The organism is Ochrobactrum sp. Marseille-Q0166, from assembly GCF_014397025.1.
In the GTDB taxonomy this organism is placed as follows: Bacteria; Pseudomonadota; Alphaproteobacteria; order Rhizobiales; family Rhizobiaceae; genus Brucella.
The window spans coordinates 792,501-849,820 of record NZ_JACJUO010000001.1; the positions used below are offsets into that span (position 1 = coordinate 792,501).

The window sequence follows — 57,320 nt, forward strand, 5'->3', positions numbered from 1 at the left end:
GAAATACCACCCTTACCTATATGGATGTCTAACTGCGGCCCGTTATCCGGGTCCAGGACCGTGTATGGTGGGTAGTTTGACTGGGGCGGTCGCCTCCTAAAGAGTAACGGAGGCGCGCGATGGTAGGCTCAGAACGGTCGGAAATCGTTCGTCGAGTGCAATGGCATAACCCTGCCTGACTGCAAGACTGACAAGTCGCGCAGAGACGAACGTCGGTCATAGTGACCCTGTGGTCCCGTGCGGAAGCGCCATCGCTCCACGGATAACCGGCACGCCGGGGATAACAGGCTGATGACCCCCAAGAGTCCATATCGACGGGGTTGTTTGGCACCTCGATGTCGACTCATCGCATCCTGGGGCTGGAGCAGGTCCCAAGGGTATGGCTGTTCGCCATTTAAAGCGGTACGTGAGTTGGGTTCAGAACGTCGTGAGACAGTTCGGTCCCTATCTGCCGTGGGTGTAGGAATATTGATAGGATCTGTCCCTAGTACGAGAGGACCGGGATGGACGTATCTCTGGTGGACCTGTTGTCGTGCCAACGGCATAGCAGGGTAGCTATATACGGACGGGATAACCGCTGAAGGCATCTAAGCGGGAAACCCACCTAAAAACGAGTATTCCCTATCAGAGCCGTGGAAGACGACCACGTTGATAGGCCGGGTGTGGAAGTGCGGCAACGCATGTAGCTTACCGGTACTAATAGCTCGATCGACTTGATCACTCCCATTTACAATATCCATCGAACGAAGTTCGATGTCTCTTTTGTCCTTGCGAAGTAAACTTCGAAGATGACAATAAGCATACGACTGTATGCCGCCGAATGTTCGGCGCGCCCGCGCAGCCATTCGCAAAGTGAATGTGGCGTGAGCGAAAATAACAGCACGAAAGACAACCAGCTTCTCATATTTGTGTTCTTCGCCGACCTGGTGGTTATGGCGGAGCGGCTGCACCCGATCCCATTCCGAACTCGGCCGTGAAACGCTCCAGCGCCAATGGTACTTTGTCTTAAGACACGGGAGAGTAGGTCGCTGCCAGGTCTGCTAAGCACACAAATCAATCCATCTTCTCATAATTACAAAACAGTCACAAAACGCGTAGTTCGCCAAAAATACCAAACCGGTTCATAATAAAAACCCTGGCGCGGGGTGGAGCAGCCCGGTAGCTCGTCAGGCTCATAACCTGAAGGCCGCAGGTTCAAATCCTGCCCCCGCAACCAACAATACGAACAAACCCGTCGCACTAGCGGCGGGTTTTGTTGTTTTTATAGCCCTTCCAATGGTTTGACGCTCCACCCAGTTCAGGATCGTGCCCATTTCGCCGTGCAGCGTTGCGAAAACTTCGCCCCGTTTTGCGCCGGGCCACAACACGATCTTCTCGTGCAGGCCGCGCAATGCCTCCGCCGCTTCCTTGCAACGGAGTCAGATCAAAATCATTTTGTCGTCCTACCTACCGCTAGACCCCAGATGTCATTATCCCGTAAACCGATAGAATACTCCACGCCATGAGTTGTGCGCCGCTATGGGCATAATTACTCATAGGATCAATTAAAGGTCTTCGCGGCGCATAGTTTGATGTGTGAACGACGATGTTATCTTTTAGAAGTCTGAGATAAACAGAGGGGTGGATGACGACGACTTCATTTTAACGAGCCGCCCAATTTGCACCTCGACGAAACATTGTCCGCATCTGAGGTACAGAGAATTCTTTGGCCTGGTGGCCGAGTGCTGAATAGAAGACGCGGCCGTTGCCATATTTACGTTTCCAGACCACGGGCATCACTACGCCGTTGATCCACCATGCATGATCCCCGTTGAAAGTTGTTGTCGCTAGGACTTCATTGGAAGGATCCACATGCATGTAATATTGTTCGGAATGATACGGAAAGTTTGTAATGCCTTTCATTATCGGATCTTCAGGGCGAGCCACATCTACCTGATAATCGATAATATCGCCAGGATGCGCAACCCACTGGCCTCCTATCATGAACTGGTATTCCACGCATTCACGGAAGCTATCGCCCGCACCACCGTGGAACCCAGCAATTCCAACCCCATTTTCGACAGCTTTAGCTAGGTTTTTAATTTCTTCTTTTTCAATTTTCGACATCGTTACAATGGGAACGACAAGGCTAAGGTCATGCACGGACGGATCAGCAAAAGCCTCTGTGCTGTGCTCGACATAGACTTTGAAACCTTCTTCTTCGAGGATGTCCTTGACGATTACCGAACACTCCTGTGGTTCATGTCCGCTCCAGCCGCCCCAGACGATCAGCGCTTCTTTCATCGTTTCCTCCTCAGGATTAATTTGCAATCTGGTTATTAACCAGAGACGTGTCGAGTGGGGCGGGTCGCTCCACGTCTGTCATGATAGATATTGTTTTTCCCATATCAGACGCAGTCTGGAATGCTTCCATGACTTCGAGTACATGGAGTGCAAGTGAGCAATTCGCGCGATGCGGCCGGTTATTCCGAATGGCATATGCCATATCGGCAATTCCAAGTGAGCGATAATTCCCATCGGCATAAGGTTGAGAAACTGCTTTTTCTTCAAACTCTCCGCCTTTTTTGAGCAATAACACATCGCCGCCAAAATAATTCGGGTCCGGAACGATCAGCGTGCCTTCAGTGCCATAAATTTCGATGGGCACATGTTTGTGCCCGGCGACATCAAAGCTCATGGCCACTTGCACGACCGCGCCATTTTTAAACGCCAGAATGCCTGCAACATGGGTAGGAATATGGACAGGAATATGCTCACCGTTCCTTTCGGCGCTCGTAATGATGCGTTCTTTCCGGGGCGTCGTCGCGAAGCTTGCGACCTTATCAACTGGTCCTAGTAGGTTAACAAGCTCTGTTATATAATATGGTCCCATATCCAGCATCGGTCCGCCACCCACTTCATAATAAAAGTCCGGGTTGGGATGCCAGCGTTCATGTCCACCGCACATAAACGTTGCCGTTCCACCGACAGGAATCCCCAAAACACCTTCATCTATGAGTGCGCGTGCAGCTTGATGGCTTCCGCCGAGGAAAGTGTCTGGAGCAGAACCCAGACGCAGATTTCTGGCCTTGGATGCTTCAAAGAACCGCTTGCCTTCGGCAAAATTTATACCGAGGGGTTTTTCGGAATAAACGTGTTTTCCTGCTTCCAGCGCTGTCAACCCAACTTTCACATGCGCCTTTGGTATGGTCAGGTTGACAATAATCTCTACTTTGGGATCTGTGAGTAGAGCCTCAACGCTGCAGGCTTTAAGCCCAAACTCTTCGGCTCTTTTGTGGGCCACGTCCGCATTCATGTCTGCGATACCGCAGATATCAAGTATTGGAAACGAAGCCATCGCCTTGATATAAGCACTGGAAATATTTCCGCATCCAATAATTCCGATGCCGACCTTGTTCATATTTATTTCCTCCCAGAAATCTTTAACCGTTCACCGAGTTATATGGCGGGGCCTGTGGTGCTCCACGGGGATTCGTAGAGTTCCTGCAGTGCGACGGCAGCAGCGCCTTGTGCCCACAATTCGTCACTGGAAATATCAAAGACCAGTTCAGCAACGCCCTTCAGGGCTTGTGGAACGGCAATATTGTAACTTTCCCGAATGCTGTTGATGAACGGCTCCCCAAGTTCAAGACTGGTGCCCGTAATGATGACGCGCGATGGCGCAAACAAAGTTACGATATTTGCCAGTGTGAGACCTATTGCAGCGCCGGCGCGTTTGGCAGCATTTAAAAGTTCTTCATCGGAAGCGCTAATGAGTGAATGTGCATACTTCATACCCCTTCCGAGGCGCATGGCTTCTGCAAAACGGGCATCATCTGGGCGAGACCCAAGAATAGCGCTTTCACCGGCATGGCTTGCAAGCCTGACGGTCGTATCATTGGTATAGCCGAGTACAAGGTCGCCTAGATTATGGCTGAGCCCATCAGCACCGCGAAACAGCTGATTTTTGTGCAGAACCCCAAGCCCAAGCGTTTGCTCAAGCGAAATCAAAACCATGTCTTCAAATTCACGTGCATGACCAAACCAATGGTGCGCAAGGGTGATCGCGTGCGCATCACTTTCAATCATTGTGGGCGCATTCAGACGAGCGGTCATTTCTGCAGCAAAATTAAAATTATTCTCTCGCAGGATAGGCGTGCTGCGGACTATTCCCGTACGATGTTCTACAACGCCTGGAATTCCAAGGCAGATCATATCGATATCTTCGATCGACAAACCAGCATCGAGGACGCATCGGCGCACTCCGTCTTCAATCAGATCGGCAATGACACCTATCGGCTGACGATCAACCCGTATTGCAAGTGAGAGGTTGGAGAGAATCTCCCCACGAAAGTCTGTGACAACGAAAATCATGCGATTGGAGGCTATTTTGGCACCGACAACACGCGCTGCCGCGGGGTTAAGCTCAAGCATTACCCGAGGCCGTCCGCGCGCAGTTTCGTTGCGGATATCACCTTCATGTCGTGTCAGTATCAGTCCATCATCCAGCAGTGATGCAGTTATTGCAGAAACGGTTGTAGTGGAAATCTCTGTTCGCTCGCTGATTTGAATGCGGGAAATAGGGCCATGACGACGGATCGTATCCAATACGTTAAACCTGTTGATAGCGCGCATCAGTTCGGGATCGGCAGTCTTCATGAGGTCCTGTTGTGATCGATGTGGATCATGTCTTATTTAAATCGGATTGCGGATTAAATAACGTTGCTTCGCTTGCCCATGTCAAGTCCAATCGCATAAAAATAGGAAATAGTCTTGACATCAAGTGTTATGTCGGATGAATTAATCCGTATTGGGGAATAAATTGTGAGGATGACCCCAAGGGAGGATCTCGAACATGAAGTATTGGTACGCAGGCGCAAGCCTGGGCGGCAGGTTGATGTATTATGTCGCAAAAGCAAGCATAGCTTTGGCGCTAGGTACGGCAAGTGCTTCGGCGGCCACAACTGTTAAATGGTTGCATGTGGAATTGGATCCCAAAGCGGTGGCCGTCTGGGAAGAAATAGCAAGAGACTACGAAAGCCAGCATCCTGATGTTAGGATCCAATTACAATTCCTGGAAAACGAGGCTTTCAAAGCCAAGCTACCGACCTTACTACAATCAAAAGAAGTTCCAGATTTTTTTTATAGCTGGGGTGGTGGTGTTCTTGAGGAGCAGTCAAAAACCGGTGTTCTCAAGGATTTGACTGAGGAATTTAATTCTTCTGACGGTAAACTAAGGCAGGCTTACACGAGTTCATCTATTGAAGGTCTTTCCTTCGATGGTAAGCTTTGGGCGATTCCTTATAAAGTCAGTCTTGTCAGTTTTTTTTACAATAAAGAACTTTTTGCGAAAGCAGGTTTAGATCCCGCTAATATCAAAACGTGGGATGATTTGAATAGTGCTGTAACCAAGCTCAAAGACGCTGGCATTGTTCCTATTGCTGGTGGGGGTGGTGACAAGTGGCCACTTCACTTTTACTGGAGCTACCTTGTGATGCGTAACGGTGGCAAGGCGGTCTTCGATGCTGCCAGCAAAGGTGAAGGTGACGGCTTTTTGGATCCAGCCATTATCAAAGCTGGTGAGCAACTTGCAGATTTTGGCAAGCTCGAACCATTTCAGCCGGGTTATCTAGGGGCAACTTGGCCGCAGGCACTTGGTGTTTTTGGTGATGGTAAAGCGGCAATGATTCTTGGATTTGATAATACTGAGGCTAATCAACGCAAGAATGCCGGCGATGGAAAAGGGCTCGCTCTGGAAAACATTGGGCGGTTTGCATTTCCTCTGGTTGAAGGTGGTTCAGGAGGCGTGGGCGATACGTTAGGCGGAATTAATGGTTGGGCCGTTACCAAAAATGCCTCCAAAGAGGCTATCGATTTTGCACTTTTTCTAACCAATAGGGAAAATGAACAGAAAATGGCTGAGGCAGGGATGATATTGCCTGTGGCAGCTGGTGCTGATAGCGGAGTTAGAAACCCTCTTTTGGCTGAATCTGCTCGACAGCTGGCGGCTTCGACATGGCACCAGAACTTTTTCGATCAAACACTAGGTGCTGCCGTAGGACGCGTCGTTAACGAAGTAGCGGTCGATATTATTGCAGGCCAGATGAGTTCAAAAGAAGCGGCACAGCAAATCCAGGATGCTTTTGAGCTCCGTTAAGCGCGTTCCGAGCGCACGTTAGAATACTACGTGCGTTCCGCATTCTAATCACTGGCACTATGAAAGTGGAACAGATGACGGATATGTCTGTGACTTCGGCATCCTCGCATCCATGTAAAACACATCTGGTGAGGAAGAAAAAAAGTTCTGTCGCCCACGACCGCGCTCTCACGCTTCTGATCTTTCTGCCGCCGGCTTTATTGCTGTTTACACTCTTTGTAATTTTGCCGATGGGTGAGGCGGCCTGGTACAGCCTTTATCGCTGGAATGGATACGGAACGCCAACGGAATTTGTAGGCTTTAAAAACTTTCAGGTACTCTTCGGCAATGCAGCCTTTTCTCAGGCACTGTTCAATAACGGGTTGATCATTGTCATCTCCGTCCTTGTGCAAATTCCTTTAGCGATCTGGCTCGCGATGATGCTGGCTCATCGCATTCCCGGCGTTGTAGTCTTCAGGCTGATCTTCTTTCTGCCTTACGTTCTTGCAGATGTTGCGGCAGGTCTGATCTGGCGCTTTGTTTATGACGGCGACTATGGACTGTTTGCAGCGGCTTCCAACTTTTTCGGTTTCGCCAATCCGTATGTTCTGGCAGACCGGGATCTAGCAATTTACGCTGTGCTCGCCGTCATTGTCTGGAAGTATTTTGGCTTTCATATGATGCTTTTCATCGCGGGGCTTCAGTCTGTCGATAAAGCTGTTCTGGAGGCTGCTGAAATCGATGGCGCGAATGGTTGGCAGAAGTTTCGTTACGTAACGCTGCCGATGCTTGGTTCCACCGTCCGCTTATCCATTTTCTTTGCGGTCATTGGTTCGCTGCAGCTCTTCGATATGATTATGCCGCTCACAGGCGGTGGGCCATCCAATTCAACCCAGACGATGGTGACCTTCCTCTACACTTACGGCGTCATGCGTATGCAGGTCGGGCTCGGCAGCGCGGTTGGAGTCATTTTGTTTGTGATCTGTGTGACACTCGCCTTCGGTTATAAAAGGATTTTCATGCGCCATGACTGATACATCAAACGCTGTCCGCATGACGATACAGACCCGGGTTTATCTCTACCTTTCGCTTGGATTCATTGCCGCTGTTGTTTTGGTGCCGCTTCTGACAACAGCGCTGGGTGGCTTCAAAACGCTCGGTGATCTTCGGGTCAATCCTTTTGGTCTTCCAGCAGAATGGCAATGGGCGAACTACGGAGATATTCTTCTCGGGCACCGTTATTGGCTGCAAATATTCAACTCGTTGATCATCGCTGTTTTAACGGTTTTCCTGACATTGCTGGTGTCGGCGATGGCGGCTTTCACCTTTGCGCATGTCAAGTTTTTTGGCTCGTCTTTCCTGCTTAATTATTTTCTGCTCGGACTGATGTTTCCGGCCGCAACTGCAATACTACCATTGTTTATCCGTATTCGTGATCTAGGGTTGCTGGATACCTATTGGGGTGTTGTGCTGCCGCAGGTCGCATTCGGTCTCGGTATGAGCATATTGCTGTTTCGCAATTATTTTCGAAACTTGCCGGAAGAGTTGTTTCACGCGGCATTCGTTGATGGTTGCGGTTATCTGCGCTTTTTCTGGCACATTTCGTTGCCACTTTCGCGCCCTATCTTGGCGACAGTGGGTATTGTCTCGTTTGTTGGCAGTTGGAATAGCTATCTTTTGCCACTCATCCTACTCAATTCGGAATCCAAATACCCATGGCCGCTTGGCATCATGGTTTACCGAGGTGAGTTCGGTACCGAATGGCAACTCGTACTCGCTTTTATAACTCTGACTATTTTGCCAACCGTCATCGTGTTCTTCCTTGCACAAAAACACATCATCGCCGGTTTGACAGCAGGCGCGGTAAAATCCTGATGGGGAGAAGCAATCATGGCTTCCGTAGAACTCATAAATATTCATAAATCCTATGCTTCTCTTGAGGTGATCCGGGATATTTCTTTGGCGATCAATGATGGTGAGTTTGTTGCGCTTGTCGGGCCATCAGGCTGCGGAAAATCTACACTTTTACGTATGGTCGCCGGACTTGAGGAAATAACTGACGGCGAAATCGCTATAGGTGGTCAGATCGTTAACGGAATGACACCGCGCGCGCGAAATATCGCTATGGTATTTCAATCGTACGCACTCTATCCACATATGACGGTCGCTGAGAATATGGCCTTTAACCTCAAATTGGCGGGGCAGCCCAAAAGTGTCATTGAGGAACGGGTCGGGGAGGCAGCGCGTATGCTTGACCTTAGCAAGCTTTTGGATCGAAAGCCATCACAGCTTTCTGGAGGACAGCGTCAGCGCGTTGCCATGGGAAGAGCGGTTGTGCGTAACCCTTCGGTCTTCCTGTTTGACGAGCCATTATCAAATCTCGACGCGAAGCTTCGCGTTCAAATGCGTAGTGAAATAAAAAGCCTGCATCAGAAGGTCGGCACGACTTCCATCTATGTTACCCACGATCAGATAGAGGCAATGACATTGGCAGATCGTGTTGTCGTTCTAAACCAGGGGCGGATTGAACAGCAGGGGACGCCTTTGGAGTTGTATAAATCCCCGGCAAACGTTTTCGTTGCTGCCTTTATTGGCTCCCCTGCGATGAACCTGATCGCCGCGATAATTGATGCCGATGCGAATGTACCTATCGCTCGTTTGAAAGACGGCACCGCGATAGCAATTTCGTCCGAAAAGAATGTTAAGCGGGGACAGGAGGTCACGATCGGCCTTCGGCCCGAGCATATTGGTTCATCAACTGCTGGAGATATTCGCCTTGAGGGCAGAACAATTTTGGTGGAGCCAACGGGCGCACAAACCCATGTCGTTTTCGAACTTGGTGAAGAACAGATAACCGCGGTTGTTGACGGTGAAAAGCAGGTGCGTGTCCACACGCCTTTTTCGGCCACGATCACTAATGAACGCATTCATGTTTTCGATAGCTCCAGTGGTTTGGCGTTATGATTATGTTGAGGTTGATGAGCGATCGTCATGCGATATGATCGCTAATGGCGGTTTTAGTGTCGTGCAGAAGGAACACGCTTCAAGGTTGGCTATCTTTGTGTGGCCAGCCGTTTTTTCTTCAAACAGTTTCTGGTGCTACCTCTCACGCACGATGAAATCATCGTCATGGGTAACGTTCCCGCTCCGAAGGTGGCGAACATCAAATAAAAAACCAAAGCGGCAGGTGCCCAACTACAGAACTTGTAGCCCTATAGTTCTGATTTCAATTCAATTGAAATGGCTTTTTCGACGCTCAAAGGCACGTCGGTGAGCAAAAGTTGAGTGCTCGACGGAATAATTATTGGAGGCCATAGACAAAAGATATCATAACTTTTGAACTGGTGAAGAATAGCTCCTTCGATTCGTCTCACGAGGAAATAAGAAGATTGCCATCCTCATGCAGCCGATAAGCACGCTTTGTGTTGGACGGCGACATCTTCAATCTGCTTTACCTTGTTTTGCTGACGCAGGCTTGTCTAGTTCAGTATCCGGTTCCTGTAATTCTTTTGCGCTGGCGGGGGGCTGCATATACAGCGTTTCACTGGCGAAGGCGAAATCGGCTCCATGGGAGTGTACAATTTCGATAATCTTGAGGTAAATTTCCTGTTGTGCCGCCAGCCAGTCTGCCCAGATCGTCGTTTTGGTAAAGCAGTAAACCATTATGTTAAGCGAAGAGTCGGCAAACGCATCAAAATATACGAGCAAGGACTGTTTTTGATCAATGTTTTCGTTGTTCTTCAACATTGATCGAATATCTTCAACAACGACCGCCAGTTTGCCAGCATCTTCATAACGCAAACCAATTGTTGTCGTGATCCGCCGATTGGTCATACGCCCCGGATTAACTACGCTGATTGTGGAAAACGCTGCATTGGGCACATAAAGTGGGCGGTTCTCAAACGTCCTAATTTTGGTGAGGCGCCAGCCAATTTCTACAACGGTTCCTTCGATGTCACGATCCGGTGAGCTGATCCAGTCGCCGATGCTGAAGGGACGGTCGAAATAAAGCATAACCCCTGAAAAGAGGTTGCTAAGCATATCCTTTCCAGCGACACCAATCGCGATACCACCAATACCCCCAAAAGCCAGCAATCCAGACAAGCCAATGCCAAAGTGCTCGCCGAAAAGCAGCATGATGACAACGAATATTGCGAGCTTAAGTATGCGCGAAATCATGCGTGCGGATGTTACGTCATTGCCGCGCGCGATCTGACTGTGAGTGAGGCGGTTGATGAGCTTAAATAGCTGTTGCATGGCCAGGAGTGCCATTGAAACGATAGATGCTGTCTTGACCATATCAGGGGTGATGAGCGTGATATGATAATCATCAAGCAGCATGTAGGCGAGTTGACGGACGGTCAAAATTGAACCGAACATCAACCCCACGAACACGATGTGAACGGATATGCTGTGGGACCAGCCACGCTTTTTGCGCATTAGAAACCAGGTCGCAAAGGCCGCAATTGCGAATAACAGAGCGATCGCGGCAGCTATCCAGTATTTTGACATTCAGTCCCCGAATTCAAAGAATACAAGCTAAGTGACTAAGTCTTAGCACCAGCTTGATTTTATATCCTATTTAACCCGAAATTCTCCGGGAGAAATTTATAAATCATTCGCCACGCCCGAGAGGCTCTTGCTGGATGTCAAAGCGCCTGTAAAGAATGCCAGATTGGCCGCTGCAATACGGGCGGCAGCCTGCGCATCTGTTTGGGCTAGCTTCGCATCCAGCAACGCATTATTTGTTTCATTGACCAGTGTGACTGTTCCAAGCCCGGCCTTATAAGATTCTAATGCTGCGTCGAATGCTGTGGCCGATGTCTGCACAAGCACACCTGCCGCTTTGTTTGCTGCAAGTGCTGTTTTCAGCGCATTGGAAGCAAGAACAATTTCAGCAACTGCATCGAGCTGTACGCGACGGAACGTCTCTGTGGCTGCACTTTGTGTGGATTGTGCATTTCTCAATTGTGCTGCTCTGAATCCACCGTCGAATATAGGAACAGTCGCGCCCACCAAAATGCCTGCGCCAGAGGTTTGATTGCCAATGGATGGCAAACTACCTGCATTGAAGCTGTTTGAGCTTGATGCAAGCGTGCCAGCAACAAACACTTTCGGCATGAATTCGGCCTGAGCAGCTTTGACGCCTGATTTGCTGGCTTGCAATGCAGCATAACTGACAATGAGATCAGGGCGCTGCGATAACGCTTTTTCCAGCATTGCTTGCGTTATGCCATCAAAACTACCCGGCAATTTATGTTGGGTTGAAGCATCAACGTTAATCTTCAACATTGCATTGACACCCATGGCTGCCAGAAGTGCCTGATATGCCGTCTGCTGTTGGCCTTGAGCGCGAACAATGCGCAATTCCGATTGTGCGACCTGCTGACGTGCCAGCGCCAGTTCAACCGTCGTCGCCCGACCTTCGTTCAGTTTTGCTTGAACTGCGGCGAGTACGGCCCTGCTGTTACGCAACGTTTGTTCTGCAATACGATGACCGGCTGTCGCTGCACTATATTCATGATAGGTTCGTGTTACGTCAAAAATGACCTTCTGATGCAAGCCATTAAAAGTAACATTTGCAGCAAAGGAAACCTGTTTGGCAGCGTCAGCCAAGGCAGCACGTTGTCCAAAGTCGAAGACCAACCATTGCAAAGCAATGTTCGGCGTTACACCCCTTAAGGTTGTGTTGACGTTGCGTTCTCCGATCAAGGGTACATCGACTGGTGTCGAGGTCTTTTGAACCCCGCCAATCACATTGGCCGTGATGATTGGCAGCATTGTCGCTTCAACCATGCCGACAGCGAGAGCAGCTTGTCGGGCTTTCTCCCATGCATTTCGCGTTGCCGGGTTGCTTCGTTGGGCAAGATCAATCAATTGCGCCAGATTGTATTCCGACTGTGTATTGACTGAAACGGGACTGGAAATTAGAGCCAGTTCAGGATTAGCCGGAACACTAAAATCTTTTTCATCACCCGCGAAGTTTCGTGGTGTGTCACCTTTTTTGGTTTCTTTCCAAGGCTTATCAGCCGCTTCAGGCGCGAGTTTAAGCGCATCTGTTGCGCAGCCGCTGAGAGAGAGGGCAATGATAAAAGGTAATATCAGAAATCGCGGATTTGCAGGTCTTTTCATGCTTTACCATCCATCAAAGCTGTTTCCAGATGCGTAAGATGCATGTTGATCTGCTTTGTCCCCGCAATTTCTTTCCCCTCAAGAGGGGAGACCTGATCGGCCGCTACGTTTTCACCTTGCATTCCAACAGCTCCCAGTTGCGCTGACAGCATATTTAGTCGCGCAGCAGCATCAGGAATTGCTTCAGAAGAGAAGTAAACTTCCTTATTGAGTGAGGCAAGCTGATCGGCAGCAACAGTGAAGGTTTTTTCAAGCTCTGCCGATGGTCGCAACCCGGCCGGTTCAAACGGCAATAGATAAAAGCAATAGTGAACCTCGTCGAGCAACCGCTCTGCTTCTGCTGCAGTCGCAATCATCGTCATACGTTCTTCTGGTTCGGCTGCGGCAATTTGGGCGATTTTCTTTGCAATATCTGACAGTTTCTGCCGGATAACGGCTGCGACCGGAGCTGGCCATATAAGGGTTGAGACGATGTAAACCGCGAAATTGCCAACCAGAATGCCGATAATGCGATCACGTGCAGTATCCATATCGGTTGTTGGTCCAAAGCCCTGAAGTACGGTCAGTGTAAAAGCGAGACCAATTTGGACGCCTCCATAGGATACTTTTTCACTGCCTGCTGTGACCCATGCGGCGAGGAGTGCGACCAAGAAGACAAGAACCATCAGGCCGCCGACGGATTCAAGTTGCGGCATGAGATAGATAAGTGATCCAATACCGATCACAGCTCCAATAAGACAGCCCGTAATGCGCAGGGTTAGTTTATGGATGGTATCGCCTGCCGTTCCCATGGACGCGACATAGCACGTGACCATTGCCGTATGGATGCCCTGCCAATTTATGGCAGCGTAGAACATATAGCAAAGGATCGCTGCCAGCGTCGTTTTAAGAGCAAAGCGCTGATAAACCGGATTTGTGAAAGCATCAGCGGCAAAAAAACTGTCGCCTGCGCCTTTACGATAAGCTGTTTTCTCGCTTCCGGCTATGTTGCGCAACGCTTGCAGGATGCCAGCTTCCTGTCGACTATCGGTCGAGCGCGGCTCAATCTCAGGTGATGGCATTGCTACGCCCTTATCAAGAGCTGCAACCATTTCATCGATGTGCCGGGCGTATTGTTTTTTGCTATCGTCAGCAGTGTCGTCAGGAAGTGCAGAGACCGCGAACAACAGCTGATAAGAGGCCGGAATATCAGCCTGAATCTTCGCGGCTTTATCGCTTGTTGTTTGATGAAGAATTTTAACAAGCATAGAACGCTTGTTTTCGTCGTCATTGGCTGTGCCCAGCTTTTCCTGCAAGTGCTTTGTGGTCTCGGCATTTTCTTGCAGCAAAGCCTCTTTTGCCACCAGCAATCTTTCGCGCATTTCCTCGCGCAATAATGTCAAACTCCAGCGTCCGAAGAACAGACAAAAGCCAGCAATGACGAACATGGGCAGAATGGCCATTTCCCATGCGTAGCGGAGCGCAAAAGAAATCACACCATTAATCGGCACTTCGTTAACAAGGCTAAGAATGAATGCGATGATGAGAGCGACGATGCTGCCGCCTTCTCCAAGCTTGCTCGCCGCGCCGATGAAAATGAACACAAATGAAACAGCGATCATCACCAAAATGCGCAGTAGGGCGGATTCGATCGTCCATTGCAGCACAGGGATCATAGCAGCGACGAGCAAAGTGATTGCCAAGACTGCAGCCGTGGCAACAATGGTGTTCTCAGCCCCGTCAGCTTTCATGAGAAAGATAACGAGATAGCAACTGATTGCTGATTCCGGGATGTGAAACATCATGGCAATACCGGCAACAAGCGCACAAACCGCCGCCACGCGCCATGACGTTGCCATGCGCCCCGGAAAAGGTGCGAGGTCCGCTAAAGTTTCGCGAACAGCTCCCCAGAGCGTATGTTCAGCACTTTTTGCCATTTAACACTGTCACAACGGCTGAGGCTCCGGAACGTGTCAGTTCTGCGGGCGGATCGATCAGCTTCACCCGCACGGGGAAGCGTTGTGCAATGCGAACCCAGTTCAGGTTCTTCGGCACGTAGGGCAGATTTCGCGGAATATTGATAAGATCTCCAGAGGAAACACCCCAGCCGATACCCTCTACAATACCTTTCACAACAATAGAGCTGTTGGCAAGAATGCGAACATTCGCGCAGTCTCCAACTTTAATGGCGCCCAGTTCTGTTTCTGGAAATGTTGCGGAAGCATACCAGCTCGACGTGTCGATCAGCGTGAAAACGGATTGGCCGGGCGCAATGATTTGTCCGGTGCCATTGATAACACCGACGATACGGCCATCATGCGGTGCATAAACAATGCTGTTATCAAGATTGTGCTGTGCCAGGGCAAGGGCTGCCTGGCGTGCGCGAACGAGCGCTTCGGAGCTATCAAGCGTGCCAACGAGGGTATTTGCGGCGTCCGCCTGTTTAATAGCCTGGCTGAGACTGATCTGCGCATCATTGCGCAATGTTCGCGCGTCATCGACCTGCTGGCGCGAAGCGTAGCCTTTCGGGCTCAACGCTTCAAGGCGCTTGAGTGTCGCTTCTGCAAGATCAAGATTGGTGCGAGCCCGTGCAATCTGCTGGTCCGCAATCAACGCATTTTGCGATTCTGCTTTGACGGCACGTCTCTGTGCCTCGAGGGTGGCTTCCGCGATGGCGAGATCTGCCGTTGTCTGTTCCACAAGCAGTCGGAGCGGCACTGGATCAATCGAAAAGAGCTTATCACCCTTTTTGACAGCCTGATTTTCCTGAACATTGATCTCGATGATCCTGCCTGGCACCGTCGCTGCAATATTAACCAGGTTGGCGCCAATGACAGCGTCATCTGACAACGGGTTATTGTGTGCCTGCCGCAGATAAAGCCAACCCATTACCACAGCGATGATAATCAGAATGCCTGTCAGAATGACGCCGACGATGCTGAATTCTCTTTTGCTATACGCGTTGCTTGTCATGTTATCGACCATACACAAAGAGCGCGAGGCTACTGGCGATCGCTATCACGATTGCAGTATAGGCCGTCAGGCGAAACGGAAGGATGTCATCAATGCCGAGGCGTATAAAAATGACGCGAAGCAATAAGGCGATGATGATCGCTACAAGAAGACAAAACATCCAAGATGGAAAATATGCCCCGAACAAAGAAAATGACGGCCCTGACAACGCAATAGGTCTCCGTAAGATATGCGTTTAATATGAGACAGATTTCTACCCCATAAAACAGTTACGAAAAGCTAGTCTAGACTGCAAGGCATATGATCTTCTTTCCAGAAAGAGTATTTGCATATTCTATCGCGTAAAGTCGATTTTTATAAATAATTGGGGCGATCAAGGATGCCTTTCCTGACGTCGGCCTCTTAATCACTTGAATGGAAATTACACAGCTGATAGCTCTTGGATATTAGGGCTGTGACCTCGAAAAGGTCATATATCAAAGGGGATGAAAAGTGTCTTTGTGGTCAAATATACTGCCGTTTTTTACTGATTTGCCGACTTTTCAGTCTTCACATGATTTGTGGTTCGCATGCACTGCGCTTTTGTTCCGAGATGCGAACGCCGGTGTTTATGCGGGCCGAACGATGGAATTATCGATGGAGCTGCCATATTTGGTAGCCTCGATTCCAAGCGGGCATCAGTTCACATCTTCTGTGGATGGACATGATCCCCTTAATTTTGAATCGAAATATTCGATATTTGCAATCGTCGTTCCCAATGAAACTGTTGCCGATCTCAAAATCGTTGAAGGCATCAATGAGAAGGGCTTAACCTTCAGTGTGCTGGCTTATGCCGGCGCCTCTGGCCCCGCTGATAATGCTGCAAAGACGAAATCCATGCTTGCTGCTATTGATTTGGGTGCCTGGATACTCGGACAATTTGGTAGTGCCGATGAAGTTAAGGCGAACTTAGCTGAGAATACGGTGATTTTGACATCGCTTGCGCCTCTGCATGGCGCGAAGACGCCATTCCATTTCGTCGTTCATGACAGTGCTGGTAAGTCGATTGTCATCGAATTTTCGAATGAAAAGCAGAACGTCTATGATAACCCCGTAGGTGTGATGACAAATGGCCCGGAATTTACCTGGCACCTTACAAATCTGAACAATTATACTTTCCTCACCAATCTGGACCAGTCTACAGGCAAGTTTGGAGATTTAGAGGTATCACAGCCGGATTCAGGCATCGCTACGGCAGGTCTTCCTGCCTCCAATACATCTGTAGGTCGCTTTGTGCGTGCAGCATATTATGCCCAATACGCTGAAAAACCTAAGCCTGAAAGTGCGATACGGGCACTTGGACACGTGATGAATAATTTTGATCGTCCTCGTGGGATCACAATTGATCCGCCGCAATCAGGTGGATTGGATATCGAAGGCGCTTCGGCTGACGGTGAAGAATATAAAACAGAATATACGTCATGGACGGCGCTTGCTGACCTGAACAAGAATGAGTTTTATATACGCACTTATGCTGGATTGAATTTTATCAAGTTTGATTTGCAGCGTCTTTTTGCTTTGAAAGAGTTGAAAGTCGCACCGCTGGATAAAATATCAGCTCTCGATGTCGTTGATGCGACGGATGCACTTGTGAAATAACCTATATAATCCGATAGGTAATTTTGAATAAAATAGGCTCACTAAAATGGGCCTGTTTTATTGATTATAGTAAACATCTCTAGTTTAACTTTTTTAGAGGTTTTACGTGAATAATATGAAGTCGATTGTATTCTCTATAGCTTTAATGCTGTTTGCGCTTATTGGTTCATCCGCGAATGCAGAAGTGCGGTTTGGCAAGAATGTCCGGGTCGGCGGCCATGATTTCTCCAACCAAACATTTAATAGTAAAAAGCGCGGAGAGATTTATCTCCACAAAGGAAAACCCCGTAACGAAGGGTGTATTTGGCGCAAGGGCAGAAATGGCGAACGCGTGAAGGTCTGCCATCTTCAGACCAAACCGAAATCACAACGAAAATAGCCCGTTTAAAAAACTGCGAGTTAAGATATCTAAATAAATACAGGCTGGCAGGCTCTTATAAGCGGCACAGTTATTTGATAGTTTATCCTACAAGCTATTGTAACTTATCAATATGTCATTCACGTCATATCAGGCAATCATCCTCGTAGCGACGAGTTGAATGCCGCGTCATGGCCCCCAGCCGGGCAGAATAATTGACACTGAAGCACCGCCGCCAGGCCTGTTTTGCAATTCCAGCGCCCCGCCATGTGCGATCGCAATCGCTTGAACCACAGAGAGCCCTAATCCTGTTCCCCCCGTGGCTCTTGATCTTGACCCTTCTCCCCTCCAGAATGGTTTCACTTCAACGCCGCACATGTTCTTTGGAAATCCCGGGCCACGATCAAGAATGCGGATTGCCACTAGACCATCATCCAGCTTGTCTATTTCACATCGCAGATTTGCACCCTTTTGTGCATATCTGCACGCATTCTCAAGAAGCGCCAAAATGGCTTGTCGAATGCGTTGAGAATCTCCTGACACAAAAACTTCCTGCAATGCCGTTTCGACTTCGATATGGCTTGAATCAAACATCGGCTTTGCAGAATGCAAAACACCGTCAATTAACTCAGAAAGCTCAATCCGCTCAGTGTGGACTACGAGTTTCTGACCGATAGCAAGCGACAAAGTACGAAGGTCTTCTACAATTCTGGATAGCCCTTCCGCCTGTAGAAGAAGATTTCCCAAAGCTTTCTTTTCCAGCGGAAAAATACCATCAACCATGCCCTGCATTGTTCCACGCAAAATTGTAAGCGGAGTGCGTAATTCGTGTGCAACGGCCATGTTATTGAATTGTAATCTCTTCTCCATATCCTGAAGACTTGTCGCAAGTGCATTGAAGCTGTCGATGAGACTCGCCACTTCAATCGTACTTTTGGGGGAGCTCGTCATGCGTACCGAAAAATCTCCCGATTTCAAAGCCTGAGCGACAACTGTTAATTCTTTTAGTGGCTGGGCAATCTTTCTCGCCAGATAGATCCCTATCGCACTACAAATAAGTGCCGAGAGGAAACCAGATAGGAGAACCGAAACATAAAGATTCCAATCTAGAGGTTCGGTGAGCTTATTCAGATATTCAAATAGTTCTTTAAGACCGGCTGTATCGGGAAGAATACCCGCATTTATGTCTCGATAGGCATTTGCCGCACCGCTAGGCAGTGTCTGCAACAAACTTTCTTCAATATAGGATGAATACCAATTAACGCCTAAATATGCCAAGCCGACACTGAGAAGCAGCATAGCCGCAATAATGATAGCTGTTTGTGTAGCGAGGGAAAGAGCTGGAATTCTCATTTTGGATCACAGAACCGGTAACCGATACCTCGGACAGCGGAGAAAAAACCAGCTTGACCCAGCTCTTCAAGCTTTCGCCTCAGATTTGAAATGTGGGTGTCGACCGTCCTTGCAAGTGCTTCACTCTCCGGCAGACAAGCGTCAAGAATATCGCTGCGTTCAAAGGCGTGAGTGGGCCGGCGGATCATGTAAGCGAGAATACGAAATTCACTCAAGGTTAGCTGCAAGGTGACGCGCTTCTCTTCCGTGTATACAAATGCCGCATATGACTTGAAATCGACCTCAAAATTGCCGAAACGCCGCACCGTCTCCTGTTGGTCAGCGTTTGTTCTGCGAAGCACAGCTTTTACCCGTGCCACAACTTCATGAGGATTGAACGGTTTGACGATATAATCATCTGCTCCTAACCGCAATCCGCTCAGCCGATCCAGATCTTCTGCCAGTGCCGTTATCATAATGACGGGTATGTTCTCACTTTGGCGCAAGCGGCCAAGCACCGTAAAGCCATCCATTTTGGGGAGGCGGACATCAAGTAAAACAAGGTCGGGTGAAAGAAGTGCATGATGTTGTAAAGCAGTTTCACCATCGGCTGCACGAACCGTCCGGTATCCTTCCCGTTCCAGATACGCACATAGAATTTGCGCGATTTCCGGCTCATCTTCCACCACTAGAATAAGGCTGTTTTCCACCTTAAGCTCCGCGTCCAATTATATTACCTGCCCCAGGACAAGCTATGCCGGAGAAAAAATAATCACGCAATTTCCAACCGATAGATATTCGGATTTGTTGTCGTATTTTGACAAGAGACGGATGCGTCCTCCATCGTTTCTTGACAATCAGGATACAAGTCGTGGCCATGTTCATTTTGCAAGGCTATCGAAATGCAAAACCTTGTTCCTAAATCCAGCAATATTTCCTATCATGTGGATACCGTTGCTGACAGATGGCTGCCTCGTTCGAGGACACATGCTGTATCTGTTCTTCTGGTGTCCAGTCTCTTTTTTATTATGTTTCCTTCATTCGATCTGGCGGTTACGCGCTTTTTTGCAAATGGCGATACGTTTCCTCTGTCAGAGAACCCAATCCTATTGGCAGTACGCGACACTAACCGCCGGGCCATGATTTATCTGCTTGTCTTGATGGTTGTCATAATATTTCTCTACGCTCTTAAGCCGCGAAAGTTTGAGTTTTTACCTCCTCACAAGGCTTTTTTTGTCATTCTGACATTTCTTATCGGGCCATTTCTGACAGTACAGATTCTCAAAAATTTCATGGGCCGTGCTCGTCCGCGTAGTTTAGTCGAATTTGGTGGTTCGCTCGAATTTACACCTGTTTGGCAATATGCTGCCGAATGTGGCCGTAACTGTTCATTTCCCTCTGGAGAAGCCGCGACTGCTGCTGCTACTCTTTCAATAATTGTACTGATACCGGCAAAATGGCGCGCGATAAGCCTAACTATTCTCGTACCCATTCTACTATTTGCGTCTCTTAATCGCGTCATGTTTGGAGCGCATTTTCTTTCAGACGTTGTCATTGCTTGGGGGCTTATGTGTTGTTTGATGGTTTGGCTTTGGAATCGAATTGCACGCAACGCGGACATCATCGATGATTCAATCAAGAATTTTGGAGAGAAGACAACAAGAGGACCTTAAGAAGGTGGTCAGCCTTTCTAAGGAACGTAATCTCCAAACGTGAGGAATATGACGATTATTGAACGTAAATTACTGAGTTAACACGTGTGTTTTGCGTAGGCCTTACCGTTCTGAGCCCAGCTTGGCATTGATTGAGGGGATGCCATCAGAAAAATATGCACTCAAAAACAAAAGGATAGAGAATTTCCAATGACCCTTTCAAATTAGGGCACATTGAAATTTCATGTGACGTCCAATTTGTGCGTGAAGCCAAATCGCCGCGTCATGTTGTAAAGCTGCCCTATTAGGCATATCTGAAAGCAAAATGTTATATTGTATTTTTGTGTCTCATCTGAAGAATTTGTCGTAAGGGTACGTCGTGCGTTTACCATCGCGAAGAGTAGTGAAACGGACTGCTGCCGTATCCATCATCGCGGCGTTTATTTCCATATCGATTTCGACTGGCATTCGCTTTGTATTAGGCGTGCATTCTGACACCATCACGATTGTTGTTCGTTTATTGCTGCCGTTTGTAATTGCCATTCCGATAGCGTTGATATGGTTCAGCAAACTGGAGCGACTAGAAGAAGCGTATCGTGCATTGGTACGTCAGGCGAATGAGCTTGCTCGGACTGCGAGTGCAGATCCGTTGACCGGTGTGTTGAACAGGCGAAGCTTTATAAAACAATTTGAGCGCGCAATGGAAATAGGGGTACGGGGATGGTTTCTCATAGCAGATGTTGACTATCTGAAAGTGATTAATGACAATTTCGGCCATCTTGCGGGTGATGAAGCTGTAGTTTCTACTGCGAGAGCATTAGAAGCTGTTTTGCCGGAAGATAGTCTAATTGCGCGCATCGGTGGTGATGAGTTCTGCGCATTCGTGCCAGGGGTCTCGCAGGAGGAGATGCTTGGCTTTATCCAAAGCGTGAGTGAAGCAGCAGGAACATCCTTCAAAAATGCTGTTAAGACTGAGGGAGCTGCATTATCGGTTTCGGTCGGCAAAATTGTTTGTAACCCTAAGCAGACATTTAAAGACGTTATCAGCCAGGCTGATGAAAAGCTTTACCGCAAAAAGAGAATGCGCAATCTGCGAGCTTGATCGTGATGCTTACAGGACAGCTTATCGCATGGCAGCGCGCGCCTGAGGCCGTTTGTTATCGATCCAATTAGCAGTAAAGGACAACTAAAACGTACTGGCGGAGGATTGTGGGAGATTAATATTCGGTTTAAAATACTAATCTCGGTGTTTAAGGGGTACTTATCTTGCGGATATGGTTGCTTCTAGGTTTTGCTGTTTTTTCAAAGCTCAAGGTTATCTAAATCGGGTTTCTAAAGCCGCCAGAAAGACATTCAGGGCACAGCGGTAACCAAGATTCGTGAGCTGCCGAGCACTCGCTTGGCTTGGCAGTCGATTGACTAACGAAGTTCGGCTCGAGGAGGGTATAGCTGATACGGCGGATCGTTAAGAAACTTTGTATTGTTGAGGTGAACTTGTTTGGTATGCTGGGCGAACGGTTGGTTTTCTTTTATTTTTTGGTACCAGACCTTCACGCTGAGCTTTCTTTTTAGCATCTTTTTTCGCTCGCCCGATTGCCGCTTCCTTTTCGCGGATACGTCGCTCAGATGGCTTTTCATATGCGCGGCGTGCTTTTAATTCCCGGAATATTCCTTCACGCTGCATTTTCTTTTTAAGGACGCGGAGCGCCTGATCAATGTTGTTATCCCTGACAAGAACCTGCAATTGGGCTTCCCTTATTTTTTAAGCGTTTTGATCGCGTGCGAAGCGAGCTGCCCTCAAACGGAGGGTTTTTTCATCTTTCAAACTCTTTTCCTGGCTCAGGATCGCCTTTGCGCTCCGATCTGTTGCGGCCTTCTGCACCTCCATCCGTGAAAGTGCCGGTTTAAAAAGTGTATCTTTTGTGTGTTCTTTAATCATGATTACGTTCTCCAAGATGAAGCTCTTTTATCGTGTACGGCTTGTTGAGCAGCCGCCGCCACTCCGTCGCAAGACATTTGACAGCTTCGACCATTCGCTGTGCAATGTTCTATTGGAGTGCTTCAATAGCGGTGCAACTGATGAAGGGGCCAAAGCTCTTCGGCCGTATGTAAAACCATCTGATAATTTTTCATTTATAGTTTTCAAAACTCTCTCCTTAAAATCTAGACTATTGAGAAATGAGATAAAAAAAGGCCGAGCGTGCACTCGACCTTTCAAGAGCAATCTTCTTATCCGATGCCAGTACATCCGTGGTCAAAGAATAGAAGAATACTTTGCTAAGCAGCCTGAAGGTTACAGGCCGACATTTTACCCGACTTGCGATCCTGTTCGAGATCGTAAGTCAATTTCTGGCCTTCATTGAGAGAAAACAAACCCGAGCGCTCAACGGCTGAGATATGAACAAATGTGTCTGCTCCGCCATTATCAGGCTGAATGAAGCCAAAGCCTTTTGTGGAGTTGAACCATTTAACTGTTCCGGTGTTCATGATGAACCCTTTCGTAGAATTAGAAATAACGACACGCGAATGCGTGACGAAAAGTGATACGAATTTTAAAAAGGGGGTTCGATCAGCGCACGGTGCTAAGTGTGCAATAAGCAAAAACTCTTCAACAAAATATCGATTGTTTATTAATAGAGAAAAATAATCGCATTGTCAATTTATATCTAATAATATTTTAAGATAATTATATTGAAGCTTAAATTATTCTCTATGAATGCAAACATTTACATTAATTATTATAGGTGAGCATTCGCACAGAACAGCTGCTCACCTCTACGTCGTATTTTTAGGCTATGGGGTTCCATATCCAAAGGCATCGTCCGGAAACGGTGCCGAAGCGATTTGGTGGTTGCGCATTACACCTGACATAAAGTTCCTTAAAACCAAACTTGATTGACAAAATAGCGGACCAGGAAGAGGTTTCATTTTGGATGTGACGTAACCGGCTTTCAACATCATCTTGTTTAGGATTCTGTTGCTGATATGGAAGTCGACGAGATGGACATTGGAAGACATATAGTCCTCCTTTCAGATTGCGGGCATGGACCATGCAGCCCCGTCAGCGACCCGGAAGAAATATATGGCTGACGCTTGAGACTCCCGCGTTCTCGTTGAAAAAGCAATGAATCAATTAAGGTCACTTAAAGGCGAGTGATTATTTGGCTCTATCGATGACTGATTTACAGAATGAAGGATGTTAAACAAGGAAACACTCGTTCTTTGGTTAAAAATGGTACCATCACCTTTTTCAAACAGGTGCTGTCTGGACTTCTCCTTCAAAAGTGGAGGGCTTCTGTTAGAGATAACAGACAGGAGACTTAGAATTGAAGCAGCGCGAATTTACAGCGAGTTCAAACGGAAGGCGGTCCGCATTCTGACGACGAGTGGTCGCGGGGGTATCGTTGGTTGTGGCGGACCTTGGGATTGGTAAGTCAACGCTTGACCGTTGCCGGCGCGATTTTGCTGAGAAAGATCTGCTTTCTGGTCCGCATGAGACATGAGCCAGGAGCTTGCCCGGCTGCGCAAGGAGAATGAACTTCTGCGACAGGAACGTGACCTGCTAGAAAAGCGACGGCCTTCTTCGCACGGGAGACAAATCGATGAGATTCGCCTTCATTGATACTGAGAAGGCCCACATTTCTCTGTCGCGTTTGTGCACCTTTGCGGGCGTCAGCCTCAGCGGTTATCATGTCTGGAAGCGGCGGGCTCCCGGTCATCGCCAGTTCGAGGACATGATCGTGCTGGCGCATATCCGTAACCAGTTCTTCCTGTCGCGCCCAATCTTGTGGATCAGGACTTCACTTGTGACGGACCAGATCAGAAATGGCGTGTCGATATCAGTAACATATGGACCGCAGAAGGCTGGCTATATCTGGCAATGGTTGTCGATCTTTATTCGCGTCGCATCATTGGCTGGGAAGCGCGCGATCGAATGAAAAAGGACCTCGCCATCAGGCCCTGCAGAAGGCGATTGCAATCCGGCAACCAAAGCCGGGGTTGATCCAGCATTCGGACAGGGGACGCCAATATGCCAGTTATGAGTATCGCAAAATCCTCAAAGTGCACAGCATGCTTCCATCCATGAGCAGCAAAGGAAATTGCTATGACAATGCAATGGTGGAAACCATCTTCAAGACCATCAAATCAGAACTGATCTGGCACAGTGTATTCCAGACCAGAAATGACGCAATCAAAGCCATTGGCGAATACTTTGACGGCTTTTATAATCCTGCGCGCAGACATTCTGCACTCGGGTATAAATCGCCGATCAAGTTCGAGATGATAAACCGTAAATTAGTGTCAGAACCTCTCCACTAAATCGGGGGAAAGTCCATGATAAGCTGGACCGGCGATGCAACTGGCCAGCAACGGGGCCGAAAGTAAGGCAAGCGCTCGCTTCATGGCTGCGCACCCATGGTCACATCACCTGCCGCAGGAATGATCTCGACGGTTGCTGTCATGCCCGCCGCGAGATCGACATCGGAAGGCACCCGATCGATATGGATGCGCACCGGGATGCGCTGGGCAAGCCGCACCCAGGAAAATGTCGCGGCCACATTGGGCAGGCCGAGATGACCGGGCGCGTCGTTGCTGTTGTCGATCCCTCGTCCGAGGCTTTCGACATGTCCAGTAACGGGCTGATCAAAGCCCATCAGCATGATCCGCGCTGGCGCGCCAACGCGGATCTGTCGGACCTTCGTCTCCTCGAAATAACCCGTGATCCAGAAGCTGGCGGCGTCGAGGACAGCGACCTTTGTCACACCAGCCGTCGCATAATCGCCCGGCCGAAGCCTTAAATTGGTGACATAACCGTCGACCGGCGCGCGGACAGTCGAGCGCGCAAGGTTGAGCTTGGCCAGATCGAGCGCCGCTACTGCTGACTGATAGGCAGCACCCGCGACCGCAGCCGCACCGTTCGATTGCTGAGCCGCCTCCTGGGAGACAACGTCCTTGAGCTGGCTATGCCGCCGCGCCGTTGCCTGACGAACGATCATATCCTGGCGCTTGGCTTCGACCTCAGCCTCAGCCAGGGACACTGCCAGCCTCAGCCGCGCGGGATCGATCTCGTAAAGGATGTCACCTCGACGAACATATTGGTTATCAACCACGGGAACTGCGTTGACCGTGCCGGAGACTTCCGGCGCGATCTGTACGACATCGACGCCAACCCGGCCATCGCGGGTCCAAGGCGTTCGCTCGTAATGGTACCACGCCTTCAGCGCGATAAAGGCGGAGACGGCGACGAGGCAAAGGGTCAAGACATAGCGCCCAAGCAGGGATAAAACAGGTTTCAAGGCAGGAGTCCGATCAATGGCAGGTACAGCACGAGCAGACCGTAGATGATGACAAAGGTAGCGAGTTCGACCAGCGGCCGATAAGCAAACAGGCGATTGAGACCCGAGGCGGCAAGCAGCCGGAGCACTGCCATGGTGGCGATAAGCGCGACGAACGCGAGCGCAACGAGGCCGGGCATCAGGACGCCTCCGACATCGAGATCAACGATCATCGGCCATAATCCTCTTGTCTGCTTGAGAGCCAAGCGCGAACTGCAGGTCGATGAGCAGATCTACAATCTGCAGGCGGTTCCTGAGCAGGCTATCTGCCGTCTTCTCGATCAGGGACTCAATCTGCTGATTGAGGTCGAGAAGGCCCGTCGTTTTTGGCGGCTTCCCGCCAATGAAGTGCTTGGCGATGACTGATAGAAGTTCTCTCAGTTCGACGCCGACCTCACCCTTGATCTGTGGAATCGTCTTATGAAGCTGTCCGACGACATGCCCGATGCGAAGATGGTGCAACGTATCGTCGAGCACATCGGGATAGGCTTTGCCGGTCAGCCGCAACCTTGGGAGAAGCAAGGCTGTCCGATCAATCATCAGGCTTGTCCAGCGTGCTTCGTTAGGCGCGGCGCCAAGCGCGCGTCGGCCAACATCCCGGCGGCTTAAGCGAAGCAAGCGGTTGATCGCTCCATCGACCGGCATGGTCTGGAACAGAGACATGCTAACCGCACCGAAACCGACCGCTGCGAACAGCGCGATCACACTGTTGAATGAGGTGGCGAAGTCTCCGGTGTAATAAGGACCGAGAGCCGAGAGGATCGGAATAGTTAGCGTGATGCCGAGTGCCATGAAGGTTGTTGGAAGGCGTGCTTGGAGAGAGCCAGCAAACAGGAACGCAGGCGCAAGCACTGCGACAAGAACCCAAAAGTCGGTCACCTGAGGCAGGATGACGAAGCTGTATATAAGGCTGATAACAACCCCGTATACACAGCCGATCATATATTTGATAATAAAGGGCACAGGCGCATCGAAATTACCGAACAGGGTGCAGCAGACGCCAAGAATGGATACGGCCATTCCGCCCTCCGGCCAGGCCGCCCAGATCCAGAAGGCGCAGCCAAAGAGAATACCGATGATCGCGCCCAGTGCGGTACGCCCTGCCACCCAGGGATCGCGGTGATAGACATAGCCCTTCGCCCGCTTCGGTCCATGAAGCGACCTGGCATCGCGCAATCGCCCGGTCGCTGCGATGTTCTGCCCGAGCCTGTCACAGTCGTGCAGCAGACCGACCATTTCGGCGAGATGACCTGCGAGGTTGGCCGCAAGCCTGTCGCCGGGCATGGTAGCGTCGGTGCCAAAGCGCTTCTGGATTGATCGTGCGCGCGCGATGAGTTGGGCTGCAGCAGCCTCCAGGTCTTCCGTTTCGGCGTCTGTGGCCCAGGCACTGATTTCACCGACCAAGGCGATCAACTCACTAGCCACTTTACCGTCCCCTAAACGAAGAGCCGAAATCCGATCCTCGATCTCAGTCGCGAGCCACAGCAAGCGTGCAAGCCGGTCATGGATGAGTTGCAGTATCTGGCGTGGCGGTGTAGGCGCCGGATCATAGGGCAGATGCGTGGCAAGCCCCTGGATTGCTAGCAGGTCCGCTGCAAGCTGGTGACGGTCACGACGGCTTTCTCCGGGCGTTCCAGTCAGCGCATCACCTGCCATCCGACGGGCGTCCCGCAGCGTGGCCGATAGCTTGCGGGTAAACTGGCCGGTCATGCGTTTCGGCAGGATGTAGCGATGTATCATGACTGCGCACAGAATCCCGATCGAGATTTCCTGCACGCGCACCGACGCCGTCTCGAAAACCGCGCCTGGATCAAGCACGCTCGGGAACCCGATCAGGCTCGCAGTATAGCCGGCAAGAACAAAGGCATAAGCGCGTGGTGTACGATCGAGCAGGGAGAAAAAAAGGCAAAGGCCGATCCAGCCCGCAAGCACGATGCTGCACACTAACGGATCGTTCACGAAGTTAGGAACGATCGCGACCGTTGCTATAGCACCAGCCAGCGTCCCAGCGAAGCGATAGACACCACGGCTGATGGAGGCCCCGGCAGACGTCTGCGAGACGATATAGACAGTTACAATGGCCCAAAACGGTTTGGGAAGCCCGATACTCAGCGAAAGGTAGTAAGCCAGCATTGCTGCGGAGAAACTCTTCGCCGAAAACAGGATCGCATCCGCATCCGCCTTCAGGGAGGGTGAGTGCAAGAAGCTGGTTCCAGCTTCAAAAATAGCTGCAACAGTCTTGCTTGAGGGGGTGTTTACGGATGGCATGGTGTTCATGCCGCGAGTTGTGACCGATTTGCAAAAGCAAATAAATTCGATATTATGACATAAAATACCTAAAAACGGCCATACTGATGTCCTTGTTGCGATCTGCTGTCTCCCTTTTCGATCCCGACCTCACCTTTCTGCCTGCGGTCGCCCACAAGCTCAATTTCGCCGATCACGAGGCGGAAGTGCCTCTGCACGTACATCGCAAGGGCCAGTTGATTCTTGCCCTACATGGAGCCGTCACCTGCACTGCGGGCAACGAAATCTGGATCGTGCCTCCTAGTTGTGGCGTCTGGATACCTGGGGGTGTGCCGCATAGCGCCCGAGCGACGGCAAATGCGCGGCTTAACTATCTGTTCGTCGAGCCAGACGCGGCGAATTTACCGGAAGTCAGTTGCACCTTGGCGGTGTCTACCATGATCCGGGAGATGGTGGATCGGCTTGCTCGCGAGCGCGCTGACTATCTCGCCGACAGCCACGCCGCCCGGATGGCGCGGGTCATCCTCGATGAACTGGCACAGATGCCACGTGAGCGGTTCAACCTACCAATCTCCAGCCACCCAAAAATCCGGGAGATGGCAGACGCTCTGACGATCGAGCCTTCAGATCGCAGCACATTGAGCGATTGGGCGAAGCAGCTCGCAATGAGCGACCGGTCACTGGCCCGCCTGCTGATCCGGGAGACGGGACTAACGTTCGGGCGCTGGCGGCAGCAACTCCACCTTGTCGTCGCGCTGCGCGAACTGGCGAGCGGAGAAACGGTGCAGAATGTGGCCGCCGAACTGGGATATGAGTCGGTCAACGCGTTCATAACGATGTTCAAGAAGGCCTTGGGAAGCACGCCAGCGCAGTATTTTTCGTCCCGAGGCACACCACCCCATTCACCTTAACGCTGCACGTCTTCGATGATGATGTGGCAACATGCTCGCGTGGCTCGTGGCCATATTACGCATGCATACGGCAGCCAGCACCGTTTACAGTTCGGATGACAAGCGTCCGCCGCGTTGCGGCTTGCGGATAAATTTTTCAACGAGCTCATCCGTCCACTCCACATATTCGACGTGGAGGCCATCGGCGTGGCGGGCATAGAGCATCCGCCCTGTAGGAACATCTACGATCGGCTGAGTGATGGTTGCTCCGCACGCAAGCAGCTCGGCTTCAATTGCCTCGATATCGCGCACGATGACAGGGCCGTGGCTATCCCGAATTGGTGCGAGTGACTCCTCCGTTCCCGCGACAACGAACATGTCCCCAACGCCGGCCAAATCCCATTCGCCGAAGCGAAACCGCACATGCGCTTTGCGACCGTGAAGCCGTTCGAGGGTGGCCAGCGTTGCATCGCAGTCTGCTGAAAACATCCGTGCATAGGTTTTGAGGATCATGTCACACCTTATTTATTGATCACTACATATCTAAACTCGTTGACTTGTCGCGGTCAACGGTTATTTAGTGATCGATATGAAACAGGAACCGAATAAAGGTGGTCGCCCTCGTGGCTTTGATCGCGACGACGCGATTGAGACAGCAATGCACCTCTTCTGGAGGTACGGATATGAGGGGGTTTCGCTTGCCATGCTGACCGAAGCGATTGGTATAGCGCCTCCCAGTCTCTATGCCGCGTTCGGAAGCAAAACCGGGCTATATCGCGAGGCTCTGGATCGCTACTCGGCGGCGACAGAATTCACGCTTTCCCGTAGTGACGACGAAGCCCTGACCCTCGACGAAGCCCTTTCGCATCTGTTCGACCAAGCCATCGAGAGAGTGACGGGGGAGCAGGGCGAGCGCGGATGCATGGTTTCAATAGGATTGCTTTTCTGCCACCCAGATCACGTTCGACTGAGCGACGAGCTTACTATCCGCCGACACGATATGGCAGTACGCCTTGAGAATGACCTTCGGCATTGGCTGCCATCAGCTCGCTGTGGCGAGGCTGCGCGCTTCGTCTGCGCTGTCTTGCAAGGCATTGCCGTTCAGGCCAAAGACGGAGCGACTGCGCGCGATCTTCGCGCCACGGCAGACATCGGTCGGGCTGCACTTACGGCCATGGTTGAGGCGTAATTACAGATGCCCGCGATACTTCCTTACTGTTTTGTTCCGATCAGGAACGTTCATTATGCGTGAGCGATTTTGGGATGTTCTCCGGGACTAACTGCTTTTTGACGTCCCTGACGTCGAGGCCAACGCCTAATACCTCGACAAAATTCGCAAAGGTGCTTCGTTCACTTACCTCCGGTGACATCGAGGAATCTACCGGTAATCAAGGAGGCCTCGTCACTCGCCAGCCACACAATCGCGCGGGCGACTTTTTCGGGTTGGCCACCTCTTGCCATGAGGATCGTGTCCCAGACCCGATCCACCCGTCCCGGCTCTCCGCCGCTAGCGTGCATCAATTTTCGGTTCTTCGCCTCGAATACCATTGGCGATTTATACCCGAGTGCAGAATGTCTGCGCGCAGGATTATAGAAGCTGTCAAAGTATTCGCCAATTGCTTTGATTGCGTCATTTCTGGTCTGGAATACACTGTGCCAGATCAGTTCTGATTTGATGGTCTTGAAGACGGTGTCCACCATTGCATTGTCATATCAATTTCCTTTACCGCTCATGGATGGAAGCATGCTGTGCGCTTTGAGGATTTTGCGATACTCATAAATGGCATATTGGCTTCCCCTGTCCGAATGCGGGATCAACCCCGGCTTTGGTTGCCGGATTGCAATCGCCTTCTGCAGGGCGCTGATAGCAAGGTCCTTTTTCATTCGATCGCGCGCTTCCCAGCCAATGATGCGACGCGAATAAAGATCGACAACCATTGCCAGATATAGCCAGCCTTCTGCGGTGCATATGTTACTGATATCGACACCCCGTTTCTGATCCGGTCCGCCACAAGTGAAGCCCTGATCCACAAGATTGGGCGCGATAAGCTCACCATGATTGCTGTCGGTGGTTCGCTTGAACCGGGTCTTCTTTCGTGCCTTCAGGCCATTTTCACGCGTTAGTCGTACCGTGCGTTGGTGCCGTGCTTTGTCATTCTGTCTATAGGCTTTGAATGCAATTAAAGGAAATCAATATGGCAACGGCGAGGGTTGGAGAAACGCGGATCGTCTGCTGTTTTTTTGAGGCAGTTTATAGGCCAGCATATGGCAGATGATTTTCTGCGCAGTACGCGCGGGGGGTGATTTGATTTAATATCAATGTTTATCAAAAATATTCCGGCAAATTCCAAAGAGGTTCTGAGCCTACTAAAACGCATTGGGGGATTTTTTGGGGGAAGAGATAAATTTACTGAGATAAAAACATAATAAATTCAATTACTTATGGAGATTATCTGGCGGAGAGAGCGGGATTCGAACCCGCGATACGGTTCCCCGTATACACACTTTCCAGGCGTGCGCCTTCAACCACTCGGCCACCTCTCCGTCTATTGCTATTGTGATATCGTCTGAAGATCAGAATCTACGCAAGCAAGTAAGGGCTTTCAAATCAGGTATCGGTTGCCTACCAAAAAAGCCCCTGCGGCGCGCAATATAGCCAGAATGGGCTGATGTTCAACTCTTATTTGGCTTTTCCGCATTAAAATCTTCTGGTCCTAGAGAAGCTTTTTGAAATCTCTATAAGTTATTGTTATTAAATAGAGAATTTCTGCGTGATCCATGGGTGATTTTACGCATTTTGGGTTTAGCGCAACGTCATGCTATAATTGGGTTGTTGCGAAATATAGACTGGATAATGTGCCGGGCAGGATTTCACGGCGTGGAATCTAAAGAAACAGGACAAGAATCGTGATCCGTTTTGTTTTGCGTAGTTTCGCTGTCGTTTGTCTGGCGCTTGGTGTCATATTTGCGATTCTGGACGGAGCGCGCTCGGTGGGCGCTTCAGCATTTGTTACCAAGCCTCTTCTGGATATATGGGCGAGAGCAGCACCTGAAATTCTGGGGGATGCAGAAGCTCTTGTGACACACTATATATCGGCAGGAGTTTGGAACGGAATCATCGTTTCCGCTCTCGAACAGCCGGGCTGGGTCGTGTTCGGTGTGTTGGCCCTATTGTTTTACGTTGCCGGCCATCGCCGCGAGAAACGTTTCTTACAATTCACCGCACGCTAAACAGTTTGCTTCGGTTTCTACGCTCTGTTGTAAGAGTATGAGAGCGATCTTTATACGCCTTTATACGGCGCTCTATGAATTTGTTTGTTCATGTTGTGTGAAGGTTTCCGCCTCACATGACATGCATAAGGAGGTGTTAGATGGGTTTTCTGGACAGCTATCGCAAGAAAATTGAAATGCCTTCCCCTTCGGATGCCTTGCCGGGCAGGGCGTCGCCGATCCCGACCGCTACTGCGCATTTTGTTTCAGGACATCCGCTGAAGGGCCCATGGCCGGAGGGCCTGAAACAGGTCATGTTCGGGATGGGGTGCTTCTGGGGCGCCGAGCGGCTTTTCTGGCAGGCCCCGGGCGTTTATGTGACAGCCGTTGGCTATGCGGGAGGGATCACACCCAATCCAACCTATGAGGAAACCTGTACGGGTTTGACCGGTCATGCCGAAGTTGTTCTTGTGGTTTACGATCCAAAGGTTGTGAGCCTTGATAAACTGCTTGCGCTGTTTTGGGAAGAGCATGATCCGACACAGGGTATGCGACAGGGCAATGATATTGGCACAACATATCGCTCAGTGATCTACACTTTTGACGATACGGATCGCGTAGCGGTTGAGAAGAGCCGGGACGCATATCAATCGGCGCTATCCGCGCGTGGTCTCGGCCCGATTACAACGGAAATCGCCGATGCTCCGACATTCTATTATGCGGAGGATTATCATCAGCAGTATCTGGCCAAGAACCCGAATGGCTATTGCGGCTTGCGCGGAACGGGCGTGAGTTGCCCGATACCGGCGGCAACATAAGAATGAAAATGGATCGCGCGGTTAAACCTGCGCGATCTTCTTATGAAGGATCAACATGCCTTCATCTTCGCCGGTGAGTGTCTCAAAATCATTCCAGGCGATTTTGCGATAAAGATCAGGCTTGTCGGTATAGAGATAGACTTCACCATAGCCGAGTTCGTGGGCCGCTGCTTCAATTGAAGCCATGAGCGCCTTCGCAATACCTCGCCCACGAAATTCCGGTGCAACGAGCAGGCTTGCAACCCATGGCTTGAGGTGAGGGTGGCTGTCGAGATCATTATGAATCAGCAGAACAAAGCCTGCGAGTTCGCCATTCCACAAGGCAGCACGAACAGCCTGACCATCGGTCGAGTGGATGAGGTCTTGCAATGCCGAGGCTATTTGCTCTTCGGTTGCACCTGCTTCCTTGCCCCACTCTTTGTGGTTCCATTCGGCGCAGATGGCCGCAAGATCGTTGTGGTCTTCAAGCGTAATGATTTCAATCATGATTTTACCAGTGCGGGGGCTTCGTGACCGGGATTTCCGGTGCGGTCTGCTCTTCAAGTGTCAGGAAGCGGTCTGTGAGGGCTGACAGTTTCTTGTTCAACTGATCAATTGTTTTCCATTGTTCGGCCAGAACGGCTGATAGTTCTTCAATTGTTTTTTCCTGTTCAACGACCCGAATTTCGAGTTCTGTCAGACGAGCGTCGGTGGACATGAGCGCTGCTCCATTTTTCTCAAGCTGAAAATGAAAAAATCCGCGCTAACCGCACAATAACAATTATCGAGCGGTCGGAACGCGGATCAGTCTGTCTTTCTCGAAACTTACTTCGTGCCGTACATGCGGTCGCCCGCATCGCCGAGGCCCGGTATAATATAGCCCTTTTCATCTAGGCTCTCGTCGATTGAGGCGGTGAAGACATCAACATCCGGGTGCGCTTGGGTGAAGCGTTCGATGCCTTCAGGCGCTGCCAGCAGACAAAGGAACTTGATGTTGGTTGCGCCGCGTTCCTTCAGCTTGTCGATGGCCGCAATGGCGGAGTGGCCAGTTGCAAGCATTGGATCGACCACGATGATGAGGCGGTTGACGATATCTTCCGGAGCCTTGAAGTAATATTCGATTGGCTGCAGCGTATCGTGATCGCGATAAAGGCCGATATGCGCCACGCGTGCGGCGGGAACCAGATCCAGCATACCTTCCAGCAGGCCGTTACCGGCACGCAGAATCGAAGCGAAAACCAGCTTCTTGCCTTCCAGTGTCGGAGCTTCCATGGGCATCATCGGTGTTTCGATCTGCATGGTAGTCAGTTCGAGGTCGCGGGTCACTTCATAGCAAAGCAGCAGCGAAATTTCTTTCAACAGACGGCGGAAGCTGGCGGTTGAAGTTTCGCGCTTGCGCATGATAGTGAGCTTGTGCTGGACAAGCGGATGGCTGACGACATTAACGCCCATGGTGTTTCCACTTTTCTTGTTATCTTTATCGACTTTAACGGCTAATTGGGCCGAAGAGAACGCGTGGCAGGCGCACACGCACAGTTTTCTATTTCTTTGAACATTTTGCACAGATACGCAAGTACCGATCACAAAAGGGGTATCGGCTTGCGGTCTGTGCTTGTATCGTCCGGTACAAGCTTTATATGCATCAGGCAAACGGAAAACGGAGATCGGCTTCGTTTCGCACATGAACCGGCAGGTGAGTTATGGGCCAGCAGACAGGCAATGCAGACCGCGTGGGCGCACATGGTGGCATGGAGCATTCGTTCGGCTTCAAGGCAGTGAATGAGAGCGAAAAGCAGGGGCTGGTCAACGACGTTTTCCATAAGGTCGCCAAGCGTTATGACGTGATGAACGATCTCATGTCCGCTGGTATGCACCGCGTCTGGAAAGACGCGATGATCAGCTGGCTTGCGCCATCCAGGCGTCCGGGCTTCAAGTCGCTCGATGTTGCAGGCGGTACGGGCGATATTGCATTTCGTATTGTAGAAGCTTCTGGGCGGCAGGCGCATGTAACGATCCTCGACATTAACGGTTCGATGCTCGGTGTCGGTCGCGAGCGGGCGATCAAGAAGGGTCTTGCTGAAAACCTCGAATTTGTTGAAGCGAGCGCAGAAGAGCTGCCGTTTGAAGATGCGAGCTTTGATGCCTACACAATTTCGTTCGGCATCCGTAACGTCCCGCATATCGACAAGGCGCTGTCCGAAGCCTATCGTGTGTTGAAGCCGGGCGGTCGGTTCCTGTGCCTTGAATTCTCCGAGGTCGAATTGCCGCTTCTCGATAAGGTTTACGACCAGTGGTCGTTTAAGGCTATCCCGCAGATTGGCAAGATGATCACGGGTGATGCTGATTCCTACAGCTATCTGGTGGAATCGATCCGCAAGTTCCCAAAGCAGGAAGACTTTGCGCGCATGATCCGCGAAGCGGGTTTTGAGCGCGTGAGCTATCGCAATTTCACAGGTGGAATTGCAGCGCTTCATTCAGGCTGGAAGCTCTGAGTCAGATATGAGCAATATTTCTGCTGCCATACGGTTGATGCGTGCTGGCTGGATCATGGCACGCGAAGGCGTGTTGAGTTCGCTTCCGGTTGACGAAGCTGCAGGCCTGCCTGCGCTGGGGCACAAGTTTGCCAAAGTTCTTGCGCGCAAGCGGGCGAAAGATGCGCCTCGCTCGGAGCGCATCTCACGTGCGATGAACAAGCTCGGCCCCTCCTATGTGAAGCTTGGACAGTTTCTGGCCACGCGCCCGGATATTGTTGGCAAGGATGTTGCCGCCGATCTGGAGCTGTTGCAGGACCGGCTCGACTTTTTCCCGCAGGCAGACGCCGTTTCGGCAGTCGAGAATTCTCTCGGTCGCAAGATTGATGATCTTTATGTGAGTTTTGATGCGCCGATTGCGGCTGCATCTATGGCGCAGGTCCATCCTGCCTATGTGATGAAAGATGGCGCGCCGCACAAGGTTGCCGTCAAGGTTATCCGTCCGGGTGTCCGCCAGCGGTTTGCGCGCGATCTTGAAAGCTTTTTCATGGTCGCCCGTATGCAGGAGCGGCATGTGCCTTTCACGCGCCGCTTGCGACCTGTCGAGATGGTCGAAACGCTTCAACAGACAACGCGTATCGAAATGGATCTGCGGCTTGAGGCAGCGGCACTTTCCGAGATTGCCGAGAACATCAAGGATGATGAAGGTTTCCGCGTTCCCGATGTTGACTGGGAGCGGACGGGCCGCGATGTCCTGACGCTCGAATGGATCGACGGCATCAAGATGTCGGACATTGAAGGGCTGGGAGCCGCTGGCTTCGATCTCAAGAAGCTCGCTGAAACGCTGATCCAGTCTTTCCTGCGTCATACGTTGCGCGATGGGTTTTTCCACGCCGACATGCATCCGGGTAATCTGTTCGTTGATCCCAAAGGCACGATTGTCGCCGTGGATTTTGGAATTACCGGACGGCTTAACAAGGATCAACGGCGCTTCCTTGCAGAAATTCTCTATGGCTTCATCACACGCGATTATCGGCGCGTCGCGGAAGTGCATTTTGAAGCCGGTTATGTTCCGCACAAGCACGATGTGGCGAGCTTTGCGCAAGCAATCCGCGCGATTGGCGAGCCTATCCACGGACAACCAGCCGAAACCATTTCCATGGCAAAGCTGCTCACGCTTCTGTTTGAAGTGACTGAGTTGTTTGACATGGAAACACGGCCTGAGCTGCTGATGCTACAGAAGACGATGGTTGTGGTGGAAGGTGTTTCGCGCACGCTCGATCCGCATTTCAACATGTGGAAAGCAGCCGAGCCGGTCGTGGGTGGATGGATTCGCAAGAATCTTGGACCGCAGGGCATGTTGCTGGATGCCAAGGACAGCGCCTATGCGCTGCTGCATTTCACCCGCAAAACGCCGGAACTGGTCGCAAGAATGGATCGTGCGTCCGTGGCGCTTGACGAGATGGCTGCGAACGGTCTTCGCTTTGACGATGCGACTGCAGAAGCCATTGGTCGGGCCGAGGCGCGACATTCGCGCTGGGGACGCATTGCCCAGATTGTGATTGCAATTTCATTGGCTGCGATAGCGATTAAAATAATTTGGGGGTGAAAATAAAGCAATCATCGCATTTTAATATGCGATGATTGCTAATTGATATATTTTTTAATTAATCTTTTTTAAAAGCATGGATACTGGTCTTTAAAGTTTCCACCAAAAGCACCTGAAGTTCTTTTACTGAGGTCTAGACTGACAACCGGCAAAAACTTCTTATACATATTACAATAGTCAGTCTGATAGTTTTTTGCAATTTCTTCGCTTTTTTCGTCACCTTTTATGTAGAAGAAAGCTATTATGGGAAGACTTTCAGCTTGCTGCTCTGTCCAAGTCTCGGTGATAAGTTCGTTCCAAGTGTCTGAATCTGTCTTAGTTTGCACCTCAATAACTTGTAGAAATTTCGTTGCATCGTTTGGGCTGAAGGAACATCCTTCAGGAACAAATTCTGACGGTTTGCCATCGGTGAGATATTCTGCAATCCACTGATCTGCTGTTGTGATGAGGGCTTGCGGACAGGACGCATAATCTAAAGCAGTTTTATCGTTGTATATGGTGGTAGGTAAGCCGCAGCCGTGGGATGCGGCCGGATGAAAGCCGTCCATAGCGGAGAAAGCATCGAATGGGTAAAAGCAATAAAGGCGAAGTTTTTTATTTTCGTGCGTAGGACTTGACTGATCGTATATGAAACCCGATCCGTCATATAAATTTGTTGTTGGTATATCTGATCTCAGGTAAGAAAAAGATACGGCTTTTCTAGGGTCATTCTGGTCTGGTATCCAGACATGTTGCTGAGTGTACTCGATACCATGAATAAATATGCCGGAGCAATTTACAGCAGATGGTCCGTTATTAGAAGCTTGAAGGCAAGACGTAGTATTATTGTAATATAGAGCATTTAATTTTCTAACTGCGATATCTAATTCTGATATTATATCTTTTGCTGTTGAGGCATTGATAGATATAATGGTCGATGCCGCCATGGCGATAAATAATATTAAACGCATAATTGTCTCCTTTTTGGGGAGATTATTTTTTTAATTATCCGAATATAACTGACACATTATTCAGCTTCTTAGTATAAGGAATTTCGTGACATTTGCCTCGGATGGTGATTTCATTGATTGCATCAGTATTAGACCGGTGCAATCAAATGGCCAGTATTACAATCCGCAATCTTGATGACGCTGCAAAAGAGCGGCTTCGCGTGAGAGCCGCTCAAAACGGGCGCTCCATGGAAGAAGAAGCAAGGCTTCTGCTTGGCGGTCTTGAAGAGACAAAGCCGGTAGCCGCTGCTTTGTCGCCGATTGCCGGTTCATTGCGCGATAAGCGTATTCTTCTCATCATCAGCGGCGGGATTGCAGCTTACAAAACACCAGACCTCATTCGGCGTTTGAAAGAACGTGGCGCGCGTGTTCGCACGGTCCTGACTGCTGGAGCGCAGCAATTTGTGACGCCGCTGACCATCGGCACTGTGTCCGCCGATCATGTGTTTACGGATCTTTTTTCCCGCGAGGACGAACAGGATGTCGGCCATATCCGCCTTGCGCGTGACGCCGATCTGATTGTTGTGGCACCTGCAACGGCCGGGCTTATGGCCAAGATGGCCAATGGTATTACCGATGATCTGGCCAGTGCCTTGCTTCTCGCCCGCAAGGTCCCGTTGCTGATTGCACCTGCCATGAACCCTGCGATGTGGGACAACGCCGCAACGCGGCGCAATCGCCTGACACTGGAAAAAGATGGCGTGCATTTCATTGGCCCTGAAAAGGGCGAGATGGCGGAAAGGGGAGAGGCAGGCACAGGTCGCATGAGCGAACCGCTCACAATTGTCGCGGCAATTGAAAATCTGCTTGCACCACAGGCAAAGCCGCTTGCAGGCAAAGGGATCGTCATGACATCCGGCCCGACCCACGAGCCGATTGATCCGGTGCGCTATATTGCGAACCGTTCCTCGGGTAAGCAGGGCCATGCCATTGCAGCGGCCCTGGCACGCCTGGGCGCCACTGTACATCTGATATCCGGCCCGGTCACGATCGCCGATCCTGAGGGCGTCAACGTCACCCATGTTGAAACCGCGCGGGAAATGCAGGCGGCGGTCGAAAGCCATCTTCCGGCTGATGCGGCTGTGATGGTTGCAGCCGTTGCCGACTGGCGGACAGCCAATGCAGCGGACCAGAAGATCAAGAAAAAGCCGGGCGAGGGCGCACCAACGCTCAGCATGGTGGAGAACCCGGATATTCTGGCCGGTATTGGGCATAGCGAGAAGCGTCCCGGCCTCGTGGTCGGCTTTGCTGCGGAAACACAGGATGTTCTCGCCAATGCTACTCGCAAGCTCGACAAGAAAGGTGCCGACTGGATCGTTGCCAATGATGTGTCTGGAGATGTGATGGGCGGCGATCGCAACCGTGTGCGCATCTTAAGCCACGCGGGCATTGAAGAATGGCCGGAAATGAGCAAGGAGCAAGTTGCTGAAAAGCTGGCAGAAAAAATAGCGGACGCACTTATCGAAAGAAAAAACTGATTTTTTCTGCGAGGCATGTCACATTCCCATGCAGCTATCTCGTCCTGATGATGAGCGACCAAGACGGGTCAACATCAAGGAGAAGAGATCATGGAACAAAGACTTGCCCCTTACACTTTGGCACCGCAGATCATGCAGGCAATGGTGGAGCTGGAAAAGCGCGTCGCCGCATCCGGACTTGAATATAGCCTTTATGAGCTGGTGAAAATCCGCGCTTCGCAAATCAATGGCTGCGCCTATTGCATCTATATGCATACGGCTGATGCGCGGAAGGCTGGCGAAACCGAAGAGCGCCTCTATCTGATTGCTGCATGGCGTGAATCACCACTTTATAATGCGCGGGAACGGGCGGCACTTGGATGGACCGAGGCACTGACCCTGCTGGCGCAGACTGGCGCACCGGATAAGGATTTTGATGCTTTGAAAGCGCATTTCTCAGACGAAGAGATCGTCAATCTGACTATGCTGATTACCACCATCAATGCATGGAACCGCATTGCAGTGGGCCTGCGCCTTATTCATCCGGTTAAAACCGATGCAACTGCCACTTGAGCCAAATGTCAATGATGCGGATGTGTTCGAGACCTTGCGGCCTCGACTCATCCGCATTGCCTATCGAATGGTCGGCAGCCATGCCGAAGCCGAAGACATTGTGCAGGATGCATGGCTGCGATGGAGTGCTGCGGATCGGGAGACCATCCGCGAACCGAAGGCATGGCTTACGCGCGTGGTCGGCCGTCTTGCGCTCGACCATCTGAAATCTGCCCGTGTGCGGCGCGAGACCTATCCCGGGACATGGTTGCCTGAACCGCTCGTTGAGGTTGATGAAGATCGCAGCGATGACATCACGCTGACGCTGATGCTGGCACTCGATCGCCTGTCGCCGCTCGAGCGGGCGGCATTTCTTTTGCATGACGTGTTCGATATGGGCTTTGACGAGGTTGGGCGTGTGCTTGATCGCGATGCTGTAGCCTGTCGTCAACTGGCCAGCCGCGCGCGCAGCCATGTTCGACAGGAGAAGACGCGCTTCAACATGCCAGAGGATCGCGGACGCACGATTGCGGAAGCTTTCTTTCAGGCATCACGCAGCGGAGATATGACCGCCCTGAAAGGTCTGCTGGCTGAAGATGTTGTGATGTATTCCGACGGTGGTGGTATCCGCAATGCAGCGCTCAACCCGATATATGGCCGCGAAAAGATTATGAGGCTTTATGAAGGGATCGCTCGAAAAGCTTTTGGGAAGGTGCCTGCCGTCAATCATTTTGCGCTGTTTGATGGCTTGCCCGGCCATATGAGCCTTGAGGCGGATGGCCTGCCGCAAGTGGCTGCGATAGAGATCGAAGACGGATTGATCCGCACGGTCTATCTGATCCGAAATCCGCAGAAGCTGACGCATCTGCGGATGGATGAATTGATTTGATCAGGCTTTGTCGCGGACCTGATAGTCCTTGATCGTAGCAAAGCGGATCGCCTTCCAACGCTCGGCTTCGTAGTTGAGCGAGAAGCCGTTCTGCGCGAGAAATACCGGATCATTGTCAAGATCGTGCGCTATATCTGCGCGATGCGAGGCAATGAAGCGGTCCAGTTCTGCCGGATCATCTGCCGAAATCCAGCGGCAAATCGAAAAGCGCGACATTTCAAAGCCAACAGGCAGCGAATATTCGATCTTGAGACGTTCAGTCAGAACGTCGATTTGCAGTGCACCGACCACGCCGACAATTGCCGGTGAACCATCATCCGGCACGAAGAGCTGCACAACGCCTTCTTCTGCCATCTGCTGAAGGGCTTCACGCAGCTTCTTCGCCTTCATCGCATCATCAAGACGGACGCGGCGCAGAATTTCCGGTGCGAAGTTCGGCACGCCACGGAACAGGATGTCTTCACCCTCGGTGAGCGTGTCACCGATGCGCAATGTGCCATGGTTCGGGATGCCGACGACATCGCCCGCGAAGGCCTCGTCTGCAATCTGGCGGGAGCGTGCGAAGAAGAACTGTGGCGCAGACAGGCTCATCGGCTTGCCGGTACGTACCAGCTTGGCCTTCATGCCGCGTGAAAGTTTGCCAGAACAGACGCGCAGGAAGGCAATACGGTCGCGGTGGTTCGGGTCCATATTGGCCTGAATCTTGAACACGAAGCCGGTCATCTTGTCTTCGGTGGCACCCACCATGCGGCTATCCGCCTGCTGGTCGCGTGGGGAAGGGCCGAAGTCGCAGAAGGCTTCGATCAGATCGCGTACGCCGTAGTTTTTCAGAGCTGAACCGAAATAGACCGGCGTCATATGGCCTTCACGGAAAGATGCGAGGTCAAACGGGCGGCAGACGCCGCGCGCAAGTTCGACACTTTCAACCCATGCTGCGCGTTCGTTTTCAGGCAGAAGCTTCGCTGCTTCCTCCGGTCCGCTGACCTTGGTAGGCTGCTCTTCGGCATCCTTCTGACGCACGGTGTTGTTGTGCAGGTCATAGGTGCCGGCAAAGCTTTTGCCCGAACCGATAGGCCAGGTAATCGGAGCCGTATCAAGCGCCAGCTTTTCCTCAATCTCGTCAAGAATTTCGAGTGGATCGCGCGCTTCGCGGTCCATCTTGTTGACAAAGGTCACGATTGGAATATCGCGCATACGGCACACTTCAAACAGCTTCAGCGTGCGTGGTTCGATACCTTTTGCGGCGTCGATGACCATGACGGCAGAATCCACAGCGGTCAGCGTGCGATATGTGTCGTCGGCAAAATCTTCGTGGCCCGGCGTATCGAGCAGGTTGAAGATGCAGTCCTTGTACTCAAAAGTCATCACCGAGGTGACGACCGAGATACCGCGGTCGCGTTCAATGTTCATCCAGTCGGAACGGGTCTGAATGCGATCCTTCTTGGCTTTCACTTCACCGGCAAGCTGGATGGCGCCGCCGAACAGCAGCAGCTTTTCGGTCAGTGTGGTTTTACCAGCATCCGGGTGCGCGATGATCGCGAAGGTACGGCGCTTTGAAACAGGATGATCAGCGGGCATGAAGAAACTCGTAATGGCGAAGTGATGGCTGCGCAGAACACGCGCGGCGAAGATGTTGCGCTGCATCTAGCAGTCATTGGCCAAAATCTCAACAAGCCCGGTGTTTGAAATGAAAAAGCGGCGTGAGTCACGCCGCTTCGCAGATTGACTGTTGCGGATTTCAGCGCTTGATGCCGAGGCCGAATGCAATGAACGACCATCCCTGGAAGATCAGGTCGATTGCCAGAAACAGGCCCAGAATGAACAGGCTGTTGACCGGCCACTGAATGGCAATAACGAGACCGGCGAGGGCGGTAATAACACCTGCTGCAACAATCCAGCCCCAGCCTGCCGCTGGTTTTGACTTGAAGCCCATCCAGATACGAAAGAGGCCGGCCCCGATAAGGGCTGCCGCAAGCAGGAATGTCAGAACGCCGGCTGCCAGAATTGGATTGGTAAAAGCAACGATACCAGCTGCTGCATAAAGCAGACCACTCAGCAGCCAGAAGAAAAAGCTGCCCCAGGTCTTCACGCCAAAGGCATGGATGATTTCGATAATGCCTGCCACCAGCATCATGATGCCGACATAGTAAACCGAAACGACCGTTGCCAGAACCAGATTACCAAAGGCGATACCGCCGAGAATAATCAGTGCCACGCCAAGAGCGACAAACCAGCCCCATTTGCCCGTAAGCTCCGCAGGAAGTTTGGCCGGATTAAAATTACTTTGCGTTGTTGCCATGAGTTGTCCCTCTGATTGCAAGTCCCGCAGCCAATATAAAGTAGATCGCGGATTTGACCAGTGAGTTCCGATGATATTGGTTTATTTGGTAAATCAGTGTTGGCGTATCAGCCGTTCCATTATATCTGTTGGCTGACGCATTGGTTTAGAGGGTAGGGCTGGCTCATGTTTGATATTCTTGCACATTATTGGCCGCATATCCTTGCAGTATTGTCCCTTATTCTGGGTGCGATTGCCGCCATTCATGCCACCATGACCAAGGACGAAGTTCGCACTGCACTGGGCTGGGTCGGTGTCATCGTGCTTTCGCCAATCGTTGGAGCTGTGGTTTATGCTTTGGCAGGCGTCAACCGCATGCGCCGCAACACGCTTGAGCATCAGCGCGATATGGGAAATATCGCGCTTTACCATTTGTCCCATTTTGACACGACGAATGATCGGGTTCGCGCAGCTTATGGCCGGCAGTTCGGCGCCATGAAAATTCTTGGCGACACGGTCAGCCTTTATGATTTCACCAGCGGCAACAATATTGAAATGCTGGAAACCGGCGATGAAGCCTATGCGGCAATGCTGGCGGCGATTAACGGTGCCGAGCGCAGCATTTTGCTTGAAACCTATATTTTCGATCGCGATGCTATCGGTCTTAAATTTGCCGATGCGCTGGGTGAAGCGGTTAAGCGCGGCATTGAAGTGCGGGTATTGGTCGACGCGGTGGGCGCGCGATATTCTATTCCAAGCATTGTCAGTCTGCTCAAAGAAAAAGGCATTTCCGTCGATGTCTTTAATGGCAATATCATTATGGGCCTTCGCCTGCCTTATGCCAATCTGCGCACGCACCGTAAAATCCTCATTGTTGACGGCAAAATGGCATTTACGGGTGGTATGAATATTCGCGGCGCTTTTGTGAAAGCAATTGCGGGTGATGCTGTTGCGTTTGATACACATTTTCATGTGGAGGGCCCGGCGATTGCGGACCTTTTTCATGTGGCTTCCGAGGATTGGCGCTTTGCAACTGGTGAGATTCTTACCGGAGAAGCCTGGAGCATTGCTGCACCCAAAGATCCGCCAGGGACCGGAAAACTGATCCGCATTGTCGGCTCGGGACCAGACAAGAACATTGAAACCAACCATCGCATGATGATGGGCGCATTCTCGATTGCTCAGGAACATATTCTGATTATGTCGCCTTATCTGCTACCGGATCGAGAATTTATCAGCGCGCTGGTCACAGCAGCGCGGCGCGGTGTTGCGGTTGATGTTGTGGTGCCGGGTGTCAACAATCTCAAACTGGTGGATCGCGCCATGCGGGCACAGTTTGACCAGTTGCTTAAAGGCGGTTGCCGCATTTGGCGGGCTGGTGGCGCTTTCAATCACTCCAAGCTGATGACCATCGATGGAGCTTGGTCCTATGTCGGCTCATCCAATCTTGATGCGCGTTCGCTGCGGTTGAATTTTGAAGTGGATATGGAAATTCTTGATCGCGATATCGCGTTGCAGGTGGAAGAGCGCATTGGCAAAGCGATTGAGACCAGCCGCGAAGTGAACCTGACACGACTGAAAAATCGCCCGTTCCATGAACGTCTGATTGACCGTATTATCTGGCTTGGGTCGCCGTATCTTTAAAGCCTAAGTGCCTGAACTGGAATTGCGGGTGAGCAGGGAAGGATCGAATTCTTCGAGGATCTGCGAGGCTGTCTTCAGGTCAAGATGCGCTTTGATGGGGAGATGGTCGGAAGCCATGCGTGCCAGCGGCGTGTTGTGAACCTCCACAGATGTCACCAGATTATGGGGTGTTCCGAGAACGCGATCGAGTGCAAAGACAGGAAAACGCGACGGGAAGCTTGGTACGGCAGTTGCCACATGGTTGAAGGTCGGCATCAGTGAAGCCAGTGAGGAGCGCTTGCCAATGCGCCATTCATTGAGGTCGCCGATCAAAAGAGTCGGTAATGTGTCTGCTTCCTGTAACGCGGACAGAATAGTTTCAGCCTGCTGTTCGCGGGAGCGCTTGAGAAGCCCAAGATGTGCGGCAATCACACGTAAAGGTCCAGATGGGAACTGCAGGTCGGCCACCAAAGCGCCTCGTGGTTCTACGCCCGGCAGCGACAATTGCCGGACATTGCGAACCACGCCTTCGCGAAATAGCAGCACATTGCCATGCCAGCCATGGCCTTTTGGCATGGTTGCGGTGATGGGAACCGGCACGAGGCCGTGGCGTTTTTCAAGCAGGCCGAGATCAAGAAGGCCAGAACGCTCACCAAAGCGTTTGTCCGCCTCCTGTAAGGCAATCACATCGGCATCAATTTCGCTGATCACATCAGCGGTACGCTGCGGGTCGAAGACTTTATCTACACCAATGCATTTATGCACATTGTAGGATGCAATGGTGATGTCGCCTTCAGGCGTATCGCCGTGAGGTGGCCGGAAGCCGGGGCGATTGCGGATGGCAGTCAGTATTTTCGTTGAAATCCGACCAGGATTTTTCTTCTTTTGCACCCGTTGCCGCCTCATGTCGTTATCGGAGTTTGGATCACTAACCCTATAAATAGGGCATTTTGCTGTTTGGAAAATATCTCATTTCTATCTTGTGATGAAGCGAATGATACGGTCCGTGAGGCCAGTATAGGGCGGTTTAATCAAGTCTGTTGACGCCGGTGAATACTTGGTCAGAACAGGCATGGCTTTCGAGAAAGTCAAGAAACCTTCGCGCCCATGGTAATGTCCCATACCGCTGTGACCAACGCCGCCAAAAGGCAGATCACTGCAAGCAAAATGGTAGAGCGTGTCGTTGATGCAGACACCACCTGCAACCACATGCGACAGGACGGTTTCAATTTCCGCCGTATTGTCACTGAAACAATAGAGCGCCAAAGGTCTCTCGTTTTGCTGAATACGCGAGATCGCATCTTCGATTGTGCGATAGCTGATGATGGGAAGCAGGGGCCCGAAAATCTCTTCATTCATGATAACGCTTGTGGAAGCTGGTTCAAGAATGGCGACGGGTGTCATAACCCGTGCGTGATTTGCGGTCGTTGCTTCATCCAGCAGTGGGATAACACCTTCGCTTGCATTCTTTGCGTCATCCAGCAATGCCGAAAGACGCGCATATTGTGCGTCATTGATGATCGTTGTGCGATCATCGACGGCTGAACTGCCCGCGTAGCGTTTCTGTGTTTCATCACGCAGCAGGGTCACAAACGCATCGCGTTTGCTTTGATGGATCAACACATAATCGGGTGCGATGCAGGTTTGGCCTGAATTGAAATATTTTCCAGTGGCAATGGATGCAGCGGCACGCTTTAGATTGGCGCTTTCTCCAATAACGGCAGGGGATTTGCCGCCAAGTTCCAACGTGACCGGTGTCAGATTGTCTGCGGCAGCTTTCATCACTTTGCGCCCAACTTCTGTCGATCCGGTGAAAAACAGGTGATCGAAGGGAAGTGCCGAAAACTCAGCCGAAAGGCTGGCATCACCGAGTGCAACAGCAACACGGTCTCGTGGAAACACATCTGAAAGGAGCTTTTGCAGAAATTCAGATGTGAGAGGTGTGTGCTCTGATGGCTTTAGAAAAACATGATTACCAGCGGCGATGGCGGCTACCAGAGGCGCAAGTGCCAGATTGACCGGATAATTCCATGGCGAAATGATACCAACCACACCAAGCGGCACGAAACGCAGTTCTGCCTTTGCAGGCCAGAACTTCCAGCCTGCCTTGCGCCGCTGCGGCTTCATCCACCGTTTTAAATGATGGAGCGTTTCATCAATTTCACTAAAAACAACACTTGCTTCACCCAACAGGGTTTCATGAACGGAGCGGTTGCCGAAATCGGCACTGATGGCCTTTGCCATCTCATCCAGACGTTCATGCAGAAGTTGACGCAGCAGACGCAGATCATCGATCCGTTGCTCATAGGCGGGGCGATCGTCAAGCCAAGTCTGTCGTAGCCGATGGAAGGTCGTCCGCAGCTCATGTTCAGCGCTCATAGGCAAAATTCTCGGTTGATCGGGCAAAGAAGAACTGTGCAACATAATAAGTGCTCAAAACCCACAGCCCTGCGAGCGGAACTGGCGTGTGGAAGCGATTAAATGCCAGCAGAGTATCGCTTATCATGAAGAACAACCCACCTGCCGCTGCAAGCCATCCGCTATAATGCAGGGCAGTTTCAGGTGGGCTTGAGAGTGCACGGCTAAAGGCCTGTGCTGCCATAATGCCAATTGCTGATGCATAGATCACGACAGGAATTTTCATGGCATCAGGTACGCTGGTCCAGAGGCTTGCTATGATAGCAATTGTGAAAAACGCCAAGATCGCAAAGACCAGTTTGTTTCCTGCGAACCGGGTGTTGAGGCATAGCGCATAAATGTAGATGCAGTGGGTGATCAGAAAGCAGATGAGGCCGGGTAGAAAATAGTCACCGGGAAGCATTAAAAAGAAATCGCCTGCTGCAGCGAATAAAAGCCCCGCAGCAATGCCAAATCCATACTTTTTGGAGACCAAACGTTGTGCGTTGAGGACAGCGCAGAGCAGAAGCAATGTTGCTGTGGGTTTACTAAGGTAATGTAGCCAGCGCCAGAAAATTGCATCGTCCTGCCGGACCAGAAGGCTGCTTAATATTGCGCAGACCGAAAAGATGAAAAACAGTCTGAAAATCCAACCATTGCGTCCAAACTGGAGCAGTGTTTTGTGTCGCATTTCCCCGCCCTTTTCGTTGCCCGCATATCGTCCTTATTTTTGAGGCTTATCATGCCCCTTGCCGCTCGTGTTTCTGTTCTGCTTCGCGTCGACGCTTGCGCCCGATGCGTTCTGCACGCGTGGAGAGTTCACTATTGCCGTCAAGATCTGATTGCAAAATGAGGCCGTGTTCTTTGAGCCAGCGAATTATCTGGCCAAACTCAAGGTCATAGGCGGGCTGTTCCATCTCATCGGTCCTCAAATTGCAATCGGCAACAGGCAGGATGCGCGGAGTTGTTGCATGTGGCAAGGCCAAAGCTTTGCAATAATCAAAAGCCTTTTGGGTTAACGTTTTATTAACCATTCGCTTTCAATATGAGGACATAACTGTTGCGGTGACTGCGGATGTACCAGCACCGTCAGCAGCATAAAAAGGCCTGGCAAATATGCCGGCCTTTTTCATTTTCTGCATAAGATTTTGTTTGAGTGGCTGATCTTTGACCGCAAAACGCAGATAACAAAAAAGCCTGCTTGCGCAGGCTTTTTGGAGTGCTTCTGAGGCTGGCAGCTGACTTTGTGCAGAGCGTTGAGCTGCATTGATAAAGCGAACAGAGTTCGCCGTTCAAACACTGCCTTTGAAGAACTGACTAACCTGACGGCGTAAGACTGAGGGCGTAAAACCGAATTTATTTCGAAAGGCCCGGCTGAAATAAGCAGGGTCGTCAAAGCCAATGTTGTACGCAATCTGGGCAATACCAGATGGATCGCCACGCACAATCGCTGATCGCGCCAATTCAAGTCTGCGCTCTAACAGATAGCGCGAGAAGGTCGTGTTTTCTCGTTTGAAAAGTTTCTGAATTGCCCGCGGTGTTACGCCCTCAGATTGCGCCAGCTGTATTATAGAAAAGTCGCTATTCGAAATATGTTCTTCGATTTGTTCTTTAATTGCATCCATTCTTTTTATCGGAGAAACCTGGTTATTGCGTGCCTTGAGGTTATCGACCAGCATCGGCAATAGCTGATAAAAGTGCTGAACCATTGTCGATGCATCACGCTCGTTCTGATGCTCATTCTGCAGTAGATAGCCGGCATAGGTTACGAGCAGTTGCAACGGCAGATGCGTGAATGGAAGCGTCTGCCAGAACATTTTTTCGATGTCAGGCGAATCCTGAACAACGGTTTTCTTCGGTAAATACGCGCAATCGAGACGTCCACCCGTTGGAAGTGTCAGCAGAAGCGGCGCGTCCGAGGGGATAAACATAACGTCACCTCGAGCCAGATTTATCAGGCGATTGCCTTGTTCGACCAAAACAGGGCAACTCATTGCACGCAGGATTAAAATGCCAGTTTCTCGTGACCCTGGTGCTGATAGGTAGGTTCTGTTGAGGGGAAAATAGATAGTTGTCAAAAATAGCTCGGGGTGTTTCCAAAACATCCCGCGTACTGAGGTTAGATCTGCATCTGCCTGCTTGATCAGCGGCGTCCCCATCATCTCTCGCAGCATCTTGAGGCAGGGCTGTAAATCATTTGGGACTCTTGAAGCCATATCTTTTCGTTTTTGAGGCTTAATCGCGTCTGTCATCTCAACTCTGTACGGCCTTCGAGGTTCACTTGAGTCCTGTTCAGGTTCGCTTTTCTCCAAGCAAGGTTCCTGTCAATTAATTAAATATGACTGCAAAGGTCTTGTTTGACAATCGCGCATACGGGCGAAGCAATGCGTCTTCGCTCCTTCGGAGAGAATAATGCACAATAAATATCACGGCGTTTCGCTTCTCACACTGGTTGCTATCGGGAGCATCGCCGGCAATGCTATGGCTCAGGAAAAAATCCAGGATACGGTTCAGTCTGAAAAATCTTCAGCTAAGACGAGCGGTGTCATGGTTCTCGATACGATTGCTGTGACTGGCAGTCGTGGCGGCCAACAGATTTCTGAAACAGCGCGTACGATTTATGTTGTTGACTCCCAGCAAATCGAAATGCGTGCTCGCTCAGGCGAGACCATTCAGCAAATTCTGGCCCAGGAAGTGCCTAGCTTCGATCCGGCCAGCCAGGGTGCGCGCACATCTTATGGCCAAAATCTCCGTGGACGTACTGCACTTGTCTTGATTGACGGAATTTCCATGAATTCGGCACGTGGATTGAGCCGCCAGTTTGATTCCATTGATCCGTTCAACATTGAGCGCATTGAGGTTCTGTCCGGCGCGACTTCGCTCTACGGCGGAAATGCGACCGGCGGGATCATCAATATCATTACAAAGAAGGGCAAAGATGCTCCGGACGGTGTGCATGGCGAAGTCACAGCTGGGATAGAGAGCGGGTTCAGGACAAGCCAGGACTTTGATCGTAATGGTGGAGCGGCTGTCACTTATAACAGTGAAGCCTGGGATGCCCGTCTTTCGCTTGCAGGAAATCGAACTGGCGCATTTTATGATGCGGATGGAACTATGGTCGTTCCTGACATCACACAAACGTCGACGGCCTTCAATCAGCGTATTGATTTCATGGGCAGCGTCGGCTTCCAGATTGATCCGGACCGCCGGTTTGAAGTCACTGGTCAGCTTTTCAACTCGGAGCAGAAATCCGATTACAGCGTTTATTTTGGTCAGAACCTTGCGGGACTACGCAATCCGGCTCTGATCGAGACGCGAGATGATTACAATTCGGATTTCAATCCGCGCACGCGTCGCGCCATGCTGAATGCTACTTATACCGATAATGATTTTTTCGGTCAGCAATTGCTGTTGCAGGGCTTTTATCGCAGCGAACAGATGAATTTTCATCCTTTCCCGAGTTCGACCTATTTCTACGGCAGCTCTCAGGATACCGATTATTACGGTATGAAGGCTGCAATCATCTCCCAACCGACAGAAAAGCTTAACATCACTTACGGCATTGATGCCGACAGAGATTCGCTTTCATCCAGTCAGAACATTTTCAATATGAGCAAAGCGCTTAGCAGTGGTGCGATGAATTTCGAAACCATCGGCGTCACCGGCTTGTACCCAAAGATCGATGTTACCAATTTGGCGGGTTTTGTAGAAGGTTCTTATAAGGCGACTGATCGCCTGACATTCAGTGGTGGCGTTCGTTACCAGTATACCAAGACCAAAGTTGGCGACTTTGTCGGAGCGGCGCAGCAAATTGCTATTCTGAACGGTGTGGCTTCTTCGGCGGATGCCATGTCTGGCGGCGACGTTGATTACGACGCGTTTCTTTTCAACGCTGGCGCCACCTACAGTTTGACCGATACGCAGCAGGTTTATGCGAACTTCAGTCAGGGCTTCGAGCTTCCAGATCCCGCAAAATATTACGGATATGGCGTTTATGCGCTATCTGGTGGTCATTATAATCTGCTGAGCAGCGTCAATGTGTCAGACTCTGCACTTGAAGCGATTAAGACCAATTCTTTTGAAGTTGGCTATCGTCTCGATGACGGGACCTACAATCTTGAGGGAGCAGGTTTCTATTCTACCTCTGACAGATCGATTGTGCTCAATCGTACAACCCTTGCTGTTGAAGTGCAGAATAATGACAGGCGCGTTTATGGCTTTGAGGGTAAGGCTGGTATGAAGCTCAGCCATGGGTTTGACATTGGCGCGCTTGGTCAGTGGGTGAGGACCGAAGTTAAGAACGATGGCGATTGGGTCAAGGACACGATCGGCAGCGCCAGCGTATCCAAGCTTGGCGGCCATATCGGTTGGGGGAATGACCAGCTTAATCTTCGCCTGCAAGGGCAGCATGTCTTCAACCTCGATGATTATGCAGGATATAAGATCGAAGGATATACGCTGTTTGATCTCATGGGCTCTTATCGCGTTGAGAAAATCGATACGACGCTTAACTTCGGTGTCCTGAACCTGCTCAATAAAGAATACAACACGGTATGGGGTTCGCGTGCCAAAGCCCTTTATAGCGCTTTGGCACCGGAAGAAATCTTCGACTATAAGGGCCGGGGTCGCACCTTTGCACTTTCTGTAAGCAAGAAATTCTAATGTCTGACCAAGCCATGTTGTCCAGTGAAAACCCGAAAGGCGCGTATGCGCGCCTTTACGCTGTGCTCGGTGGTCTCTATCTCGCACAAGGGATACCGACCTATTTACTGCTGGTGGCCTTGCCACCTTTAATGCGCGAATCCGGCGCTTCTCGCACGGCAATCGGATTATTTTATCTTTTGATGATCCCGCTTATTGCCAAGTTCGCTATCGCGCCTTTGGTCGATCGTCATCCGCTAATCAAAAAATGGGGGCATCGCAGAAGCTGGGTTATTGTTACGCAGATTATTGTTTCTCTCGGCATTGCCAGTATGGCGCTGGTTGAGCCGCAACAGGCCGGGATTTTGTTCGTAATCTGCTTTTGTATTACGCTTCTGTCGTCTTTGCAGGATATTGCAACGGACGGCTTTGCCGTCCGTCACCTCAATGATCAAACCCGTGCGACAGGCAACGCAATTCAGGCAGGCGCCGTGGCGCTGGGCGTGATTATGGGAGGGACGCTCGCGCTGGTTCTTTTTCATAAGATTGGCTGGCGACCGACTATTCTTATCGTGGCGGCACTTTCCTTGCTTCCGCTGCTTGCAGCGCTTTGGATGGATGAAAGACGGGACAAGGTACCGAATGAGGCTGCTCCTCAGCCTAGCCTGAAGCGCTTTTTTGAACAGCCCAATGCCTGGTACATTCTTTGCTTCGCTTTGACCTACCGGGCAAGCGAAGGAATGGTAAGAGGCATGGAGGGGGCCTATCTCGTTGATATTGGATTGCCACTGCCCTGGATCGGTTATCTTTCAGGTGCATCTGCCGCAACTGCGGGGCTGGTTGGTGCAGTGCTGGCCGCATTATTGATCCGCGCTACGGGGCTCTTTTCCACGCTGATTATTCTGGGGCTGGCGCGAAGCATTTGCTTTTTAGCACTGACCTTCAATGCAGGTGAAATTTGGCCGGGTATTGAGGTTGCAATGGCTGCTTCCGCGTTTCAAACCTTTCTCCGATATATGGAGCTGGTGGCGATTTATTCGCTTTTCATGAAGTTTTCTTCATCCGAGCAACCGGGCACCGATTTTACAATTCTCGCCTGTGCCGAGTTGTTGATTTATCTGATTGGATCTTCAGTGGCAGGGTACCTGGCCGATAAGTTCGGTTACATGGACCTTTTTATGCTGGCAACGGTGCTATCCTTGCTCGGCATAACATTAACATTTTTCATACTGCGGAAAATATTTGTCAGTTCTGAAGAAAACAGCCAACGCGGTTGGAGGCCTATTCGTTAAGCAGTCCAATTGGCCGATATGGAATTTTAGAAGCTAAAACTGTTGAATACGACCCTTCGTGTTTTTCGAAGGATATTGTTTGGGTCGTGTGCCGTTCAAAGGCATTGCAGCAAAGTGCCATCAAATCATTTGGTTCCCATTGACTGCTCATAGACGTCGAAGGATTGATGACAACAAAAAGCCCGCTTAGGCGGGCTTTTTGGGTTGTTCAGGACCTTGATTGGGGCCTGAAGGCTTAGGCATGACGCCAGAACAAAGACGTTGAAAGTCCGATAGCTATATGAATAATATATATTAAATGGGTAAGATTTTTAAACTATACTTTAAATTACAAGACACTTTTAAAATGACGGATAATTTTGGAATCGCCTATCACATGTAAAAGAATATTAGAACTACAACGATACTTAATAGGTATATTTTCTGTTGCATCACTCATTAATGCATAATGATCAAAGTCAAACTCAATCCTATGGCTGATAGCCAGTTTCGAAGCTTCTGCAAGCGATGGAGATGGAATAAACAAATAGAGGGCGTGCTTGGCATCATGGAATGTTTGAACATACCAAAGCCCTCTCTCCCGCTTCAACTGGTCAATTCAGGTGACATTTCCATCAAATGAATGAGTTCTGAGCCTAATGTAGACAGCATCACGGTGCAGGGCTGTAACAGTCACAATAACCGATGAATTGATTTGCTTATCAAGCTAGACTGGCAAGCACCTGATCGTGTAAGGCCTGATTTGCCGAGGCAACACATTGACTGCCAGATGTGATTGTCAGCGGCGCTCCATTCCAGTCGGTGATCCTGCCTCCGGCACCATTAATGACGGGGACAAGTGCGCAATAATCAAACGGCGATAGCCCTTCATCAATGCATATATCGAGGCTGCCGTCAGCGACACGTCCATAGGACACGCAACTACCTCCAAAAACGCACCAACGCGTTGTTTCCTGAAGGCGCTCCAACCGTGGCTTGTTGCTAGGATTGAAAGCATCGGGGTTGCCTGTCGACATGAATGCTTCTTCCAATGCAATCGTGGAGGCAGACATAATCGGTGCATTGTTGAGGGTCGTTGCCTCACTTGAAACTCCAAACCAGCGATCTCCAGTCGTGGGATTGTCAATCAATCCGATGACTGGGGTCCCACCATGTGCCAGTGATATCAATGTGCCAAAAACGGGTAGACCGGCCACAAAGGCCTTCGTGCCATCAATAGGATCGAGAACCCAGACAAACTCCCGATCCAACCCCTCCGCCCCGAATTCCTCGCCGAGTATGCCATGGCCTGGAAAACGGTCGTTGATACGCTCACGCAACCTCAGTTCGACGGCTCTATCTGTCGGTGTGACCGGGCTTGCATCCAGCTTTGCTACCGGTCGCCGATTGAGTTTATCGGCAGTCTGGATGATGTGACGCGCAATATCAGCCAAGTCATGTGCAAAGCTTGAATATTCATTTGGTAACTGTTGTGACATGGCGCGCGGCTTTCGGTTGGTTTGAGGCTGAAGGCATATTCAATCATCACGCGATACGCGTGAAAGTCAGTTGCCGACTTGGGCCGTCGGCAACCGAATAATTTAACTGGCCGATGCAGTGCCACAAATCAGGCCGTGCGCAGCGCAGTTTGACGTGCCATTTCCTCAATCAGGTTTGATTTCAGATTTTCCAGCTGGCAGATGCGCAAATGCTCACAAGAATTTCGTGCCGCATCAATGGTTGCATGGTGAGCGGCATCTGGCAGTTGATCCAGCTGGAGCGCTCGCTGCATGACGTCTGGAAATTTGGCGGGATGAGCGGTTGACAGACATACAATCCTGACGCCTGAAGGCAATTCTTCCCGCACCGCTTCCACAGCGGCAACCGCAACTGCCGTGTGGGGGTCGATGAGATAGTGTTTGTCGGAATTATAGACTTCACGGATCGTTGTCAGCGTATCCTCGTCGGTTACGGAGGCGGACAAGAATTTGTCTTGAATGCTGCTTGCTGTTTCGGCGTCGAACACGACCTTACGGTTCTTGGTAAAATCGTGCATCCATTGATTTATGCGCTTGGAATCGCGATTGGTCTGGAAATAGAGGAAGCGCCAGAAATTATAGGGTGCCACAATATCGATTGCGGATGAGGGCGTTTGCACAAGGTCGTTGCGTGGAAAGACGCCTGTGGAAATCGCTGAATGAAGGGCGCCATTCACATTGTTGGCACAAACGAATTTTGCAACGGGTAAACCCATGCGGCTGGCAAGGAACCCGGCGAAAAGATTGCCAAAGGCGCCCGATGGTACCGCGAAAACGATAGGATCACCAACTTTCTCGACGGTTCTGAAATAGGCATAGAAATAATGCACGGTCTGGAACATGACCCGGCACCAGTTAATCGAGTTCACACTCGACAAGTGGAGACTACGCTTCAGCTCTTCATTGCCAAACAGTTCGGCAACGACCAGATCGAGATCATCGCCGCCATCCGGACAATTCTCAACGGCGACCGGATGCACATTATCGGCACGCAGCGTTGTCATTTGCCGTTCCTGTTCACGTGATATCATGCCGCGTGGATAGAGTGGCCAGCAGTCAATATGGCGTTTTCCGGCTGCTGCCCACGCGGCTGCAGGCCCTGTGTCACCGGTCGTCGCCAGCACGATGTTCAGCCGCTTTTGGCGCCGTTCGAGAAGATAATCTATCGTCTGCATGAGGAAGCCCATCGCCATGTCTTTGAAAGACTGGGTCGGGCCGTGGAAAAGTTCCAGAACACGGATGTCTGGATCACCACTGATCGGAACAAGCTTGACAATGTCAGAATGCTGGAAGTCCCGGTAGCTGTCATTGATCAGCCGTTTCAAGTCGTCTGATGGTATGATTGATGGGTCGATATAGGGCGTTACGAGTTCAAAAGCGAGCTCCTGAAAGCTGAGCTTTGACAAAGCCTGCAGTTTTTCCTGGCTGATTACTGGGATCGTATCAGGAACAAACAGCCCGCCATCGGCGGCAAACCCTTGCAGGACGGCTTCATCAAAGGTGACAGGATCGATGCCTCCTGTTGTACTGACATATTGGATCATTGTATTTCTCCTTAACTAGTTGATGGGCATCGGCTGTCATTGAGACAGAGCCTGATCCGCTATGAGTTGCGCGCAAACGGCCTTGGCTATCTGTATGTCCTGCACGGCGACGCCGGTGAGATCGGCGATGGTGACATCACTTTCATTTCTGCGTGCTTTCGCGCCAGTTCGGATGACATCGCCCAGTTCCAGAACATCTCTTTCGGCCAGATAGCCATCGTGGAAGGCATGAAATATCTCACCGCGGCTCCGGCTTTGCTCGATACTGTCCGCTACAACGATGTCGGCTCGGCTGAATATCCGGCTATCAAGTTCCTGCTTCTCAGGCGTATCTGATCCGACCGCTGTGATATGCATCCCGGGTCGCACCTGTTCTGCGCTCACCAAGGGCTGTGTTGAGGGCGTCGTCATGACGATCAGATTGCAGGCATCTGTAACGTGGTGGCTCTCGCGAGTCGGTGTTACTTGGTAGCCAAGCGCCGTCATGTCTTCGCAGTAACGCCTCAGGCCATCATCAGAACGCCCCCAGACCACCAGCTTGCGACAGTCGGTTTCGCTGGCAAGATGAGTAACCTGCAAGCGGGCCATGGTGCCGGTGCCATAGACGCCGATCGCATCGATTTTTTTGGGTGCAAGATAACGCGCAGCGATACGGCCGGCCAGCGCAGTGCGGATATTGGTAAGATGGCCCTCGTCGAGCAGGATCGATTGAAGAAAGCCGGTCTTCTGTGAGAAAACCAGCATGAGGCCCGAACCGGACGCCAGGCCGCGCAACGGATTGTCGTAAAATCCCGATGCAATCTTGATGACAAAGATATCATCGTTGCGAATATAGCCATATTTGATGTGTGTATCGCCTGGCGGTTGTTCGAACAGCAATTCACCCACTGGTGGAACAACCACCTTTCCATCTGAATAAGCAACGAACCCCGCCTCAATGAGCGGCGTCAGATCCGATGCTTCGACGGCAGAGCGTATTGCGTCGAGTTGAAAAATGTTTGCCATTGGCTGCCTCGAATGATTTTGGACGCAGGAAGCCTATCGCCCTATTGGTGAGATAGGTGCGCCTCCTGATCCAGATTGTATGTAGAGACCAGGTGCGGTCTTAAGGCCGCGGCCTAATCAATCGTCGTGTCAGTGCCTCAATATCTGGCGCAGAAACTGCGCCGTACGCTCATTCCTCGGGTTGCCAAAGAAAGTCTGCGGATCAGCTTCTTCAATCAGTTCGCCACGGTCCATGAACAGGACCCTATCTGCAACGGATTTGGCGAAGCCCATTTCATGCGTCACGCAGATCATGGTCATGCCACCCTGCGCGAGATCGACCATCACATCGAGCACCTCGGATATCATTTCTGGATCAAGGGCGGAGGTCGGCTCATCGAACAGCATGATCTGCGGC

52 protein-coding genes, 2 tRNA genes, 2 rRNA genes and 2 pseudogenes (2 of these 58 cut by a window edge) are annotated in these 57,320 nt (G+C 50.8%); 24 read left to right on the forward strand and 34 right to left on the reverse strand.

Annotated features, from left to right (window positions below; translation table 11 throughout):
- From H5024_RS03760 to H5024_RS03770, 3 genes are all read left to right on the forward strand, one after another.
- Positions 1 to 721 (forward strand): 23S ribosomal RNA (locus tag H5024_RS03760); it begins 2,201 nt to the left of the window's first position.
- Between the two features lie 201 nt (positions 722 to 922).
- Positions 923 to 1,037, forward strand: a 5S ribosomal RNA gene (gene rrf, locus H5024_RS03765).
- 102 nt (positions 1,038 to 1,139) lie between these two features.
- A tRNA-Met gene (locus tag H5024_RS03770) sits at positions 1,140 to 1,216 on the forward strand.
- A gap of 425 nt (positions 1,217 to 1,641) precedes the next feature.
- Here H5024_RS03770 and H5024_RS03775 read toward each other — a convergent pair.
- From H5024_RS03775 to H5024_RS03785, 3 genes are read right to left on the reverse strand one after another with little or no spacing between them, the layout of a single operon-like run.
- A complete protein-coding gene (locus H5024_RS03775) occupies positions 1,642 to 2,283 on the reverse strand; it encodes a ThuA domain-containing protein (RefSeq protein ID WP_187544088.1) in 642 nt (213 codons plus the stop codon).
- 16 nt (positions 2,284 to 2,299) lie between these two features.
- Positions 2,300 to 3,400, reverse strand: a complete 1,101-nt coding sequence (locus H5024_RS03780) for a Gfo/Idh/MocA family oxidoreductase (RefSeq protein WP_187544089.1) — start codon at positions 3,398 to 3,400, stop codon at positions 2,300 to 2,302.
- 38 nt (positions 3,401 to 3,438) lie between these two features.
- Positions 3,439 to 4,638, reverse strand: a complete 1,200-nt coding sequence (locus tag H5024_RS03785) for an ROK family transcriptional regulator (protein WP_187544090.1) — start codon at positions 4,636 to 4,638, stop codon at positions 3,439 to 3,441.
- A 196-nt stretch (positions 4,639 to 4,834) separates the two neighbouring features.
- Here H5024_RS03785 and H5024_RS03790 point away from each other — a divergent pair, with 196 nt between their 5' ends.
- The 4 genes from H5024_RS03790 (at position 4,835) to ugpC (ending at position 9,079) form a co-directional block, all read left to right on the forward strand.
- The gene (locus tag H5024_RS03790) at positions 4,835 to 6,136 is read left to right on the forward strand and encodes an extracellular solute-binding protein (RefSeq protein ID WP_187544091.1); all 1,302 of its coding nucleotides are present in this window, start codon (positions 4,835 to 4,837) and stop codon (positions 6,134 to 6,136) included.
- Positions 6,137 to 6,210: 74 nt separating this feature from the next.
- Positions 6,211 to 7,149, forward strand: coding sequence for a sugar ABC transporter permease (locus H5024_RS03795; RefSeq protein ID WP_187544092.1), 939 nt, complete (start codon positions 6,211 to 6,213; stop codon positions 7,147 to 7,149).
- Complete coding sequence (locus tag H5024_RS03800) at positions 7,142 to 7,990, forward strand: carbohydrate ABC transporter permease (RefSeq protein ID WP_187544093.1); 849 nt, start codon at positions 7,142 to 7,144, stop codon at positions 7,988 to 7,990. The genes H5024_RS03795 and H5024_RS03800 overlap by 8 nt, the downstream gene beginning before the upstream one ends.
- A gap of 15 nt (positions 7,991 to 8,005) precedes the next feature.
- A complete protein-coding gene (gene ugpC, locus H5024_RS03805; RefSeq protein ID WP_187544094.1) occupies positions 8,006 to 9,079 on the forward strand; it encodes a sn-glycerol-3-phosphate ABC transporter ATP-binding protein UgpC in 1,074 nt (357 codons plus the stop codon).
- 477 nt (positions 9,080 to 9,556) lie between these two features.
- Here ugpC and H5024_RS03810 read toward each other — a convergent pair whose 3' ends face one another.
- From H5024_RS03810 to mdtN, 4 genes are all read right to left on the reverse strand, one after another.
- The gene (locus tag H5024_RS03810) at positions 9,557 to 10,627 is read right to left on the reverse strand and encodes a mechanosensitive ion channel family protein (protein ID WP_187544095.1); all 1,071 of its coding nucleotides are present in this window, start codon (positions 10,625 to 10,627) and stop codon (positions 9,557 to 9,559) included.
- Positions 10,628 to 10,723: 96 nt separating this feature from the next.
- Positions 10,724 to 12,247 (reverse strand): TolC family protein, encoded by a 1,524-nt coding sequence (locus tag H5024_RS03815; protein WP_187544096.1) that lies wholly within the window; start codon positions 12,245 to 12,247, stop codon positions 10,724 to 10,726.
- A complete protein-coding gene (locus H5024_RS03820; protein WP_187544097.1) occupies positions 12,244 to 14,163 on the reverse strand; it encodes an FUSC family protein in 1,920 nt (639 codons plus the stop codon). Before H5024_RS03820 ends, H5024_RS03815 begins: the two co-directional genes overlap by 4 nt.
- Positions 14,147 to 15,199, reverse strand: coding sequence for a multidrug transporter subunit MdtN (gene mdtN / locus H5024_RS03825; RefSeq protein WP_187544098.1), 1,053 nt, complete (start codon positions 15,197 to 15,199; stop codon positions 14,147 to 14,149). The genes H5024_RS03820 and mdtN overlap by 17 nt, the downstream gene beginning before the upstream one ends.
- Before the next feature lie 492 nt (positions 15,200 to 15,691).
- Here mdtN and H5024_RS03835 point away from each other — a divergent pair, with 492 nt between their 5' ends.
- Together H5024_RS03835 and H5024_RS03840 are read left to right on the forward strand one after the other, a co-directional pair.
- The gene (locus H5024_RS03835) at positions 15,692 to 16,837 is read left to right on the forward strand and encodes a linear amide C-N hydrolase (RefSeq protein ID WP_187544100.1); all 1,146 of its coding nucleotides are present in this window, start codon (positions 15,692 to 15,694) and stop codon (positions 16,835 to 16,837) included.
- 115 nt (positions 16,838 to 16,952) lie between these two features.
- Positions 16,953 to 17,216, forward strand: a complete 264-nt coding sequence (locus tag H5024_RS03840) for a hypothetical protein (RefSeq protein ID WP_187544101.1) — start codon at positions 16,953 to 16,955, stop codon at positions 17,214 to 17,216.
- A gap of 168 nt (positions 17,217 to 17,384) precedes the next feature.
- Here the strand turns inward: H5024_RS03840 and H5024_RS03845 are convergent, their stop codons facing one another.
- Positions 17,385 to 18,548, reverse strand: a complete 1,164-nt coding sequence (locus H5024_RS03845) for an ATP-binding protein (protein WP_187544102.1) — start codon at positions 18,546 to 18,548, stop codon at positions 17,385 to 17,387.
- Positions 18,545 to 19,237 (reverse strand): response regulator, encoded by a 693-nt coding sequence (locus H5024_RS03850; protein WP_187544103.1) that lies wholly within the window; start codon positions 19,235 to 19,237, stop codon positions 18,545 to 18,547. Before H5024_RS03850 ends, H5024_RS03845 begins: the two co-directional genes overlap by 4 nt.
- 192 nt (positions 19,238 to 19,429) lie before the next feature.
- Here H5024_RS03850 and H5024_RS03855 point away from each other — a divergent pair, with 192 nt between their 5' ends.
- Positions 19,430 to 20,200 (forward strand): phosphatase PAP2 family protein, encoded by a 771-nt coding sequence (locus H5024_RS03855; RefSeq protein ID WP_187544104.1) that lies wholly within the window; start codon positions 19,430 to 19,432, stop codon positions 20,198 to 20,200.
- 358 nt (positions 20,201 to 20,558) lie between these two features.
- Positions 20,559 to 21,281 (forward strand): GGDEF domain-containing protein, encoded by a 723-nt coding sequence (locus H5024_RS03860; RefSeq protein ID WP_187544105.1) that lies wholly within the window; start codon positions 20,559 to 20,561, stop codon positions 21,279 to 21,281.
- Positions 21,282 to 21,644: 363 nt separating this feature from the next.
- Here the strand turns inward: H5024_RS03860 and rpsU are convergent, their stop codons facing one another.
- The 3 genes from rpsU to H5024_RS03875 form a co-directional block, all read right to left on the reverse strand.
- Positions 21,645 to 21,923, reverse strand: coding sequence for a 30S ribosomal protein S21 (gene rpsU / locus H5024_RS03865; RefSeq protein ID WP_187544106.1), 279 nt, complete (start codon positions 21,921 to 21,923; stop codon positions 21,645 to 21,647).
- An 18-nt stretch (positions 21,924 to 21,941) separates the two neighbouring features.
- Positions 21,942 to 22,118 (reverse strand): hypothetical protein, encoded by a 177-nt coding sequence (locus tag H5024_RS03870; protein ID WP_187544107.1) that lies wholly within the window; start codon positions 22,116 to 22,118, stop codon positions 21,942 to 21,944.
- 338 nt (positions 22,119 to 22,456) lie between these two features.
- Positions 22,457 to 22,666 (reverse strand): cold-shock protein, encoded by a 210-nt coding sequence (locus H5024_RS03875; RefSeq protein ID WP_187544108.1) that lies wholly within the window; start codon positions 22,664 to 22,666, stop codon positions 22,457 to 22,459.
- An 838-nt stretch (positions 22,667 to 23,504) separates the two neighbouring features.
- On the opposite strand from H5024_RS03875, the pseudogene H5024_RS03880 reads away from it, so the two are divergent.
- Positions 23,505 to 24,499: pseudogene (locus H5024_RS03880) on the forward strand (IS3 family transposase).
- 80 nt (positions 24,500 to 24,579) lie between these two features.
- Here the strand turns inward: H5024_RS03880 and H5024_RS03885 are convergent.
- Genes H5024_RS03885 through H5024_RS03895 form a run of 3 tightly spaced genes read right to left on the reverse strand, consistent with a single transcriptional unit; the run spans position 24,580 to position 27,783 of the window.
- Positions 24,580 to 25,476: an efflux RND transporter periplasmic adaptor subunit gene (locus tag H5024_RS03885; RefSeq protein ID WP_187544109.1), complete on the reverse strand. Its 897-nt coding sequence runs from the start codon at positions 25,474 to 25,476 to the stop codon at positions 24,580 to 24,582.
- Positions 25,473 to 25,688, reverse strand: a complete 216-nt coding sequence (locus H5024_RS03890) for a DUF1656 domain-containing protein (RefSeq protein WP_187544110.1) — start codon at positions 25,686 to 25,688, stop codon at positions 25,473 to 25,475. The genes H5024_RS03885 and H5024_RS03890 overlap by 4 nt, the downstream gene beginning before the upstream one ends.
- Positions 25,678 to 27,783: an FUSC family protein gene (locus H5024_RS03895; protein WP_210309588.1), complete on the reverse strand. Its 2,106-nt coding sequence runs from the start codon at positions 27,781 to 27,783 to the stop codon at positions 25,678 to 25,680. The genes H5024_RS03890 and H5024_RS03895 overlap by 11 nt, the downstream gene beginning before the upstream one ends.
- An 86-nt stretch (positions 27,784 to 27,869) precedes the next feature.
- Between H5024_RS03895 and H5024_RS03900 the strand changes: the two genes are divergently transcribed.
- A complete protein-coding gene (locus tag H5024_RS03900) occupies positions 27,870 to 28,673 on the forward strand; it encodes a helix-turn-helix transcriptional regulator (RefSeq protein WP_187544112.1) in 804 nt (267 codons plus the stop codon).
- Positions 28,674 to 28,757: 84 nt separating this feature from the next.
- Here H5024_RS03900 and H5024_RS03905 read toward each other — a convergent pair whose 3' ends face one another.
- Complete coding sequence (locus H5024_RS03905) at positions 28,758 to 29,165, reverse strand: VOC family protein (RefSeq protein ID WP_187544113.1); 408 nt, start codon at positions 29,163 to 29,165, stop codon at positions 28,758 to 28,760.
- Between the two features lie 76 nt (positions 29,166 to 29,241).
- On the opposite strand from H5024_RS03905, the gene H5024_RS03910 reads away from it, so the two are divergent.
- Positions 29,242 to 29,841, forward strand: coding sequence for a TetR/AcrR family transcriptional regulator (locus tag H5024_RS03910; RefSeq protein ID WP_187544114.1), 600 nt, complete (start codon positions 29,242 to 29,244; stop codon positions 29,839 to 29,841).
- Between the two features lie 161 nt (positions 29,842 to 30,002).
- Here H5024_RS03910 and H5024_RS03915 read toward each other — a convergent pair whose 3' ends face one another.
- From H5024_RS03915 to H5024_RS03925, 3 genes and pseudogenes are all read right to left on the reverse strand, one after another.
- A complete protein-coding gene (locus tag H5024_RS03915) occupies positions 30,003 to 30,200 on the reverse strand; it encodes an SDR family oxidoreductase (RefSeq protein WP_348770685.1) in 198 nt (65 codons plus the stop codon).
- Positions 30,186 to 30,779: pseudogene (locus tag H5024_RS03920) on the reverse strand (IS3 family transposase); the annotation flags it as partial. The gene H5024_RS03915 and the pseudogene H5024_RS03920, both read right to left, overlap by 15 nt.
- 327 nt (positions 30,780 to 31,106) lie before the next feature.
- A tRNA-Ser gene (locus H5024_RS03925) sits at positions 31,107 to 31,196 on the reverse strand.
- A 363-nt stretch (positions 31,197 to 31,559) separates the two neighbouring features.
- On the opposite strand from H5024_RS03925, the gene H5024_RS03930 reads away from it, so the two are divergent.
- Positions 31,560 to 31,883: a hypothetical protein gene (locus H5024_RS03930; protein ID WP_187544115.1), complete on the forward strand. Its 324-nt coding sequence runs from the start codon at positions 31,560 to 31,562 to the stop codon at positions 31,881 to 31,883.
- Positions 31,884 to 32,023: 140 nt separating this feature from the next.
- Positions 32,024 to 32,680, forward strand: coding sequence for a peptide-methionine (S)-S-oxide reductase MsrA (gene msrA, locus H5024_RS03935; RefSeq protein ID WP_187544116.1), 657 nt, complete (start codon positions 32,024 to 32,026; stop codon positions 32,678 to 32,680).
- Positions 32,681 to 32,701: 21 nt separating this feature from the next.
- On the opposite strand, the gene H5024_RS03940 is transcribed toward msrA, so the two are convergent.
- From H5024_RS03940 to upp, 3 genes are all read right to left on the reverse strand, one after another.
- Positions 32,702 to 33,166, reverse strand: coding sequence for a GNAT family N-acetyltransferase (locus H5024_RS03940; protein ID WP_187544117.1), 465 nt, complete (start codon positions 33,164 to 33,166; stop codon positions 32,702 to 32,704).
- 4 nt (positions 33,167 to 33,170) lie between these two features.
- Entirely contained in the window at positions 33,171 to 33,377 is a 207-nt protein-coding gene (locus H5024_RS03945; protein ID WP_187544118.1) for a SlyX family protein, read from the reverse strand.
- A 107-nt stretch (positions 33,378 to 33,484) separates the two neighbouring features.
- Positions 33,485 to 34,111, reverse strand: coding sequence for a uracil phosphoribosyltransferase (upp, locus tag H5024_RS03950; RefSeq protein ID WP_187544119.1), 627 nt, complete (start codon positions 34,109 to 34,111; stop codon positions 33,485 to 33,487).
- Positions 34,112 to 34,359: 248 nt separating this feature from the next.
- On the opposite strand from upp, the gene ubiE reads away from it, so the two are divergent.
- The gene (gene ubiE, locus H5024_RS03955; protein ID WP_187544120.1) at positions 34,360 to 35,151 is read left to right on the forward strand and encodes a bifunctional demethylmenaquinone methyltransferase/2-methoxy-6-polyprenyl-1,4-benzoquinol methylase UbiE; all 792 of its coding nucleotides are present in this window, start codon (positions 34,360 to 34,362) and stop codon (positions 35,149 to 35,151) included.
- Positions 35,152 to 35,158: 7 nt separating this feature from the next.
- Positions 35,159 to 36,739, forward strand: a complete 1,581-nt coding sequence (gene ubiB, locus H5024_RS03960; RefSeq protein ID WP_187544121.1) for a 2-polyprenylphenol 6-hydroxylase — start codon at positions 35,159 to 35,161, stop codon at positions 36,737 to 36,739.
- Between the two features lie 68 nt (positions 36,740 to 36,807).
- Here ubiB and H5024_RS03965 read toward each other — a convergent pair whose 3' ends face one another.
- Positions 36,808 to 37,689, reverse strand: a complete 882-nt coding sequence (locus H5024_RS03965; protein WP_187544122.1) for a hypothetical protein — start codon at positions 37,687 to 37,689, stop codon at positions 36,808 to 36,810.
- A gap of 146 nt (positions 37,690 to 37,835) precedes the next feature.
- On the opposite strand from H5024_RS03965, the gene coaBC reads away from it, so the two are divergent.
- The 3 genes from coaBC (at position 37,836) to H5024_RS03980 (ending at position 40,626) form a co-directional block, all read left to right on the forward strand.
- Positions 37,836 to 39,206 (forward strand): bifunctional phosphopantothenoylcysteine decarboxylase/phosphopantothenate--cysteine ligase CoaBC, encoded by a 1,371-nt coding sequence (gene coaBC / locus H5024_RS03970; RefSeq protein WP_247875207.1) that lies wholly within the window; start codon positions 37,836 to 37,838, stop codon positions 39,204 to 39,206.
- Positions 39,207 to 39,296: 90 nt separating this feature from the next.
- On the forward strand, positions 39,297 to 39,758 hold the full coding sequence (locus tag H5024_RS03975; protein WP_187544123.1) for a carboxymuconolactone decarboxylase family protein: 462 nt from the start codon (positions 39,297 to 39,299) through the stop codon (positions 39,756 to 39,758).
- Positions 39,742 to 40,626, forward strand: a complete 885-nt coding sequence (locus tag H5024_RS03980) for a sigma-70 family RNA polymerase sigma factor (RefSeq protein WP_187544124.1) — start codon at positions 39,742 to 39,744, stop codon at positions 40,624 to 40,626. Before H5024_RS03975 ends, H5024_RS03980 begins: the two co-directional genes overlap by 17 nt.
- Here H5024_RS03980 and H5024_RS03985 read toward each other — a convergent pair whose 3' ends face one another.
- Together H5024_RS03985 and H5024_RS03990 are read right to left on the reverse strand one after the other, a co-directional pair.
- Positions 40,627 to 42,204, reverse strand: coding sequence for a peptide chain release factor 3 (locus tag H5024_RS03985; RefSeq protein WP_187546584.1), 1,578 nt, complete (start codon positions 42,202 to 42,204; stop codon positions 40,627 to 40,629).
- A 160-nt stretch (positions 42,205 to 42,364) separates the two neighbouring features.
- Entirely contained in the window at positions 42,365 to 42,925 is a 561-nt protein-coding gene (locus H5024_RS03990) for an HdeD family acid-resistance protein (RefSeq protein WP_187544125.1), read from the reverse strand.
- 165 nt (positions 42,926 to 43,090) lie between these two features.
- Between H5024_RS03990 and cls the strand changes: the two genes are divergently transcribed.
- Complete coding sequence (gene cls / locus H5024_RS03995; RefSeq protein ID WP_187544126.1) at positions 43,091 to 44,548, forward strand: cardiolipin synthase; 1,458 nt, start codon at positions 43,091 to 43,093, stop codon at positions 44,546 to 44,548.
- A gap of 3 nt (positions 44,549 to 44,551) precedes the next feature.
- On the opposite strand, the gene H5024_RS04000 is transcribed toward cls, so the two are convergent.
- The 5 genes from H5024_RS04000 to H5024_RS04020 form a co-directional block, all read right to left on the reverse strand.
- Entirely contained in the window at positions 44,552 to 45,418 is an 867-nt protein-coding gene (locus H5024_RS04000) for an endonuclease/exonuclease/phosphatase family protein (RefSeq protein ID WP_187544127.1), read from the reverse strand.
- A gap of 84 nt (positions 45,419 to 45,502) precedes the next feature.
- Positions 45,503 to 46,906: a coniferyl aldehyde dehydrogenase gene (locus H5024_RS04005; RefSeq protein ID WP_187544128.1), complete on the reverse strand. Its 1,404-nt coding sequence runs from the start codon at positions 46,904 to 46,906 to the stop codon at positions 45,503 to 45,505.
- Complete coding sequence (locus H5024_RS04010) at positions 46,896 to 47,615, reverse strand: lysoplasmalogenase (RefSeq protein ID WP_187544129.1); 720 nt, start codon at positions 47,613 to 47,615, stop codon at positions 46,896 to 46,898. The genes H5024_RS04005 and H5024_RS04010 overlap by 11 nt, the downstream gene beginning before the upstream one ends.
- A 49-nt stretch (positions 47,616 to 47,664) precedes the next feature.
- On the reverse strand, positions 47,665 to 47,958 hold the full coding sequence (locus H5024_RS04015) for a hypothetical protein (RefSeq protein WP_187544130.1): 294 nt from the start codon (positions 47,956 to 47,958) through the stop codon (positions 47,665 to 47,667).
- A gap of 258 nt (positions 47,959 to 48,216) precedes the next feature.
- Positions 48,217 to 49,176 (reverse strand): AraC family transcriptional regulator, encoded by a 960-nt coding sequence (locus H5024_RS04020; RefSeq protein ID WP_187544131.1) that lies wholly within the window; start codon positions 49,174 to 49,176, stop codon positions 48,217 to 48,219.
- Positions 49,177 to 49,336: 160 nt separating this feature from the next.
- Here H5024_RS04020 and H5024_RS04025 point away from each other — a divergent pair, with 160 nt between their 5' ends.
- Both H5024_RS04025 and H5024_RS04030 read left to right on the forward strand, forming a co-directional pair.
- Positions 49,337 to 51,586 (forward strand): TonB-dependent receptor, encoded by a 2,250-nt coding sequence (locus tag H5024_RS04025; protein ID WP_187544132.1) that lies wholly within the window; start codon positions 49,337 to 49,339, stop codon positions 51,584 to 51,586.
- Entirely contained in the window at positions 51,586 to 52,857 is a 1,272-nt protein-coding gene (locus H5024_RS04030) for a RhtX/FptX family siderophore transporter (RefSeq protein ID WP_187544133.1), read from the forward strand. The genes H5024_RS04025 and H5024_RS04030 overlap by 1 nt, the downstream gene beginning before the upstream one ends.
- Before the next feature lie 701 nt (positions 52,858 to 53,558).
- On the opposite strand, the gene hisN is transcribed toward H5024_RS04030, so the two are convergent.
- From hisN to H5024_RS04050, 4 genes are all read right to left on the reverse strand, one after another.
- Positions 53,559 to 54,335 (reverse strand): histidinol-phosphatase, encoded by a 777-nt coding sequence (gene hisN / locus H5024_RS04035; RefSeq protein ID WP_187544134.1) that lies wholly within the window; start codon positions 54,333 to 54,335, stop codon positions 53,559 to 53,561.
- Between the two features lie 128 nt (positions 54,336 to 54,463).
- On the reverse strand, positions 54,464 to 55,918 hold the full coding sequence (thrC, locus tag H5024_RS04040; RefSeq protein ID WP_187544135.1) for a threonine synthase: 1,455 nt from the start codon (positions 55,916 to 55,918) through the stop codon (positions 54,464 to 54,466).
- Between the two features lie 36 nt (positions 55,919 to 55,954).
- The gene (locus tag H5024_RS04045) at positions 55,955 to 56,923 is read right to left on the reverse strand and encodes an ornithine cyclodeaminase family protein (RefSeq protein WP_187544136.1); all 969 of its coding nucleotides are present in this window, start codon (positions 56,921 to 56,923) and stop codon (positions 55,955 to 55,957) included.
- Between the two features lie 129 nt (positions 56,924 to 57,052).
- On the reverse strand, positions 57,053 to 57,320 hold the final stretch of the coding sequence (locus H5024_RS04050) for an amino acid ABC transporter ATP-binding protein (RefSeq protein ID WP_273726723.1). The gene runs 482 nt beyond the window's last position; only the last 268 of its 750 coding nucleotides appear in the window; its start codon lies beyond the right edge, outside the window — the gene reads right to left on this strand; the stop codon is at positions 57,053 to 57,055.

Excerpts from the sequence above, each read along its gene's own strand:
- H5024_RS03965 (WP_187544122.1), bottom strand. The coding sequence starts at position 37,689 with ATGCGTTTAATATTATTTATCGCCATGGCGGCATCGACCATTATATCT.
- H5024_RS03980 (WP_187544124.1), top strand. The coding sequence starts at position 39,742 with ATGCAACTGCCACTTGAGCCAAATGTCAATGATGCGGATGTGTTCGAG.
- H5024_RS03785 (WP_187544090.1), bottom strand. The coding sequence starts at position 4,638 with ATGAAGACTGCCGATCCCGAACTGATGCGCGCTATCAACAGGTTTAAC.
- H5024_RS03975 (WP_187544123.1), top strand. The coding sequence starts at position 39,297 with ATGGAACAAAGACTTGCCCCTTACACTTTGGCACCGCAGATCATGCAG.
- H5024_RS03945 (WP_187544118.1), bottom strand. The coding sequence starts at position 33,377 with ATGTCCACCGACGCTCGTCTGACAGAACTCGAAATTCGGGTCGTTGAA.
- H5024_RS03910 (WP_187544114.1), top strand. The coding sequence starts at position 29,242 with ATGAAACAGGAACCGAATAAAGGTGGTCGCCCTCGTGGCTTTGATCGC.
- coaBC (WP_247875207.1), top strand. The coding sequence starts at position 37,836 with ATGGCCAGTATTACAATCCGCAATCTTGATGACGCTGCAAAAGAGCGG.
- H5024_RS04010 (WP_187544129.1), bottom strand. The coding sequence starts at position 47,615 with ATGCGACACAAAACACTGCTCCAGTTTGGACGCAATGGTTGGATTTTC.
- H5024_RS04015 (WP_187544130.1), bottom strand. The coding sequence starts at position 47,958 with ATGGTTAATAAAACGTTAACCCAAAAGGCTTTTGATTATTGCAAAGCT.
- H5024_RS03840 (WP_187544101.1), top strand. The coding sequence starts at position 16,953 with ATGAAGTCGATTGTATTCTCTATAGCTTTAATGCTGTTTGCGCTTATT.
- H5024_RS03800 (WP_187544093.1), top strand. The coding sequence starts at position 7,142 with ATGACTGATACATCAAACGCTGTCCGCATGACGATACAGACCCGGGTT.
- H5024_RS03855 (WP_187544104.1), top strand. The coding sequence starts at position 19,430 with ATGCAAAACCTTGTTCCTAAATCCAGCAATATTTCCTATCATGTGGAT.
- ubiE (WP_187544120.1), top strand. The coding sequence starts at position 34,360 with ATGGGCCAGCAGACAGGCAATGCAGACCGCGTGGGCGCACATGGTGGC.
- H5024_RS03790 (WP_187544091.1), top strand. The coding sequence starts at position 4,835 with ATGAAGTATTGGTACGCAGGCGCAAGCCTGGGCGGCAGGTTGATGTAT.
- H5024_RS03795 (WP_187544092.1), top strand. The coding sequence starts at position 6,211 with ATGACGGATATGTCTGTGACTTCGGCATCCTCGCATCCATGTAAAACA.
- H5024_RS03895 (WP_210309588.1), bottom strand. The coding sequence starts at position 27,783 with ATGCCATCCGTAAACACCCCCTCAAGCAAGACTGTTGCAGCTATTTTT.
- thrC (WP_187544135.1), bottom strand. The coding sequence starts at position 55,918 with ATGATCCAATATGTCAGTACAACAGGAGGCATCGATCCTGTCACCTTT.
- ugpC (WP_187544094.1), top strand. The coding sequence starts at position 8,006 with ATGGCTTCCGTAGAACTCATAAATATTCATAAATCCTATGCTTCTCTT.
- hisN (WP_187544134.1), bottom strand. The coding sequence starts at position 54,335 with ATGTCACAACAGTTACCAAATGAATATTCAAGCTTTGCACATGACTTG.
- H5024_RS03820 (WP_187544097.1), bottom strand. The coding sequence starts at position 14,163 with ATGGCAAAAAGTGCTGAACATACGCTCTGGGGAGCTGTTCGCGAAACT.
- H5024_RS03890 (WP_187544110.1), bottom strand. The coding sequence starts at position 25,688 with ATGATCGTTGATCTCGATGTCGGAGGCGTCCTGATGCCCGGCCTCGTT.
- H5024_RS03875 (WP_187544108.1), bottom strand. The coding sequence starts at position 22,666 with ATGAACACCGGAACAGTTAAATGGTTCAACTCCACAAAAGGCTTTGGC.
- H5024_RS03810 (WP_187544095.1), bottom strand. The coding sequence starts at position 10,627 with ATGTCAAAATACTGGATAGCTGCCGCGATCGCTCTGTTATTCGCAATT.
- H5024_RS03915 (WP_348770685.1), bottom strand. The coding sequence starts at position 30,200 with ATGGTATTCGAGGCGAAGAACCGAAAATTGATGCACGCTAGCGGCGGA.
- mdtN (WP_187544098.1), bottom strand. The coding sequence starts at position 15,199 with ATGACAAGCAACGCGTATAGCAAAAGAGAATTCAGCATCGTCGGCGTC.
- H5024_RS03815 (WP_187544096.1), bottom strand. The coding sequence starts at position 12,247 with ATGAAAAGACCTGCAAATCCGCGATTTCTGATATTACCTTTTATCATT.
- H5024_RS03940 (WP_187544117.1), bottom strand. The coding sequence starts at position 33,166 with ATGATTGAAATCATTACGCTTGAAGACCACAACGATCTTGCGGCCATC.
- H5024_RS03780 (WP_187544089.1), bottom strand. The coding sequence starts at position 3,400 with ATGAACAAGGTCGGCATCGGAATTATTGGATGCGGAAATATTTCCAGT.
- H5024_RS03775 (WP_187544088.1), bottom strand. The coding sequence starts at position 2,283 with ATGAAAGAAGCGCTGATCGTCTGGGGCGGCTGGAGCGGACATGAACCA.
- H5024_RS03985 (WP_187546584.1), bottom strand. The coding sequence starts at position 42,204 with ATGCCCGCTGATCATCCTGTTTCAAAGCGCCGTACCTTCGCGATCATC.
- cls (WP_187544126.1), top strand. The coding sequence starts at position 43,091 with ATGTTTGATATTCTTGCACATTATTGGCCGCATATCCTTGCAGTATTG.
- H5024_RS04020 (WP_187544131.1), bottom strand. The coding sequence starts at position 49,176 with ATGACAGACGCGATTAAGCCTCAAAAACGAAAAGATATGGCTTCAAGA.
- H5024_RS03990 (WP_187544125.1), bottom strand. The coding sequence starts at position 42,925 with ATGGCAACAACGCAAAGTAATTTTAATCCGGCCAAACTTCCTGCGGAG.
- H5024_RS04025 (WP_187544132.1), top strand. The coding sequence starts at position 49,337 with ATGCACAATAAATATCACGGCGTTTCGCTTCTCACACTGGTTGCTATC.
- H5024_RS04030 (WP_187544133.1), top strand. The coding sequence starts at position 51,586 with ATGTCTGACCAAGCCATGTTGTCCAGTGAAAACCCGAAAGGCGCGTAT.
- H5024_RS03845 (WP_187544102.1), bottom strand. The coding sequence starts at position 18,548 with ATGAGAATTCCAGCTCTTTCCCTCGCTACACAAACAGCTATCATTATT.
- H5024_RS03900 (WP_187544112.1), top strand. The coding sequence starts at position 27,870 with ATGTCCTTGTTGCGATCTGCTGTCTCCCTTTTCGATCCCGACCTCACC.
- H5024_RS03870 (WP_187544107.1), bottom strand. The coding sequence starts at position 22,118 with ATGATTAAAGAACACACAAAAGATACACTTTTTAAACCGGCACTTTCA.
- H5024_RS04045 (WP_187544136.1), bottom strand. The coding sequence starts at position 56,923 with ATGGCAAACATTTTTCAACTCGACGCAATACGCTCTGCCGTCGAAGCA.
- ubiB (WP_187544121.1), top strand. The coding sequence starts at position 35,159 with ATGAGCAATATTTCTGCTGCCATACGGTTGATGCGTGCTGGCTGGATC.
- msrA (WP_187544116.1), top strand. The coding sequence starts at position 32,024 with ATGGGTTTTCTGGACAGCTATCGCAAGAAAATTGAAATGCCTTCCCCT.
- upp (WP_187544119.1), bottom strand. The coding sequence starts at position 34,111 with ATGGGCGTTAATGTCGTCAGCCATCCGCTTGTCCAGCACAAGCTCACT.
- H5024_RS04005 (WP_187544128.1), bottom strand. The coding sequence starts at position 46,906 with ATGAGCGCTGAACATGAGCTGCGGACGACCTTCCATCGGCTACGACAG.
- H5024_RS03905 (WP_187544113.1), bottom strand. The coding sequence starts at position 29,165 with ATGATCCTCAAAACCTATGCACGGATGTTTTCAGCAGACTGCGATGCA.